This window comes from Ruegeria sp. N10, from assembly GCF_056531545.1.
Genome location: NZ_JBQFLY010000001.1, coordinates 562042 through 619331 on the forward strand (window position 1 = coordinate 562042; position 57290 = coordinate 619331).

A 57290-nucleotide genomic window follows, 5' to 3' on the forward strand; every position below is an offset into this window, starting at 1 on the left:
TTACGAACTGTTCTCCGACCCGGGGTCCTTCCTGACCTAGGTCCAGACCAGCGTCTGGCGCGGTTGTGGTTGTGTCTTGTGCATACGCTGCTCCGGACAGCAGAACGGCGGCGACCGTGTTGAACGAAAGGATTTTCTTGAACATGAATGCCTCGGGTTGATGATTGATCTTTTTGCTTCGTTTAACACTCTTCTGAACCAGTGTCAGGCACTAACAGAACAGCCTTTGCGAAGGTGAACGGATTCTTGCCTGAGGGCTGGAACCGCACCTTCAGAGATTAGAAAAAGGGAGCTGTTCGACCAGCTCCCTTCCCCATAAGTTTCTCCCCGTCGGACTGGCCGACTTATTTATGCGCAAACCCTACGTAAGGGGCGCACACGGGTCAACAGCTATCCTCAATTTTTAATCTATGCGCCAGAATAATAATCCAGTGGCCGAACCAAAAGGGCCGTGCCAGCAGGCACGGCCAGTCGACAGGGAGGAAGTCTGCCCCGCAATGCAAGGCAAATAGACTATCGCAGTCAAAGGTTAACTTTGTATGCTGGCGGCGGATCGGTGAACAATAAGGCAATGTTAATGGGCACGAATATCTTTTTGGGCGGTGGCGGTGAAAACTATGGCCAGCCGCAGGAACTGGCGTTGAAATATGCGAACCGCCATGGGTTGATTGCCGGGGCAACTGGTACCGGCAAGACTGTGACATTGCAGATTCTTGCAGAAGGGTTTTCTCAGGCGGGTGTCCCAGTTTTCCTCTCGGATGTGAAAGGGGACCTGTCTGGGCTGGCCCTTCCGGGCAGCGAGACGCACAAACTGCATCAGGCGTTCCAAGACCGGGCTGGTCGGATCGGGTTCGATGATTTTGCCTATTCTGCCTGCCCAGTGACATTCTGGGATCTGTTTGGCCAACAGGGCCATCCCGTGCGCACGACAGTGACGGAAATGGGCCCGCTGTTACTATCGCGGTTACTGGAGTTGAGTGAGGCGCAGGAAGGTATCCTGAATATCGCATTCCGCGTGGCCGACGAAGAAGGGATGCCGTTGCTGGACCTTAAGGACCTACAGGCGCTGCTGGTCTGGATCGGAGAGAATCGGGCGCAACTGTCATTGCGATACGGCAATGTATCTACATCCTCGATCGGTGCGATTCAGCGACGTCTGCTGGTCCTCGAGAATCAGGGCGGTACAAAGCTGTTTGGAGAACCGGCGCTGGATCTGGCCGATCTGATGCGAACAGACGAAAACGGGCAGGGGATGGTGAACATTCTGGCGTCAGACCAGCTGATGGCCGCCCCAAGACTTTATGCAACGTTTCTGTTGTGGCTGTTGAGTGAACTGTTCGAAGAGCTGCCAGAGGTTGGAGACCCCGAAAAACCAAAGCTGGTGTTCTTTTTTGATGAGGCCCATCTGCTGTTTGACGATGCGCCAAAGGTACTGGTGGACAAGGTCGAACAGGTCGCCCGCCTGATCCGTTCAAAGGGGGTGGGGGTATACTTCATTACTCAGAGTCCCGCCGATATCCCGGAAGATATTCTGGGTCAGCTGGGTAACCGTATTCAGCACGCATTAAGGGCATTCACGGCGCGGGACCGAAAGAACCTGAGGCTGGCCGCTGAAACCTATCGCGAGAATCCGACTTTTGACACGGAAACGGCAATTCGCGAAGTCGGCGTGGGGGAAGCCGTTACTTCCATGCTGCAAAAGAAAGGTGTTCCGGGCGTGGTCGAGCGCACGCTTATTCGCCCGCCGGGATCTCAGCTGGGGCCAATTTCAGATGCCGAACGCCGGGACATTCTAGCAGTTTCACCAATGGCGGGGAAATACGACAAGAACATAGATCGAAAATCTGCCTTCGAGATTCTTCAGGCGCGGGCCCAAGCTGCGGCCAATGCCGCAGAACTGGCCGAATCCGACGAAGTTTTTGAAGCGCAATCGCCGATCGAACGCGAATACTCTTCGGCCCGCAGATATTCGGGCAGCCGGGTTGACCGGTCCTCATCCCGGGTTGAGCGCAAGCAGGACACCTTTGCCACAGCGATGACCGAAGCGGTGATCAAAGAGCTTAAAGGCACTACCGGGCGCCGGATCGTGCGCGGTATCCTCGGCGGTTTGTTCCGCAACAGGTAAGAACGCAGCGCCCGTTGGGGGCGCTGTCGCGTTTACTTCAGTCGGCGTTGGCCTTCCTGACGGCAATAGGCGTCAGCCTCGGGGACAGACATCTTTGTGGCTGGGAAGTCGATTGCGCGGTCCCAGGTCACACGATCCTGACGATAGAGCTGGCAGGTCACAACACCTTTAGGAGTCTGTACCTTGACCGGCGTCGTCTCAAGATCTTCGGGGCTGGGAACGCATGCGGATACTACAACCGCAATAGCCGGAAACAGAATGAGTGATTTCAGACGTGGTGCTTTCATTTTCTACTCTTGTATACTCGTCTTGTTGATCGATTGAAACGGCATAGGCGAGGGTGAGTGCCAGCAACCTGCCGCAAATCAAAAACACTGTGGTGGGTCCGTTTATTCAGAAAAACCTTAAGAATCAAGAAACCGCGCCAGATTAGTGGCGGGGTTTTGTGTATTGGAACGTGGCGTCGGTCTATTTCTCGGGGATCAGACCCCTTGGGCTGAATCTGAGAACAATCAACAGGATCAGGCCCATCGTGAACAGACGCATATGTGCGGCACTATCAATAAGATGTGACTTCAGCGCGCTGCCATCCGGTAAGCCTGCGGTGATCACACTCATCAACCACAAGCCAATCGGCTCGACCTGAACCCACAAGAACCAAATCAGGAACGCACCCAGAACGGCTCCGAAGTTGTTGCCCGAACCGCCAACGATCACCATGACCCAAACCAGGAAGGTAAAGCGCAACGGATTGTAGGTGCCCGGTGTCAGCTGTCCGTCCAGGGTGGTCATCATCGCGCCAGCGACGCCGCAAATGGCCGACCCTAATACGAAAATCTGCAAGTGGCGACGGGTGACGTCCTTGCCCATTGCTTCGGCTGCAATTTCATTGTCGCGGATTGCGCGCATCATGCGGCCCCACGGGCTTTTCAGCGCCATCTGCGCCATCCACAGCAGCGCCAGAAGAACCAGCATGAACAGCAGCGAATACCCAAGTTTCACCGAAAGGGTGGATGCAGTGACCGGATCCAGCCCCAGCCATTCGGCGCGGGCAAGAAAAGCCGGATCTTGCTGCAAGTCAACTTCATACCCGACAACCGGCGAGGGGCGCGGGATGCCATAGACGTTCTTCACGCCGCGGGCCAGCCAGTCCTCGTTCTTCATGACGGCGATGATAATCTCGGCGATACCCAGCGTGGCAATCGCCAGATAATCTGACCGCAGCCCAAGCGCGGTTTTGCCAATCAGCCATGCCGCCCCGGCAGCCAGCAGACCTCCGGCAGGCCAGGCCAGCAGAACGGGCAGGTTCAGTCCACCGATGTTACCGGCAATCGCCGGGTCAATGGCTTCAACTGCGGCAACATTGGGGTCGAACACGGCCCGGTAGAGGAAAAAGCCGACGATAAGGACAGTGATTATTGTCAGCGTCTGCACCCGGCCTTTGGGCATTCTTGTTGCCACCAGTACGGCTGCAACAACAGTGGCAGCCCCCAGTAGCAAGGACAGAACGATACCATAACCGCCTGCGCCCCAGGCACCCGGGGTAGGCGCTGTTGATACTAGCACCACGGCCAGACCGCCCAGCGCGACGAAGCCCATGACCCCCACGTTAAACAGGCCCGCAAAGCCCCATTGCAGGTTCACACCGATCGCCATGATGGCCGAGATCAGCCCCATGTTCAGGATCAGAACGGCGGTGTTCCAGCTTTGCGTGAAACCGGTCAGCAGAATGAGGCAGCCAACAGCTATGAAAAGCAGAGTGTTTTTGACAGATTCGGTCATACTGCTTTTCCCTTGAACAGGCCCGTGGGCTTAAACAGAAGCACAATCAGCAGGATGACAAAGCTGACAGCGAATTTGTAATCGGTGGACAGGAGCTGAACCAATCCGGACGGCTCCAGGTTTTCGGGGGCCACATAGGTCAGTACTTTTTTCCAGGCATAGGTGATCGTCACTTCGGAAAACGCGATGATGAACCCGCCTGCAATTGCGCCCAGTGGGTTACCAAGGCCACCCACGATGGCCGAAGCGAATATCGGAAGCAGAAGCTGGAAGTAGACGAAGGGTTTAAAGCTTTTGTCCAGCCCATAAAGAACACCCGCTGTGGTCGCCAAGGCGGCTACGATGATCCAGGTGATCATCACAACACGTTCAGGGTTGATACCGGACAAAAGTGCCAGATCCTCGTTGTCGGAATAGGCGCGCATCGATTTTCCGGTTCGTGTTTTGTTGAGGAACCAGAACAACAAGGCCACGGCAATAACGGCCACTATCAGGGTGATCCCTTGCGAGGTCTTGATGGCCAGACCCTCCTGAAGGCCCGTGATGGACTTGAAGTCCCGCGCGGATATCAAGAATCTTGCACCGTCCGAGAACTTTTGATCATCCGGCCCGATGATAAAGCGCACCAGACCGTTCATGATGAACATTACACCCATTGAAACGATCACAAGGATAACCGGCTTGGCCTTTTGTTCGCGGTAAAAGCGGTAGACCAGTCTGTCTGTAACCAACACCAGCATGATGCAGCCAAGGATAGCAAAGGGCAGGGCGAGCAGGGCAGTTGGCAACGGCCCAAAGCTGACACCAGCGGCCTGTAAGCCCCAGGTGACAAGCACAGCGATCATCGCCCCAAAGGCCATGGTGTCACCATGGGCAAAGTTCGAAAACCGCAGGATGCCGTAGATCAGGGTCACGCCAAGCGCCCCCAATGCCAACTGACTGCCATAGGCAATCGCAGGCACGATGACAAAGTTGGCAAGCGCAACAAGCGCGTTGAGTAAGTCCATTATTTCTTCTCACTGTCCGGGTGCGACCTTATGGCATAACGGTCTGCGCGGGCACAATGTTTTGCACGCGGTTTATCGTCATATTTTCCTGCTGGTAGCGAAAATACCCTAGAAAAACTTTCAAGAAGGACGGACTTTCCACATCAAGCCCGGCTCAGTCACGCACCGGTCAATTCCGGTGCGTGGTCGAGATGGTCGGAAGGGGGCTCAGGCGTTTGTTTCAGTACAAGCGCCGCGATCAGTCCCCGCGTTGGGGCCTTTGACCGAAAGATCAAAGGTCATGTCGTCATAGTTCACGACAAAAGTCATGACCTCATCGCCCTGGATATAGACAAACGTTATGTTGCCAACGCCTTTGAAGACCATCGCGTCGCCAGAAACACTTGCGGTTTCGATGATGCCCTTGTCTCCTTCCGACGCCCGTTTGAGGCGCACTTCACTGCCGTCACGGTCTGAGACGCAGACAAAGTGGCGTTCTTCCGCAATTGCAGCGGTCGTGCACAAAGTGGCGACGGCCACCCATATCCATTTTTTCATTTTTGGGTCCTGAATAGAGTTTTTCATTCAGAAGGTTCGCTTGATTTCTCGGAATCAGATTTGTTTGTCCGGGAAACCGTTTCCTTCACAGCGCCGGGCGCTAAACGCACAATGTGACCGGATTGCAGCCGACGCGTGGAAATCTTGGGATGGCGGAATAATTTGAGCGTGGGCGAAACACATGCTCAGTCTTAGCCCGTTGGCTCAAAAAACAACGGGAAGAGTGAGGAAGCCCATTAATTGGGCACCTGACAAGCGCCACGATAAGAAGCCACAGACGGTATGCCGCTCGTAAGTTTCACGTGAACACTAATTCGTCCGTTATCTGACAACATGACGTTCCAGTTCTCAAATTCATCCAAAGGCGGTTGACCCTTCAGCAAAACCAAAACTACGTTCTGTTGGTTTTCCAGAGCAATCTTTGCGCCCGTTAAAACGAACTTTTCATGACCAGCAAACGCGAACATGCCATACGGTTTTTGATCGTTAGTATCTTCCGCCTTAAGAGGCTGAAATGCGAAGCTCAGGAGTCTTTGCAATACCCCTTGCGTTGTTTGCAGTCATTGAAATCATCGCCACCGCAATCAAGAGGTGGGTTGCAATCGTGTTTTGCGATACAGTGCATCTCGACACCGTTCGCCTTCAAACGCAGAATTTCTGCGAACCCGTTTCCGGGCACAAAAAAGAAGGTGGAAACCGCAAGGAATTTGGCAAGGTACTTCATTCTCACCCGCCCAAGAAACTCTTCCGCACTTCCGGATCAGCCAGCAATTCCTTACCTGTCCCGGTATAGGCATTTCGACCTTGAACCAGAACATATCCTTTGTCAGCGATTTCAAGTGCTTGGCGGGCGTTTTGTTCAACCATCAGGATCGGCAGGCCAGTGCGTGCGACCTCGATGATGCGGTCAAAAAGCTCATCCATAACGATGGGTGAGACACCTGCGGTGGGCTCGTCCAGCATCAGGACCTTGGGTTGCGTCATCAGCGCGCGACCCACGGCAACCTGCTGGCGCTGACCGCCAGAAAGCTCACCGGCGGGCTGGTTGCGTTTGTCGCGCAGGATCGGGAACAGGTCATAGACCTGCTCCATCGTGTCCGAGAAATCGTCGCGCCGAATGAAGGCACCCATTTCCAGATTTTCCTCGACAGTCATCGAGGTGAAAATGTTCGACGTCTGAGGAACAAAGCCCATACCGCGGATCACGCGGTCTTGTGGGGTGAGGCTGGTGATATCCTCGCCATCCAGACGCACTGAGCCGGCGCGCACATCCAGCATCCCAAACACGGCTTTCATCGCCGTTGACTTGCCCGCACCGTTGGGGCCGACGATAACGGCGATCTCACCCTTATCCACGGCAATGGTACAGTCGTGCAGGATATCCGGGCCTTTGCCATAGCCGCCAGTCATGGTGTCACCGATCAGAAACGGGCCGCCTTCAACGCGGTGTGTTGCACCGCTTTTACGACGGGCAGGCGTCATTGTACCGATACCTTGCGTGTTGGTAATTGATGCGTCCTTGTTGCCCTTGTCGTCCTGATAGGGGTTGTCGCTCATGCCAGCGGTCATGTCTGGGCCTCCAGCTTGTCTTTGTTTTTGAGGCCGGTGCCAAGATAGGCTTCGATAACGTGCTCGTTTGCCTTGATCTCATCCAGAGTGCCCTCGGCCAAAACCTTGCCTTCGGCCATGCAGATGACCGGGTCGCAGATCTTGCCGATGAAATCCATGTCGTGCTCGATAACGACGAACGTATAACCACGCTCTTTGTTCAGGCGCAAGATCGTATCAGCGATGGTCATCAGCAGGGTGCGGTTCACGCCAGCTCCGACCTCGTCCAGAAATACGATCTTGGCGTCCACCATCATGGTGCGTCCAAGTTCCAGAAGTTTCTTTTGACCGCCCGATACCTGACCGGCCTTGTGATCGGCCAGATGTTCGATGGTCAGGAATTCCAGCACCTCGTCTGCCTTGGCTTTCAGCGCGCGCTCTTCATCAGCGATGCGCTTGCGCCCGAACCAGGTATTCCACAGCGCCTCACCGGATTGCGCACCGGGCACCATCATCAGGTTTTCGCGGCAGGTCATCGACGAGAATTCATGCGCGATCTGGAACGTGCGCAGCAAACCCTTGTGAAACAGCTCATGCGGGGGCAGGCCGGTGATATCTTCACCATCCATGACCACCTTGCCGCTGGTCGGAGGCAGAACACCGGCGATCACGTTGAAAAGAGTGGTTTTTCCGGCCCCGTTGGGCCCGATCAGGCCGGTGATCGACCCTTTTTGGATTTCCAGCGACGCCCCATCCACCGCGTGAAATCCGCCGAAATGCTTATGCACGTCCTCGACGACGATCATGGTATCCCCTTGCCTTGTCCCCGTGAAACGAGGTGCAGCCTTTTGTCATTGAAACAGCCCGGACACAAGGCCCGGGCTGTCTGATTTTATGGCTTGATATGCGGGATCAACGGAAGTTGACGGTCTTGTTTTCGCCGTCGGTCACTTCGATCTCGCGGTACGATCCTGCGCTTTCGCCGGGGCCGATCAACTCGACACCGGACGCGCCGACATAATCGATGTCTTGACCGGCGGCCAGCAGTTCCAGACCTTTGGCCAGTTCACCCGGATAAATCTTTTCACCCGGTGCGTTGGCGACGTCCATTACTTTGCCCGCGTAATCTGCCGGGTTGGTCGAACCGGCGGCTTGCATGGCGAACATGAACAGCGCTGCCGCGTCATAAGATTCGGGCGAATAGGGCGACGAGCCGTCAAACCCGGCTGCTTCGGCCAGTGCAAAGTACTTTTCTGCACCTTCACCACCGGACCCGGCGATCTGACCGAACGAGCCGTTCAGGTCGGGGCCGACATTTGCGGGCAGCGAGTCACCGATCATGCCGCCGGGCAGACCAAAGGTGTCAAACGCACCGCTGTCCAGCGACGACTGGATGATGCCCAGACCACCCTGGTCCAGATAACCTGCGACAACCAGAATGTCGCCACCGGCCGAGGCCAGCGCGCCAACTTCAGCCGAATAGTCGGCCTTGCCGTCTTCGTGCGCCGTAACGATGGTCACTTCGCCGCCAACCGCTTCGAAGGACGTCTGGATCGCATCGGCCAGACCTTTGCCATAGTCGTTGTTGGTATAGGTCAGCGCGATCGAGTTGATGCCGCGATCCTTGAGGATATCAGCCATAACTTGACCTTCGCGCGCATCCGACGGCGCGGTGCGGAAGAACAGGCCATTGTCCTCCATGGTTGACAGGCCGGGCGAGGTCGCCGAAGGCGAGATCATGACCATGCCGTTAGGAATGGCAACGTTTTGCAGAATCGCGCCGGTTACACCCGAACAGTCGCCGCCGATGATGCCTGCAACGCCGTCAGCGATCATACGCTCGCCGTTCGAGGTGGACAGACCGTTGTCGATACAGCCGGTATCGGCACGTACACCAGCCACGCTGGCACCGTTCATGAACTTGCCGGATTCGTTGACTTCGGCGATTGCCAGCTCGGCACCCGATCCCATAGCGGGGGCCAGCGATTCAATCGGGCCGGTAAAGCCGATCAAAATCCCCAGTTTGACATCTTCGGCCATGGCTGCGCCGGCCAGCAATGTTGTTGCTGCAGTTGCAGTAAGCAGCTTTTTCATATGGTTACTCCCAGTTGTGAACGTATTCGTTCTGGCGACGACCCTAGGCAAGCTGTTCGGAAAAGAAAAGTCCTAACGCAAACGTGTTTTTTTCGTTTGAAATTCTATCTGTTTTGTTGGGACTCACCCCTGATTGTCACCGAAAGGGACCAGAATGCTCAGAACGGCGATGATTCTCTCTTTCTCACTGTGCGCCTTGAGTGCCGCGGCCCAGACGCTGTCGGTTTCAGCCGGGATGGTCCAACTGGAAGAAATGGTTGGCGGGTTGGAGACCCCATGGGCGGTTGGCATTTTACCCGATGAAAGCTTCCTCGTCACGGAACGGGATGGAAGGTTGCTGTATGTTCGAAATAGACAAGTGGAGGATGTTTCAGGCGTTCCAAAGGTCGCGACTTTGGGGCAAGGCGGATTGTTGGACGTCACGATCTCACGCGATTTCAATCAAAGTCGAGAGGTCTTACTGACTTTTGCAAAACCGCAAGGCGACGGTGCAGGAACTGCTGTTGCGGTTGCGCGTCTGTCCGAGACTGGCAAAAACCTTCAGAACCTTCGAGTAATTTTCGAGGCATCGCCAGGTGGTACAGGTGGTCGCCATTTTGGCAGCCGTGTGGTCGAAGCGCTGGACGGTACATTGTTCGTGACCTTGGGCGACCGGGGACAGGCGGAGAATGCACAGGATCGGTCCAATCCCATGGGCTCGGTCATTCGCATCAATCGCGATGGGACAGTTCCGGCGGATAACCCCTTTGTCGGGCAATCGAATATCGAACCCGAAATATGGTCTTACGGCCATCGAAATCCGCAGGGCGCGGATTTGGACGCGCTTGGCCGACTTTGGATCTCGGAACACGGGGCGCGGGGTGGCGATGAAATCAACCAACCCCGTGCAGGGCGGAATTATGGTTGGCCGGTTATTTCATATGGCACGCATTATTCGGGTGAAAAAATCGGCGACGGTACAGCTAAAGATGGGCTGGAACAGCCAGTTTACTACTGGGATCCTTCCATAGCGCCATCCGGTCTGCTGGTTTATTCCGGCAAGCTATGGCCGCAATGGAAGGGTGATATCTTCGTAGGGTCGTTGAAATTTGACTATATCGCACGGCTTCAGGGCGATCCAATGCGTGAGGCCGAACAGATCAGAAGCCCTGAAACCGAGCGCGTCCGCGATATCGTCGAAGCGCCAGACGGGTCGATCTGGTTTATCTCGGTTGGGCAGGGGGCCGTCTACAGAATGGCCCCGGCAAAGTGACCTTACACCGATAGCCGCCCGCTTTGCGCACCGCGCTCGCGATAGGGCGTGGTGTTGTAATGTGCGCGGTAGCATTTCGAGAAATGGCTGGGCGAGGCAAAGCCGCATGCCAGGGCTACGTTGATGACGCTCATATCCGTTTGCATCAGCAGGTTCCGCGCTTTGTGCAAGCGAAGTTCCATATAGTACCGCTTGGGCGAGCGGCTGAGATAGCGCCGGAACAGACGCTCAAGCTGGCGAGTCGACATACCGACTTCCTTGGCCAGAATCGAAGGAGAGATCGGCTCTTCGATGTTCTTTTCCATCATGAGAATGACCTGACTCAGCTTGGGGTGCCGGACCCCAATCCGCGTCGGTGTCGACAGACGTTGCGTATCCTGATCTGTCCGGATTGACGAATAAATCATCTGGTCCGCCACCGCATTTGCCAAGTCTTCGCCAAAATCGTCTGCAATCAACTTGAGCATCAGATCGATAGACGAGGTCCCCCCTGCCGTTGTCATACGACCGCCATCAATCTGAAAGACAGCTTTCGTCAACTCGACCTCATCGAATTCTTCGATGAAACTGTCTGAGTTTTCCCAATGTATCGTCGCCCGCTTGTTGTCCAGCAGACCGGCCTTGGCCAAGGTATAAGCAGCCGTGCACAGACCGCCGATGCGCAATCCGCGACGTGCCTCGCGTCGCAACCAGTTCAGAATGCGTTTGGTGGTGGCAGACTGTACGTCAACGCCTCCGCAAATCAGAACGACATCGTCGCGCTGCAACTCCTCAAGATCACGGTCCAGCTTGAATTCGGTCCCGGCCGAACATGAAATCGAGTTCCCGCCTTCACCGGAAAGTGTCCATGTATAAAGCTGTTTGTCCGCCATGCGATTTGCGATGCGCAGACTGTCGAGCGCTGACGCAAAAGACAGCAGCGAAAAATTGTCCAACAGGACAAAAACGAAATGGCGGGGCGTGGCCCCAGCATTTTCGATCGTGACTGCTTGGCGTTGCACTTGCATGACAAAATGTCCTTAATTCTGCGCAGGAAAACCTGGTATCCCGCAGCGTATTTGGCAGTCACCATGATCAAAGCTTGTTTGCGGCGTCAAGAGGCGCAAATGGGATATGGTCACTCTTCATTGCTTTTTGTATAGAGGCGACCTGAACACTTCAGCGGAGATCAAAGCTATGACCGAATGGCAAAAATCGAACTGGCGCAACAAGCCCCGGGTTCAGATGCCAGACTACACCGACGCGGCCGCATTGGCCAAGGTCGAGGCCCAGCTTTCGCAGTATCCCCCGCTAGTCTTTGCCGGTGAGGCGCGGCGCCTCAAGCAACATCTTGGTGCCGCCGGTCGCGGCGAGGCCTTCCTTCTGCAAGGCGGGGATTGCGCTGAAAGCTTTGAACAATTCAGCGCCGATGCGATCCGTGACACCTTCAAGGTGATGCTGCAAATGGCGATGGTTCTTACCTATGGTGCCAAGGTGCCGGTGGTTAAAGTCGGTCGTATGGCCGGCCAATTTGCAAAGCCACGCAGCGCCCCGACCGAGGTTGTGGATGGTGTCGAGCTACCCAGCTACCGCGGTGACATCATCAACGAACTGGCGTTCACGCCCGAAGCGCGGATTCCGAATCCCGAAAAGATGTTGCAGGCCTACACGCAGGCGGCGGCCACGTTGAACCTGCTGCGTGCCTTCTCAACTGGTGGCTTCGCCGACATGAGCCGCGTCCATTCGTGGACTCTGGGCTTTACCGACGAACAGGATGTTCAGAAGTACTCTGAGGTGGCAGATCGCATTCAGGACACCATCGACTTCATGGAAGCGGCCGGTATCACGGCAGACACGACACACGAATTCTCGACTGTTGAATTCTACACCAGTCACGAAGGTCTGTTGCTGGAGTACGAAGAGGCGCTGACCCGTCTGGATTCGACCTCGGGCAACTGGCTGGCCGGGTCTGGTCACATGATCTGGATCGGCGACCGTACGCGACAGCCTGATGGTGCACATGTCGAGTTCTGTCGTGGCGTTCTGAACCCGATTGGGTTGAAATGTGGTCCGACGACGACGGCAGAAGACCTCAAGGTTCTCATGTCGAAGCTGAACCCCGAAAATGAAGAGGGCCGCCTGACTCTGATCGCGCGCTTTGGCGCGGGCAAGGCGGGTGAACACCTTCCGCGTCTGGTCAAGGCCGTGAAGGAAGAAGGCGCCAAGGTCACTTGGGTCTGCGACCCGATGCACGGCAACACCATCAAATCGGCCACGGGCTACAAAACCCGTCCGTTCGATTCTGTCCTGCGTGAGGTACGCGATTTCTTTGGCGTGCATCAGTCTGAGGGCACGATCCCCGGCGGTGTCCATTTCGAGATGACCGGTCTCGACGTTACCGAATGCACCGGTGGTGTGCGGGCCGTGACCGAAGAGGATCTGTCGGATCGCTACCACACCGCCTGCGACCCGCGCCTGAACGCGTCTCAGTCGCTGGAACTGGCGTTCCTTGTGGCGGAAGAACTGACCAACCTGCGCCGCAACGGGTCAAAACGCGCCGCAAGTTAAGCGTTCGAAAAGAAAGAAAAACAGCGGGCCATCGGTCCGCTGTTTTTTGTTCCGGGTGTTCAGACTGGTTCAGTCATCGCGCGACACGACCAGACGAAGGTGTTTGGTCGCGCGTTTGAAATCCGTTTGGTCTTCGGCTAAACCGTCAACGGTTTTAGGCGCAGCAGGAACCGGTGCCTGAATTTCCGAAAACGATTTGATCCGCGTATCCGTAATCGAAAATCTGCGTGGGGTTTTACCAATCGCTCCATCCGCGACCATGACCCCCAGAACCCGGCTGACGTCGCCCAGATCACTTTTGAGCGGCAAAAGGATCATGCAGGCCTGCATCCGGGTACGCCCCAGTATCCCGCTCGAATCCAGACCCAGTTCGGCAACGGCGGGTGCTGCAAATACCTGCTCCAGAACGTCCTTAATCCTGGCGCGGTCATCAGGCTGAAAAAAGGCCGTCACAGGCATGCCACGAACCTCCATCCCCGCAAGCCCGTTCAGGTGACTTCCGGCAAGGCGAAACCGAGCCAGACCAGGGGCGATCCGTTCAAGAATGAAAGTATATTCGAGTATGTTTTCCAGCCCGCGCGGGTCAACCTGGGACCGCATCGGAACACCGTCACCTCTCAGCAATGCAGTCCAATACGCTTCGGCCTGGCGGATCGGCGTAAGGCTGCGCCCACTGTCAAAGCGATCCATTGCGACGATCTTTCCAAATTCTGACCCGGAACCAGTCCCGAAAAAGGTTTTCATTTTTTCACCCTTACGTCAATTGGCCGCCATTTTCATAAAATGCAACACAACCGGAGCATTTGTGGCCTGCAAGCCATTACCAGGGGTAGTTTGACTCGGGTTTATTCAATTTTGGAGCAATTCTTTAACGAATGGTTAACTTACCCCAAACAAATGCGGCCTCAGCCAACTCTTGCTCTGTACCGGTCAATCGCATTAGGTGCGGCAAACATCCAAAAGGGTGAGGCCACAGGAAAGGACAGTCATGATCAGATCCATGACCGGGTTTGCCTCGGGGAAGGGTGAATACGGACCGCATAGCTGGACGTGGGAGTTGCGCAGTGTCAACGGTAAAGGCCTTGATATGCGCCTGCGTGTCCCTGAATGGCTGACCGGGCTTGAGGTGGCCCTTCGGGCCACGCTGTCAAAATCCCTGAGCCGTGGGAATGTGACCCTTTCAATGCGTCTGAATCGTGAGGACTCTGCCTCGGAACTGGCATTGAACGAGGTCGCTATGGCCGCTGCTCTGAGTGCGTTGGAACAAACACACAAGATGGCAGCTGCGCGCGGCATCGCTCTGGAACCGGCGCGCGCCTCGGACCTTTTGGCACTGAAGCGCATGTTGGATGCAACCGCAGATGCGGATGATCCCGCTCCGCTGGTGGCGCGCCTGACCGAAGATTTCAACGACCTGTTGGCCGCTTTTGTCGATATGCGCCGGGCCGAAGGTGAGGCTTTGGCGGCCGTGCTGAACACTCAGCTGGATCAGGTTGCGGCGCTGACAGCGCAGGCAGCCGATCTGGCCGTGCAACGCAAGGACAAGATGGCCGCGGCACTTCGGGACAATCTGGCGGACGTACTGGACAATGCGCAGGGCGCGGACCCGGATCGCGTCGCGCAGGAACTGGCTTTGATCGCGGTCAAAGCCGACATTACCGAAGAGATCGACCGCCTGTCTGCACATGTGGCCGCAGCGCGAGAGTTGCTTGGGCAGGAAGGGGCTGTCGGACGCAAGCTTGATTTCCTGATGCAAGAGTTCAACCGCGAAACCAACACGCTGTGTTCCAAGGCTCAGAGTACGGATCTGACGGCTGTCGGGCTGGAATTGAAGGCGGTGATCGATCAGATGCGCGAACAAGTGCAAAACGTGGAATAATGATGGGAACGACTGATATGGCGGATCGCCGAGGCCTTTTAATCATCCTGTCTTCCCCGTCCGGGGCAGGCAAATCCACCCTGGCAAAGCGGCTGATGGATTGGGACAAGGACCTTGAGTTTTCGGTCTCGGCCACAACCCGTGCCCCGCGTCCGGGGGAAGAACATGGGCGGGATTACTATTTTCTTTCTGAAGACGAGTTTAAGCAGAAGGTCGCCGATGGCCAGATGTTGGAACATGCGCATGTCTTCGGTAATTTCTATGGCTCACCCGCTGATCCGGTGCGTAGTTCGATCCACGCGGGTAAGGACGTGCTGTTCGACGTGGACTGGCAAGGCGAGGTTCAGATCCGCAACTCGGATCTGGGTAAGCATGCGTTGTCGATCTTCATCTTGCCGCCATCGATCCCTGAACTGCGCCGCCGTCTGGAATCGCGTGGACAAGATAGCGATGAAGTTATCGCACGGCGGATGCTCAAAAGCTGGGACGAGATCAGCCACTGGGGCTATTACGATTATGTCCTGATCAATGACGATCTTGAGGCGACCGAAAAGAAGCTGAAGACCATCGTCAGCGCCGAACGGATGCGCCGTATTCAACAGCCAAATCTGCAACAGCACGTGCGCAAACTTCAAAACGAATTCGAGGGGCTGTCATGACGATCTACGCGTTAGGCGAGCACATGCCCGAAATTCACGAGGACACGTGGGTTGCGCCCGATGCCAACCTAATCGGCAAGGTCGTGCTGGAACAGGGCGCCTCGGTTTGGTTCGGCTGCACGATACGCGCAGATCACGAGGAAATCCGCGTTGGTGCAGGCAGCAACGTTCAGGAAAACTGCGTCATGCATATCGATGCCGGGTATCCTTTGTCGATCGGTTCGAATTGCACCATCGGACACAAAGTGATGCTGCACGGGTGTACGATCGGAGAAAATACTCTGATCGGAATGGGCGCGATTGTTCTGAATGGTGCCCGGATCGGCCGGAATTGCCTGATCGGGGCAGGGGCCCTGATCACGGAAGGCAAGGAGATTCCGGATAATTCCCTTGTGATGGGGGCTCCGGGCAAAGTGGTACGCCAGCTGGACGAGGTCGCAGCAAAACGGATTACCCTAAGCGCGCTGCACTATCAGGAAAACATGCGCAGGTTTCGTGACACCCTGAGAGCTGCTCAATAAGGCGCGTGGATTGATCGGGGTTTGAAGCATGTCAGATGACCTTCTTGATGGATTTGTCCAGGCCATCCCTATGCCCGCGCTGATGGTGGATCAGACCGAACGGATCGTTGCCGCCAATACGGATGCGAAAACCCTTTTGGGGCAGAATATCGTGGGGCGGCATTTTGCGACCATCCTGCGGCAGCCACAGGTTCTTGAAGCAATTGAACAAAGCCTTCAATCGAAGGGAACCAAGACGGCGCGTCATCTTTCCAATGATGGTGCACAGGACACAACATTTGATGTGCAATGCCGGTATTTGAACGGGGTCGGAGCCGTGTCGGGCGGGGCCGTTCTGACCACTTTTCAAGATGTCACGCATCTGGAACAGGCAAGTCAGATGCGCCGCGACTTTGTTGCCAATGTCAGTCACGAATTGCGGACGCCTTTGACGGCACTGATGGGCTTCATTGAAACCTTGCGTGGCCCTGCACGCAACGATCCGGCTGCGCGTGACCGGTTCCTGCAAATCATGGCTGATGAAGCCAACAGGATGAACCGGCTGGTCGGCGATCTTTTGTCCCTGAACCGCGTGGAAAGCGAAGAAAGAGTACGCCCAAATCAACAGCTGGAGCTGACAGGGCTGCTGCAATCCACGCTGAACTCGTTGCGCCCTCTGGCGGAAGAGGCGGGTGTGACGCTGACGCTTGACGCACAGGACGGCCCACTTTCCGTGACCGGAGACAGCGATCAGTTACGGCAGGTATTCACCAACCTGATCGAAAACGGAATCAAATACGGTGCCAGCGGTGGCAGCGTCACAGTCAGCGTTCTGTCATCAGAGCGTGACGCGGCGATGCGTGGACCTGGGGTGCGGGTGAAGGTCATCGACAAGGGGCCAGGAATTGATTCCGTGCATCTGCCACGTCTGACCGAGCGATTCTATCGCGCCGACAATCACAGATCCCGGCAGTTGGGTGGAACGGGGCTGGGGCTGGCCATCGTCAAGCACATCGTCAATCGCCACCGCGGACGGTTGCGCGTGGAAAGTGAGTTGGGAAAAGGGTCCGTCTTTACGGTCATCTTACCACGGTAGCCCTTCCCACATTACCGCCCTTCAAAACCTGTCTCGTTACGATTTTTTGACCCGAAATCTCCGGATAATCGAAGGTTGTCATAAAAGCGTTACACACTTGTCACAAAAGGCTTACGCATGGCCCCTAGGGGTGCACGCAGGATCATCATGGGGGTGATCAATCATACCTTTTCAAGGAGACTGAAATGTCCTTTGTAAAACTGTCGGCTTCTGCGCTGGCAATCGCCACCGTCTCGGCAACTACCGCTGCTGCCCGTGACAACGTTCAGGTTGCCGGTTCGTCGACCGTTCTTCCATATGCCTCGATCGTCGCGGAACTGTTTGGTGAGAACACCGACTTCCCGACCCCGGTTGTTGAATCCGGCGGTTCGTCAGCTGGTCTGAAGCGTTTCTGTGAGGGTGTTGGTGAAAACACCATCGACATTGCAAACGCATCACGCGCGATCCGTGAAAAAGAAATCAAAGCCTGCGCCGAAAACGGTGTGACTGACATCATGGAAGTCCGCATCGGTTATGATGGTATCGTTTTTGCAAGCCAGCAGACCGGTCCTGCCTTCACCGCTTTTGAACCTACCGACATCTTTAACGCTTTGGGCGCAAAAGTTTTGAAAGACGGCGAAGTGGTTGATAATCCTTACACCACTTGGGCCGAATTCAACTCTGAACTGCCTGATGTAGAAATCGCGGGCTTTATTCCGGGCACCAAACACGGCACCCGTGAAGTGTTCGAAGAAAAAGTTCTGTTGATCGGTTGTGAAGCGACCGGCGCGCTGGAAGCCATGATTGCTGGCGGTATGAGCGAAGACGACGCAGAAGATGCATGTCTGGCCGTTCGTACCGACGGGAAAGCGGTCGACATCGATGGTGACTACACCGAAACGCTGGCGCGTATCGACACCAACCCCAATGGCATCGGCATCTTCGGCCTGGCGTTCTACGAGAACAACACCGACAAGCTGAAAGTGGCCACCATGTCGGGTATCGCTCCTTCGACCGAAACCATCTCGACCGGTGAATATCCGGTTTCGCGCCCGCTGTTCTTCTACGTGAAGAAAGCCCATATCGGCGTGATTCCCGGCCTGAAAGAATACGCCCAGTTCTTTACCCACGACGAAATCGCAGGTGCTTCGGGTCCTCTAGCAAATTATGGTCTGGTTGCGGACCCTGAGCTGGCAAAGACTCAGGATGCAATCGCCAACGAAGTAACCATGGGTTCGGGCAGCTAATCCGGCCTTTGGTTCGAAATACCGGGGGCGGCATTCCTGTCGCCCCCACATCTTTCAGCTTTCCCGGCCAAGACCAAATGGGGGTTTCATGCCGATAGTATGGCTTGTTCTGATCGTGCTAGCGATTGCTTCAGTCGGTTACGTGTTGGGGCGCTCACGCGCCCTGCAAAGCTCCAAAGGAGATATCCGGGCTTTGCACTCGCTGCCGTCGTATTATGGCGCAAATGTCGCTCTCAAGACGATCGTTCCCGCATTTGGCCTTATGATCCTCTGGTTGCTGGTACAACCGCTTTACGTGAACTCTCAGGTTTCTGAAACGATCTCGGGTTCTGCCATCCAAGACGGCGCGTCCCTAAATCTGGTCATGGCCGAGGTCCGTCGCACCGCGTACGGTCTGGACAACGCGGTTGCCGCCGGGCAGATACCCGAGGAACTGGCGCGCAACGCGCGCGCGGATGTAATCGACATGACCCAGCGTCTGAAGGATGCCGGGCAGGTGGTGACGTCGGATATCACGCAACCTGTGCTGCGCGCGGCGCAAAGCTATCGGATCATGAATGCGACCGGCTATTCGATCATGACAGTCGCCGTCATACTGACGGCACTCGCCGGTGCTGCGGTCAGCTGGCTTCAAACCCACGCGGAATACCGCGCGCGCAATGTGGTCGAGCAGGGCGTGCGGACCCTGTTGCTGGCAGCCGCGTCCATCGCAATTCTGACTACTGTCGGGATCGTCCTGTCCCTGGTTTTCAACACTTGGGAATTCTTCAAACTCTACCCTGCTACCGATTTCTTTTTCGGCACGACTTGGGCCCCCAGTTTTTCGGGGCGCGGCGGGTCGTCTGAACTTGGCATTCTTCCCCTGCTGTGGGGGACATTCTATATCTCGCTCGTTGCCCTTCTGGTGGCTGTCCCGATCGGGCTGTTCGCCGCGATTTACCTCAGCGAATACGCGTCACCCCGCGTCCGCGCCGTAGCAAAACCGCTGCTCGAGATACTGGCAGGTATCCCGACCATCGTTTACGGCCTTTTTGCGCTGCTTACCGTTGGTCCGCTTTTGCTTGGACTGTTCGGGGATGACGGTCTTGGCTGGATGAAGGCTGGCACGGCAGTCATGACCGCTGGGTTGGTCATGGGCATAATGCTGATCCCGTTTGTGTCCTCGTTGTCGGATGACATCATCAACGCGGTACCGCAGGCTCTGCGCGACGGTTCTTACGGATTGGGTGCAACGCTGTCCGAAACCATCCGTCAGGTTGTTCTGCCAGCGGCGCTTCCGGGTATCGTGGGGGCGATCCTGCTGGCCGCATCGCGCGCCATAGGTGAGACAATGATCGTGGTCCTTGGGGCAGGGGCCGCAGCGCGGCTGAGCCTGAACCCGTTTGAAGCCATGACGACCGTCACCGCAAAAATCGTGAGCCAGCTGACCGGAGACGCGGATTTCGCATCGCCCGAAGCGCTTGTAGCCTTTGCACTGGGCATGACCCTTTTCACCCTCACGCTTGGGCTGAACATCTTTGCCCTCTACATCGTGCGCAAGTATCGGGAGCAATACGAATGACCGACGCCAGCATGCAAAGCCCTGAAACAGGTCATCGCTCAGTCTCGCTGACTGCAGGGGATGCACATACCAAAAAACGTGCAAATGCAGAGAAACGATTTCGGGCATACGGGATTGTCGCTATTGCAACGGGCCTGTTCTTCCTGATCGTTCTGTTCGCCTCGATCCTGTCGCAAGGTATTCCGGCCTTTCAGCGCACTGTTGTCAGCGTGGATTTCACCTTGTCCGCTGCGCAGCGAGACGAGGCGGAAAGTACGTTGTTCAAGACCAAGGCCTATTCCAACCTGTTCATCGCTCAGCTGAGCAAGGAACTGGAGGACCAAGGGATCAGCGTTGATTTCGACGAAGCGGCCATCGAACGTCTTCTTGGTAAAATCGGCGGTACAATCCGAACTTACTATGCCGACAACCCCGGCAAGCTGGGTGATCCGGTCAAGTTTGATCTGGCCGCCTCCAGCCGGGTCGACGGGTATTTCAAAGGCCGCGTGTCCCGTGACACCTTGCAGGACAGCCGGTTTCTACAGCTAAGCGATCTGGATCTGGTTGATGCGCTGGAACAGGCGGGCATCATCAAGCAGGCCTTCAACTGGCCGTTCATCACCGGCGCGGATTCAGGCGTTGACAACCCGGGCGGTGCGGGCATCGGGGCCTCGGTCATTGGGTCGTTTTTCATGATGCTGGTGGTTCTGGGCCTGTCTTTGCCCATTGGTGTGGCAGCGTCGATTTATCTTGAAGAGTTCGCCCCGCAGAACAGGTTCACCGACCTGATTGAAGTGAACATCTCGAACCTTGCCGCCGTTCCGTCGATTGTGTTCGGTATTCTGGGTCTGGCCGTGTTCATCCAGTTCATGCACCTGCCACAATCGGCACCGCTGGTTGGCGGTCTGGTTCTGACCCTCATGACACTTCCGACGATCATCATCTCGACTCGCGCCTCGCTAAAAGCGGTTCCGCCATCGATCCGCGACGCGGCGCTGGGGGTAGGGGCCTCGAAAATGCAGGCGGTGTTCCACCACGTGCTGCCCTTGGCCGCGCCCGGCATTCTGACCGGTACCATCATCGGTCTGGCACAAGCTTTGGGTGAAACCGCACCGTTGCTGCTGATCGGCATGGTAGGTTTTGTGGCGCGGGGATATCCCGACGGGTTCCTTGCCGGCTTTACCGAGCCGAACTCGGCAATGCCCGCCCAGATTTACACTTGGGCCGCACGCGCTGATGTCGGGTTTTACGAAAAGGCCTGGGGCGGCATCATCATCCTTTTGATGTTCCTGCTGACCATGAATATCATCGCTATCATCCTGCGCCGCCGCTTTGAACGCCGCTGGTAATTGGGGGCAATAATGAACGACATGACACGAGTGGAGAGAACCGTGGACTCCAAAGAAATCAAGATCAACGCGAAGAAGGTTCAGGTTTACTACGGTGATACCCACGCCATCAAGGACGTGAGTGTTGAGATCGAAGACAAGACCGTCACGGCCTTTATCGGCCCTTCGGGTTGTGGAAAATCGACCTTCCTGCGGTGTCTGAACCGGATGAACGACACCATCGATATCTGCCGAGTCGAAGGTGATATCCTGCTGGACGGTGAAGACATTTATGACAAGCGGGTCGACCCCGTTCAGTTGCGTGCCAAAGTGGGCATGGTGTTCCAAAAACCGAACCCGTTCCCCAAGTCGATCTACGACAACGTGGCCTACGGTCCGCGCATCCACGGCTTGGCGAAGAACAAGGCGGAACTGGATGAGATCGTTGAGAAATCCCTGCGTCGAGGCGCGATTTGGGATGAGGTCAAGGACCGTCTGGATGCGCCCGGCACGGGCCTTTCAGGGGGGCAGCAGCAGCGTCTGTGTATCGCGCGCGCCGTGGCAACCGAACCGGAAGTCCTGTTGATGGACGAGCCGTGCTCGGCGCTGGACCCGATTGCAACCGCACAGGTCGAAGAGTTGATCGACGAATTGCGTTCCCGATATTCGGTTGTGATCGTCACCCATTCGATGCAGCAGGCCGCGCGCGTCAGTCAGAAAACGGCCTTCTTCCACCTGGGTAATCTGGTGGAATTTGGTGAAACCGGTCAGATTTTTACCAACCCGGTCGATCCGCGCACGGAAAGCTACATTACAGGCCGTATCGGCTAAACACAGGTATCAAACAATGAGCGAACAACATATTGCATCTGCTTTTGACCGCGACCTCGAAACAATCCAGGCGCATATCATGAAGATGGGCGGTCTGGTTGAGGCCGCTATCATGAGCGCGGCGCGCTCTCTAGAAAGCCGTGACGTTGAGCTGGCCCAGGATGTGCGGCAAGGTGACAAGGCCATCGACGCCTTGGAAGATCTGATTGATGAGGAAACCGCGCGTCTGATTGCCTTGCGCGCGCCCACGGCCAGTGACCTGCGTTTGGTTCTTTCGGTCCTGAAGGTATCCGGCAACCTCGAGCGGATTGGTGATTATGCGAAGAACATCGCCAAGCGTACGACCGTTCTTGCCAATGCGGGCGAGATCAGCGGTAGCGCCGCTGCCTTGCGCCGCATGGCGCGCGAGGTCGAACGTATGCTGCGCGACGCGCTGGACGCATATATTCAGCGCGACGCGGAATTGGCCACCGACGTCATCAACCGCGATGAAGAGGTCGACCAGATGTATAACGGCCTGTTCCGCGAACTCCTGACCTTCATGGCCGAGGATCCGCGCAATATTTCCGCCTGTATGCACCTGCATTTCATCGCCAAGAACATCGAACGTATGGGCGACCATGTAACCTCGATTGCCGAGCAGGTGGTGTATCTGGTCACAGGCGATCGCCCGACCGAGGCTCGGCCCAAGGCCGACATAACGTCGCAAACAGCGTAGGAGACGCTTCAGATGTCCGCAGATCAACCGACAGTATTGGTGGTCGAGGATGAGTTGGCCCAACGCGAGGTGCTGGCCTACAACCTTGAAGCCGAGGGTTTTCGCGTCTCAAAAGCGGCCAACGGTGACGAAGCTATGTTGCTGGTCGACGAAGACTGCCCGGATATCATCGTTCTGGACTGGATGATGCCCAATCTCAGCGGGATTGAGGTTTGCCGCCGACTCAAAAGCCGTCCGGACACACGTTCTATCCCGATAATCATGCTGTCGGCCAGATCAGAAGAGGTAGACAAGGTTCGCGGGCTTGAAACCGGTGCCGACGATTACGTGGTCAAGCCATATTCGATCGTCGAACTGATGGCGCGTGTTCGAACACAACTGCGCCGCGTTCGACCGGCAACTGTTGGCTTGCGACTGCAATATGACGACATCATTCTGGATTCGGAAACCCACAAGGTCAGCCGCGACAGCAAGCCCTTGAAACTGGGCCCAACCGAGTTCCGGCTTCTCAGCACGTTCATGGAAAAGCCGGGCAGGGTCTGGAGCCGTGAACAATTGCTGGATCGGGTCTGGGGACGCGACATCTATGTCGATACGCGTACGGTTGATGTTCATATTGGACGCTTGCGCAAAGCCTTGACGCAACATGGCGGGGTTGATCCTGTTCGCACAGTCCGCGGTGCTGGTTACGCATTGGGATAACACGCATCAGACTTGTTTTGGTCGAATTTGTTTGATCACTGATTGCGGTTGTATCTGAGTAATTCTCCGCCGTGTCATTGTTGCAACCAAGTAGAAATGTCACTGGTTCTGCAAAGCAGAAGTGTCACCGGAGGGCGGGACGGGAGCAAGGCTTTGCAGCCCGGAGACCTCACATATCGCAGGGCTGAAAAGCCTTGCGGGGGTCAGGTCACAGACCGAGCTTTCGGCGTTCTTTCTTGCTGTAAAACGCTTTGATGCCTTCTTCGCGCACAAGCTCTTCGAAGGCGCGCCAGGCGAGGCCATCGCCAAAGAAGGGTGGGTTATCGGAAATCGTCAACGTGCCGAACTGGTTCTCCACGGACAGGATCCAGCCGGGATCGATGCTGGTCTTGTAGATCTCAACGTCGAAATGATGCCCGTCGATGACAACGGATTGCGTGTAATCGGAGAATATAATCTCTGGGTCGTCTTCGGCATCCATGACGCCAATCTTGGGGCTATTCCGCCGCCTGCACAATCGTCTTTTTGGCGTGTGATCCGGAGGGGCGGCCGGGCTTTCTGTCTCGCGGCCTATAGCCCATCTTCTCGGAGTTTGTCCTGACCGGATATTTGGGTGGCGCCTTGTCCTGGATGTCCTTGATATGCGCCAGCACCGCGCCGAGGCGTTTGTTCTCGGTGATCGCGGCATGGGTCACGCGCTGGTCCATGTCGAAGATGCTATAGGGTAGGGGCCGGCCTTTCCAGCGCACCTCGAACCGGCCATCCACATAAGCGTAGGTGTCCACATATTTGCCTACCAGCCCGCGCGTGATGTCATTCTCTTCCAGCATGATGCGCTTGCGATCATAGGAGAATGTCAGCTGCTTGCCGACATAGCGGTTCTCACGCCAGCACAGCACATCCGCAAGCCGATCCGGTTCGACATTGAGAGCGCGGTGCAGGTTGTCGGACTTGGCTGGGGTCCTTGCGAACTTGGCGTTATAACGTTCCTTGAACCCTTGCAGATAGTCGTTTCCGGCCGCCATGTCCGAGATACCGGCGAGCCTCAGCTCCTTCACCAAACGATCCTGCAACGTACGGTTCGCACGTTCAACACGCCCCTTGGCCTGCGAGGAATTGGCGCAGAGAATCTCGATGTTCAACTCGTTTAACGCCCGGCCGAACTGGGTCATGCGCGCGCCGCCCTTGGCATCTTCCTTGGCCACACGAAACACCGTGTGTTTGTCGCTGTAAAACGCCACCGGGCGACCATGCTGAACCAGGTAGCCCTTGAGCGCTTCGAAATAGCTGAACGTGCTCTCGGATTTGACGAACCGCAGTTCCATGAGCGTGCTAGTCGCATCGTCGATGAAGACGAGAAGGGTGCAGGGATCGCCCCGATCCTCAAACCAACGATGATCCGAACCGTCGATCTGGATGAGCTCGCCAAAACATTCCCGCCGCAGCCGCGGTTGATGAAACGTTCGACGCTGCTTGCGCGACAGCCAGAGGCCATCTTCCTGCATCCATTTGCGAACCGTCTCGCGTGAAACCCTGAACCCGTGATGCTCGGCCAGCATCTCGGCTGCCAAGGTCGGCCCGAAATCCGCATAGCTCTCCCGGATCAGGCTCAGAGCATAGTCGCGCTTAGCTTTGTGGATGCGGTTGTTCGGAGGTTTGCCGCGCGCCTTGTGCCGTATCGCTGACGCGCCGTCTCGACGATACCGCTTCAACAGCCGGAAAATCTGGCGCCGCGTCAGATCCAACAGATTCGCCGCGTTATCAACCGTCAGCCGACCATCATCGACTTGCGCCAACACTTCCACACGATTCAACTCGCGTTCGCTCATCATCACCCATCCCATGCCAGCTCGTCCTCTTCTTGTTTTGAGGGCAGAGTGACACTTCTGCTTTGCTTACGGGTGACATTTTAGCTTTGCGGCTACAAGAAGAAGCTTCATAACAGATGTTATGTTAAAAGGTCCGAGTTTTAGGCCCTTTTATTTTGGATTGGGATCAAATGGTTTTTCCGACAGCCTGACGCAGCATCCAGACCATGCGCACAAACCTGAGCCGGATCAGAGTTGCAATACCGCGCAGGGTTTCACCCGTCGAACTGAGTTTCCTGCTGGTCAGAATTTTGGGCGTATGCACCACGGCACTGGCGGGCATGGCTAATCCGCGGATTGCCCATCGCAGGCGCGCGGTGGGCCCCGTTCCGTTCAACTGATAGCCTTCCTGTGTCGTCCGTCGCCATTTTGCCTTGAGGGCGGGCCAGTCTTGGCGGGACGGATGGCTGACCCGGAACCCATCGTCGTAAATCAGGCTATAGCCTCGGGCGACCGCACGCATGGTCCATTCCCGATCTTCCGATACGCCGTTGATAAAGCCCCCAATTGTGTCGAAGACATCACGCCGGGTCAGCAGATTGCCGGCGCCGGAAAACCCCTGAACCTCAATATATCTGCGGAAATTAAAGGCAAAAACGGCCTCGAACGCCTCAGCCCCGCTGCGCGGCGGTGGGGTTTCATCAAAGACGTCGACCCGACCTCCGATCAAATCAGCCTGATCTGCAATCTGACGACCGACTGTCAGCCAATCCGGCGAGGGTACGCAATCCGCGTCAATAAAAAAGAGCCGAGAGGCCGTGGTTTCAGAAACGCCGCGATTGCGCGCGTGGGCTGCGCCTTTTTGGGTTTCCACTAAAAAGCGTACTTCGGGAAAGGCTTTCCGTATTTCCTGCAACGAAACCGGCGAGTTATTGTCGATTACGACGATTTCGGTCCTTGTCAGGTCATTCTCTTTGAGCGCCAGCAGGCATCGTTCCAACCGCGGCAAGTCGTTGTAATGAGGGATAATGACCGCATCCTTCGGCCTTGCGTCAGTAGGAGCCGTACTCATAGCCGAAAGTTCCGCTGATATAGCGACATTTGTTCAGGACAATCCCCATGACATTTGTAAGTTCCGCCAATTGGCGCTCTGCGATGTCGACATGGTCGATGCTGGTTTCTTCGGCAGCGGCCAGAAGCAAAGCGCAATCGACATTCCTGAGAAACCCGTGGCTGTCGTCGCTTGCCATCAGCGGCGGCGTATCAAAGAGGATAATATCGGGTTTGTATTCCGCCTCGAGCCGGTCCAGAAACTTGAGCGTCTGACGATTTTGCAGAACTTCTGCCGGGTTGCGCGTCGACGTGTAATTCAGCCCGAAAATCACATTGTCACCGTGCCGCAGAGCGTGTTCGTGAAATGGCACTTTGCCCTGAATGACATCGGCCATGCTATGATTGCCGGATTGTTTGAGTATTTCGGCCAGCCCTCTGCGTCGCATGTCGAAATCGATTACGATCGTACGCAGATCTTCCTGTCGTCCCAGGCTGAAGGCCAGATTGGCTGCGGTCGTACTTTTACCGCATCCGCTGTAAGGAGAGGTCAACGCCACCCGGCGCCAGCCGTTGGTGTGAGTTTGCTGCAGCATCTTGGTCCGCAACATGTCATAGGGCGTTGCGTCAGGGCCGCCACGATATGATACCAGACGCTTGTTGGATATGAGGTGCGGTTCGATGCTGATCTCAGGTACGGTCAACCAGATATCTTCATCAGGCGCACCGTCTTCCTGAACATGGCGCTGATCTTCGCGCGGCACCGCCGGTTCCGGTGGGCGGCTGTTGCGTTCCTCACGGGCTTTTTGAATCGCCTGTTGAAGACGGTCCATTATACCCTCCCTCCTTTATTCAGAGCGAAAACCATCAAAACACCCCCAGCTTGTCGACCACCTTTTCCGCGATCAGGTCCAGCGGCAGATAGTAGGTATGCACAGCCCACACGCCAGCGGGCACGCCGATCAGGATCCCCAGAATAACCGTCGCCCAGACCAGTCGCTGTGTCGTCACCTCACCCGGAGACCGTACATAAGGAATGGTCGCAATTGGCCAGACATCCAGCTTGTTGATCAGATCTTCGGGTCGGCGCGCGGACCGGTTCAGAAGTTCCAGCAGAACAACAAGTGCCAGACCCAGCGCTATGCCGGCGAATGTGCCACCGCCGGCGATCACCAGCCGGTCGGGTTTGGTTGGCGTGATCGGTTCCGTGGGATGTTCGATCACCGAAATCCGCTGCCCCTGCGACGTGACCTCGATCCGTTCTCCGGTTGAGGCCGAGGCCAGGCGTGCGACGGTCGTATTGTATTGCGCCTGGATATTATCATGATCACGCTGCAATTCGGCCAGTGTGATCGCATTGGCCGGGGTCTGATCAATCGTCAGGGTCACTTTTTTAAGATTTTTTTCCGTTACAACGCGTTGATCTTCGAGGGCGGCGATCTGTGAATCCAGTTGGGCCAACTGGAGATCAAGCGTCGAATTGCCCGTTTGAGCACTGGATGCAGCAGCATCAGAGGCCTGCTCGGCCGCGACAACGCCTTCCAAGCGCGCGATCCGGGCCCGTAAAATCCTGATCTGTGGGCTGCTTTCGGAATAAACGGCCAGTTGATTGTCAAGCTGGTTACGCAACTGATCCAGTTGCGCCTGCGACTGTGTTTGTGGCGTTCCGACATTGGTAACCTGACCGGTCGTATTAAAGATATCCACAAGCTTTTCACGCTGGTTGCGAAGTGCAAAAATCTGCTGGTCGGTCTGTTGTAGGCTCGTTTGCAATGCTCCCTGCTGGGCCATTCGGAATTGCAGACTGGTGGGCAGGGCGTCAGAATTTTCGTTTTGGAACTCAAGAATCCGCGCGCTGCGCTTATCGAGCTCCTTGCCAAGGCGGTCAACTTCCTGCTCGAAGAACTCTAGCGTGTCAGAGGCCCGCTCTTTGCGGTACGAAACATCAAGTTTTAGAATTTCCGTCAGATATTCATTCAATACGCCAGCTGCGATTTTGCCGCTCCGGTTTTCGTATGTGAAGGTCATCAGATTCGCCTGGCCGCGACCGGCCGAGATGAAGGTCCCGGTTTTTGCGCGCAATTCTTCGACCATCTGGTCTGGGGTGGCATCAGGCAACACTTCGAATTTATGTGCAATGTCAAGAAGAACCGGTCGTGTCAGCAGGCGTTGTTCAACAATCTGAAGTTGCTCGAACGGCGTGGTGATAACGGTACTGGCCGCCAGGCTTCCGGGTATCTGCGGCGATTCAACAATCAGCCGCATTTGTGAAACGTAAGTGGGAGGCAATGTCATCGCGACCGTAATCGAAACGGCTGACACAATCGTGGCTACGATGAGGAAGTATGGAAACCGCCGCAAGAAAATAGAGAAATAGTAACGAGCAGGACTCATCTCAGACCGTCACCTCCTTCTCAAGTGAATTGCCGCCAAAAAAAACACCATCATCGATCACCTGATTAACAATGTCTTCGTCCACCTTGTCCGTTTCATTTGTCCAGGCATAGAGCAGGGCAAAATCGCAAAACTGGTTCACTAGGCGTGGAACGCCACGGGTTTGAAGAAAGATCAGGTTGTAGGCCCCTTTCGTGAATTCTTCGCCCGAGCCTCCGGCAATTTTCATTCTGTGTTGAATATAGTGTTCGACCGATGATTCATCCATCCGTTCCAGATGAAAACTTGCGGCTACCCTCTGCGTCAGCTGGCGCATCTTGGGGTCCAAAACCATATCACGTAATTCGGGCTGCCCAACCAGAACAAGCTGGATCAACTCATCCGTGTTGGAGTTGATGTTGGTCAGCATGCGGATTTCTTCCAGGCCTTCGACTGTTAGATTCTGCGCCTCGTCAAAAATCAGAACCACGCGCCGCCCTGCGGCATATTCTGAGACAAGAAAATCCTGCAATGCCCGAAACAACTGCACATAGGTTGCATCTTTTTCGATCGATAGGCCCAAAGCATGTAACACCCACTGCAACAGCTCTCCCCGTCCTTCTTGAGCGTTCGAGATCAACCCTACTGTTATTGAATGTTCCAATTCGCTAAGCAGGTGTTGAACGAGCGTTGTCTTCCCTGCGCCAATCTCACCCGTCAGCACCGTAATCGGTGCGCCGCTCATGATGCCGAATTGCAGGACAGAATAGCCGCGCTTATGCAGCGGAGACCAATACATGAATCCAGGGTCTGGAAGCAGCGTGAATGGTCGCCGATCCAGCCCAAAGAAGTTTAGATAAAATCCGTCACTGGACGCCATCGCACCACGGTTACCTTCCGCTTTATCAAACCTCGTATTGGCTTCCCGGAGATTACCTAAACTCATACTCTGAACCACTAAAATTTCTCACCAACGAACACATTACATAAGTCGAAAATACTTGGATACTACTGTGCCATAAAATCAAGGTAGCAAGCAGTATTAAGCTTCACACGCGATGATTTGACTGTGCGATCCACTCGATCATGAGGGTTAAGGGTCACTATCTCAGCCAAACCCCTGAGAAAATGGCCTAGAAAAGTGGCAGGCAGGTCAAAGGTCGGCAACACAGAATAAATTTCTGCACTCCTTAATAACATTGTTTTGAGAACCAAAAGGCAAATATTTCCCACATTGTGTCAAATCGTGTGACGGAGATTCAAAAACTTACAACCAGATCATGCTCACCTCAGACGCAAGCAGCACCGGAATATACTCTCTTTTTCGTGTGTGGCGGGCAATCCTGTCAGGATTAATGTTTTGCAAGCAGCACCGGAATTTGTTAACAATTATTGCCAGTGTGGTCTGTCTACATGTGTGCAAAGACAGGGTCGTAAAAGACATAATAATATAAAAATATTTTGTTTAGTCTGAGGTTGAGCGTAGTCGGTTTTAGTTTGGTAGGTGGTTCTTGGGGTTTTGTGTGTGCTGGGGGTTTAAATAGTGACAAGTCATTCGAAAGACGTAGCCGACCCTGGCTACGCCAACATTTCTGCAGTGCCCACCTCGGGGAATTATCTAGGATTCTACAGAGGTTTAGGTAAGCGCGTCTTTGATATCACGTTTGTGCTGCTTGCAGCACCATTTGTTGTGCCACTGGTTTGTTTTCTGGCTGTATTTCTAGCCTTCCAGGGCGTGTCTCCGTTTTACTGGCAGGATCGGGTCGGCAAAAACGGCAAGATCTTCAAAATGCTCAAACTGCGCACCATGGTGCATGACGCCGAGACAGTTCTCAAAGAGCATCTGGCGGCCAACCCCGAGGCCCGCGAGGAATGGCACCGCAATCAGAAGCTCCGCGATGATCCGCGCATCATCAAATTCGGGTCGTTTCTGCGCAAAGCCTCCATGGATGAGCTGCCTCAATTCTGGAACGTTCTTCTGGGTGAGATGTCCATGATTGGGCCCCGCCCGATGATGGTGAACCAGCAGAAGCTGTATCCCGGTGAATTCTATAGTTACATGCGCCCGGGTATCTCGGGGCCGTGGCAGGTTTCCAAACGCAACCAGTCTACATTTGCCGAGCGCGCGTTTCACGATACCGAGTACTGGAAGAGCATGTCGTTCGGAACTGATCTTTCCATCCTGATCCGAACTATCTTTGTCGTTCTGCGCGGCACCGGTTGCTGAAGCGCACATGCCCATCGGTTCATGTTTTTCGCGGTTTTGCGGGAGCGCAGCTTTGAGTGTATCAAGATTCTTCATCAGCCAGCGACTGGCCATTGCCTTCTTTGCAGTGACCCTGTTACTCAGCGCATGCGACTCGGCCGAAGAGAGGGCAGAGGCGCATTTCCAAGCGGGAATGGCCCATCTGGACGCAGGCGATGTCGAGCGTGCCCTGGTCGAATTCAGGAATGTTTTCAAACTGAATGGCCAGCATAAAGAGGCCCGCCTGACCTTTGCCAGACTGGAACGCGAACGCGGCAATATTTCCCTCGCTTACAGCCAGTATCTGCGGCTGGTGGAGCAGTATCCGGACAATCTCGAAGGGCAGCGCAGCCTGGCCGAAATGGCCTTGGAGGTGGGTAATTGGGAAGACGTAAGGCGCCACGGTGCCGTTGCTGCTGCGCTGGCGCCGGATGATATCGGGATCAAGTCCGTTAATAACACACTGGCTTATGCCGACGCCGTCGGGGTTGGCGATGCGGCCAGGGTTGATTTCACTGTTCACGCTGCCCGCGAGATGATCAGGACACATCCCGATCTGATGACATCACGGCAGGTTGTCATCGATCATCTGGTCCGCGATCAGGACTGGGCTGGCGTTCTGGACGAAACAACCACGGCCCTGGCAATCGCTCCAAAACAGGAGAACCTCTATGGCATCCGGCTTCACGCCCTGCAGGAATTGGATCAACCGGATAAGATTGAAGAGATGCTCAACCAGATGGCGCAGGTTTTCCCGGATGATAAGGGCGTCGAACAGTTTCTGGTGCAGCATCATATCAACCAAGGCAATCTGGATGCCGCCGAACAGCTTCTGCGCACCGAGGTGGATCCACAGGCCGAGGATTTTCTACCAACCCAGAGGTTGGTCGCCTTTCTGAGCGAATATCGAAACACCACAGCGGCGATTGCCGAGTTGGACACAATCATCGCACAGAACGGCCCCAACAGCTCCAGACTCAAAACGGTAAGAGCCAAGCTGAAATTCGACGCGGGCGACGCGCAAACGGCAATCGCCGAGATGCAGGATCTGATTAACGATGCAGAAAGAACCATGCAGATCCGGGAAAGCGAGGTGGAATTCGCGCGCATGCTGTTTCGGATCGGCAGAACAGACGATGCAAAGACCCTGATCGATAATGTGTTGAGTGAGGATGCGACCCAGGTCGAGGCGCTCAAACTCAAGGCGTACTGGCTGATTGGCGAGGACAATACAGGCGATGCCATCGTGCAACTTCGCAAAGCGCTTGATCAAACACCCCGTGACCCGCAGCTGATGACCCTGATGGCGTACGCGCATGAGCAAAATGGCGACCGGACACTGACGGGCGAAATGCTTGCTCTGGCGACAGAAATGTCCCGAAGCGCACCGGAAGAGGCATTGCGCTATGCCCGGTTTCTGATTGCAGAGGGTGATTTGGAAATTGCCGAACACATTCTGACCTCCTCCCTTTACCAGAACCCGGAACAGTCGGAACTTCTTTTTCTATTGGGTGAGATCTACCTGAAAACGCAGGATTGGGATCGTGCACGGGCGGTACAGCGATCAATCGGCGAGCTGGACGCCCCCCAAGCGCGGCGACAGGCAAAAGAACTTAAGGCGCATATGCTGGCTGCTCAGGATCGGGCTGACGATCTGACAAAATTTCTGAACGAATTGGCTGACGATCCCGAATTCGGTTTGTCGGCGGATATCGCGCTGATCCGCTCGTTACTGACACGGGGGGAAAGTGCCGCCGCCTTCGCCCGACTTGATCAGATACTTGAAGAAGCCCCCGACTCTCTGCCGGTGCGCCTGGTCAAGGCGCATGCTCTGGCTGATGAGGGTAACAGTGGCGAAGCAGAACGGCTCTATCGGGCTATCCTCGCAGATTACCCGGGCACAACGCGGGCGTGGGTTGGGTTGTATGCGCTGTTGAAAGGGCAGAAAGCACCTGAAAAAGCCCAGCAAGTCTTGGTCGACGCGTTAGCCGTGCTGCCTGAAAGCCCGGATATTCTAATGCTGCAGGCCATGGATCACGAACGCGCCGGAGAACTGGATCAGGCGATTGCTGTCTATGAAAAGTTATATCCGCTCAGCAACCGATCTGTAATTGTGGCTAACAATCTGGCAAGCCTGCTGACAACGCATCGCAGCGATGACGAAAGCCTACAGCGCGCCGACGTTATAGCCCGGCGCCTGCGCGGTACCCGCGAACCAGTGTTTCAGGAAACGTATGGTTGGGTTGCCTACCGGCTCGGTAATTACGATGAGGCCGTGGCTTACCTTGAAGCTGCTGCGCGTACCTTCTCGGATCATCCCTTGGTTCTGTACCATCTGGGCAAAGCCTACGCCGCGGTCGACCGCCCCGAGGACGCCATGCGCGTGTATCGCGCGGCACAGGCTACCGGCGTTCCCCTAAGTGTTTCTCCAACGCTGGAAGATGAAATTGAGCAGTTGAACGCTGCAAATATCGCAGGGCAATAAGAAACCAACAAAGGCGCTGCATTTCTGCCGCATCTTGCCCCCTTCAAACATCCAGTAGATTGTTTCCCAAGTTGCAAAAGGGCATAAATGGAGGGAAAAGTGAGAGATTTGAATATGCGGAAAGTAATCGGATCATTTATAGGTATTGTAATTTACCTGACGGTCGCAACGGGCGCCTGGGCGCAGTCCTACCAGATTCAGCCGGGTGACGCACTTCAGGTCGAAGTTCTAGAAGACCCCACCCTCAACCGAACCATTCTGGTTCTGCCGGATGGCTCCATAAACTTCCCGTTGGCCGGCGCACTTCGAGCGGCGGGGCAATCCACCAACGCGCTTAGCTCATCTCTCTCGTCAGCACTGGCTTCAAACTTCAATGCGCCGCCAACCGTCTTTATCTCGGTTGCGTCGCTGGCACCTCCACCACTGCTTCAGAGTGGGCAGACGACCACGACCGGACCGACGATCGAGGTCTTTGTCATGGGTGAGGTCCTCGGACCCGGGAAACTTCTTGCGTCCGAAGGCACAACCATTCTTCAGGTTTTGGCTCAGGCCGGTGGCCTGACCAATTTCGCGGCCCGCAAGCGCATCGAATTGCGCCGGGCTGACACTAAGACAGGCGTGATGAACAAATTTAACTATAACTACAATGGCTCGGGCGGCGGCATCCAGGGTAACACTGTGCTTAAAGCTGGAGACGTTGTTGTCGTGCCAGCACGCCGCTTGTTCGAATAGGGGCTGATACAGGTGGGAAAATCGAAATTCAGGCTGTCCACCATGCTGGGGGGCGGAGCAGCCCTTATAATCTCACTGACGCCAGCGGTAGGGCAACAGGCCGCGACAACACAGACAACGACGCAGCAGACTCAGGCGGGTTCGACACAACAAACGACCGCTCAACAGACAACGGCTGTGCAGCAAACGCCCAGCCAGCAGCTGATTTCGCAACAAGCGCTGCGTAACCCGGCTCGGCAGGTTGGTCAGGCCGCAACGGGTCAGCAGACCGGCACCGGCACTGGCCTGAGTATTACGCTGGATTACCTGTCCTCGCTCAGATACGACGACAACCTCCGCCTGACCGATCCGTCGCTTGGGTCAACCACCTGGTGGGAAAATACACTGGCGTTGGCGGTGTTGAAGCAAACACCGGATTCCACTCTAACCTTCGATCTGTCGGGGCTGTTTCGGATTGCCGATGAACCGATCATCGGGACGGAATCCAGTTTCTCGGATCCCTTCACTCAACTGTCCTATCGGCGCGACCGGCCCAACAGCCGTTTGCGATTGCTTGCTTCATATCGAGAGAGGGATCTGGCCTTTAACCGGTCTCTGACCGACATCAATCTGGACGGGGTTATCGACTCCTCTGATGTCATCGGCACCATAGGCGATCAGACGGACACCCTCGGAAATCTGGACTGGCAGACCGGTCTCAACGATCCTTTAGGTTTTCAGTTCTCCTACAACTATAGCAAGCGCGGATACGAGAACACGATCGATCCGGCCCTGTTCGACAACAAGTATGACGACTACTCTGCCATCACGTTTCTGCGGATCTCTCCGGTTGTACAAGGAAACCTGACTGTCAGGTACAGGGATTTCGTGGCGGATGACACTGGGCAGACCGATCGCAACACGACAACCGTATCGACCGGAGCGACATATAACGTCTCTTCTGTTACGGATGTCAGCGCAAGCATCGGTTACAGTCGCGTCGACGACACACAACGCGCGACCGGCATAAATGATGTGACAGAAGATTTTGTGTGGAGTTTTGGCTGGAACAAAGCGCTGCCAGATGGAACCGCCGATATTTTTCTTGATCAGACATTTGGCGTGAATGGCGCCAGGACAAACGCCACCTTCGGTCGAAGGTACCAGCGGGCCAACGGATCGTTTGCTTTCAATGTCGGTTTCACCCGGGGTCCGTTTGATGAAGTAACGCCGATCGGTCAGCTTGACTATAGTTATCAACTGGCCAGTTCCCGGATTGGCGCGACAATCCAGCGCCGGGTCGGCACCAGCACACAAAGTGTGGAAACCCGCGAAACAACCGCTTTTCTGACCTATGATTATTTGATTAACTCGCTTTCGGCCCTGTCTTTCAGCCTCGATTACATCGATCAGGAAGACGAAGGGACCGGTGTGTCCAACCCGCGCCAGCGCAGCACGTTCAACGCCTCATATTCCCGTGCCATTACGCGGGACTGGGCCGTGAACCTGGGCTATCAATATGAGATGGATGAACAGAACGGCTTTACCGCTACATCGAGTTCGGTGTTTGTTACGCTTGGACGACGGTTCACACTCAAACCTTGACCCTTCGCCGAGCCGATTCCTGAGCGGCGACAAATACGGCAATTTAACGATAATTGTTTCTATTTTTGGTCAAATCACCGCGCCCCGGACGCGGCATAATTCAGCATCGGAATTTATTGTGCATGATGGACGGTGATGCATCATCTCGATTCGAATGACAGCTCCGGCAAAACGCTTGGGGCCGCCCGAGGGGTTCTGCCGGAAATCAATGCAACCGGGCTGTTCTGGTTTGCACTTTTGCTACTTGGATCCCTACCCATCTTCTGGATCGGGATCGTGTCGCTGGGGGCTGCCTGGAGCACGCCGGAATACAGCCACGGGCCGCTGATCCCCATCATCTCGCTGTATTTGTTCCTGCGTGAGCTGCGCAATATGCCTCCGCCCAATCCGGTCGTCCATGACCGCTGGCCAGGCGTGGCCGTGATTGTGGTTGCGCTAGTGATTGCCATTCTCGGCAACCTGGCCCGAATTCCGGATATCGTCACCTATGCGATGATCATCTGGACCGGTGGCGTCATGGTGACCGTCTTCGGCTGGCAACGCGGGAAATACCACCAATTGCCCGTAATCCATCTGGTCTTCATGCTGCCCCTGCCCCAGTTCGTCTACTGGAAGCTCACGATCTTCCTGCAATGGGTGTCGTCCGAGTTGGGCGTCTGGTTCGTGCAGCTCGCCGGAGTTTCGGTCTTTATCGAAGGCAATGTCATCGATCTGGGGGTCTACAAGCTGCAGGTGGCCGAGGCCTGTTCGGGCCTGCGTTATCTGTTCCCGATTCTCAGCTTTTCATACCTCTTTGCCCTGCTCTACCGCGGTCCGATCTGGCACAAGGTGGTTCTGCTGGTCTCGGCCGCGCCGCTGACTGTTCTGATGAATTCCATCCGCATCGGCGTGATCGGCATTCTGGTCAATCAGCATGGCATCGAACAGGCCGAAGGGTTCATGCATTTCTTCGAAGGCTGGATCATCTTCCTGCTCTGCGTCGCCATTCTGTTTCTCATGGCGCTCGGCTTGCAGCGTCTGGCCCCTGATCCGAAACCGTTCACCGAGGCAATCGATCTGGATACCGAAGGGCTGGGTACCGTCGCATTGCGTATCTTTGCCATCCGCGCTTCGGTCGCGCTGGCTCTCGCGGCGCTTTTGACGCTTGCGGTCTCGACCGCATGGGCACTGCGCCCCGCCTCCGAGGTGAAACTCGTCGAGCGGGACCCCTTTGTCCTCTATCCGCGCCAATTGGGCGACTGGTCGGGGTCGACCACCAGCCTTGATCCCAATGTTGAACGAACTCTGGGCGCCAGCGATTACCTCCATGCCACTTATATCGACAGCGGATCGGGCGATTTCGTGAACATGTTCGTGGCCTTCTACGACAAGCAAACTGATGGCGACGGCATCCATTCACCCGAGGTTTGCCTGCCCGTAGGTGGCTGGGAAATCTTCAGCCTTGAGCCATATGAGATCAATCCGGGCAACACCCCCTACGGCAGCTTTACCGTCAACCGCGCTGTCATCCAGAAAGAACTGTCAAAGCAGCTTGTTTACTACTGGTTCGAACAGCGCGGCAAACGCATGGTCAACGATTTCCGCGCCAAGATGAGCGTTATTCAGGACGGGTTCACCATGGGCCGGACCGACGGCGCATTGGTTCGATTTGTCACCCCCATCCTGCCCGGCGAAACCGAAGCGGATGCGGATGCGCGACTCCAGCGGTTCATGGAACCCAGCCTGAACCGCCTACCACGGTTTGTGCCGTTTTGATCTAAGGTAGAAGCCCGGCTTGGTTTCCCTCGATTACAATCGAAAAATACTCCGGTGTGTTCAAAGACAGACGAATAAAAGAGACACTGAGGCACTGCCCCAATCCTTCCACGACCGAATTACTTTGTAACACAACCACCTTATCCTATCACAATCACCAAGCTCGACTGGAAAGGCTCAATTGCCGAAGGCCTGAACTAGACAAATGCACATAAGCGAAAGAGCTGCCAACGAGCGAAGATAGGGCCCTACCCTTTCCAGATCCGCTGATACGCCGCGATCAGCGCAGGGACCTGATGGGGCCAGGCCATTTCCGCCTCGACCCGGGCGCGGCCATAGCGGCCCATGGCGGTGCGGCGGTCGTCATCGGCCAGCAATTCGGTGATCTTGTCGGCCATATCCACCGGATCGTTGGCCTTGGCGTAAAGCGAGGCCTCCTGCGCCGAGAACCGCCCTTCGGTCACGTCGAACTGAACGATGGGTTTCTCGAACGCCATGTATTCAAGGATCTTGTTCATGGTGGATTTGTCATTCATCTCGTTCACCCGGTCCGGGTTCACGCAGACATCGGCGGTCGACAGGATCTCGAACAGATCATGATCCGGCGCGCGGCCGGTGAAGGTGACATAATCCGACAGGCCCATTTCAGCAGATTGTTCGCGCAGCTTGTCCAGGCTGGGGCCCCCGCCCACAAGGCAGAACTGGATGTCGTCGCGCCCCTGAACCTGCACCAGATGCGCCACGGATTCCAGCAGCAGGTCGATCCCTTCCTGATCGCCCATGACGCCGACATAGCCCACCATGTATGTCCGCCCGTTGCGCCACGCGGGGTTTGGCGGCAGGTGCTGCAACCGGCTCAGATCGGGGCCCGAGCGAACCACAAAGACATCCTCGGGCGCCATGCCGCCGCGCTCGATGGCGATCTTGCGATAGCTTTCATTGGTGGCAATCGACACCCGTGCCGAGGCGAAGGTCAGCCGCTCGAACGTCTTCATCAGCTTCCAGAAGAAGCCGCGCTTGTCGAACTTGGCCTCGTAAAGTTCGGGGTTGATGTCGTGGTGATCGAACAGATAACGCACGCCAAACAGCTTGAAGGGCAGCGCCACCAGAAAAATCAGATCGGGCGGGTTGCAGCCATGGATGACGTGAAACCCACGGGTGAACTTGATCTTCAGTGACAGCCAGCTTTCCCAGAACAGCGCCGCGCCATATTCCAGCAGATACCCCAGCGCCCCACTGGCATCCAACGGCAGCGGGTGGCGGTAGACCTTGATGCCTTCATCTTCCCAGACACGTTCCTCATGGCCCTTGCCGGTGGGGCAGATAACCGAGACTAGCGCGCCTGCGGCAGCCAGCGTGCGCGCCTCCATCCAGACGCGGCGGTCGAAGGGCACGGGCAGGTTTTCCACCACGATCAGAACCTTCAGCCCTTTCAGCGGCTGGCTCTGGCGCAGCTCGTCGAACGAGATCGGCTGAACGGCGGACACAGGGCTAGTCATATTCATAGGTTCTTATCACCTCTGCATCGCCAAGGTTCAGCTCGTTCACGATCCGGTTCGATCCGACCACCAAATCCCATGGCCCGGCCTCGGCCGTGGCGCGATCAACCAGCAGGCGGCCCACATTGGGCAGGTGGGTAAAGGCATAACCCAAGTTCTGCCCCCGCAGATCGGCAGGCTTGATGGCCGGATCATAGACCGACAGCTGATACCCCGCCTGCAGCAGCCGCCGGGCAATATCGACATTGGGGCTTTCGCGCAGATCATCAGTTCCGGCCTTGAAGGCCAGTCCCGCCATCAGCACCCGGCCGCCTTCGGGCAGCCGCGCCATGATGTCCTGCGCCTGATAGGTCTTGTGCGCCTGATTGGTCTGCAACAGGCTGTCAATCAGATGGGTATGGGCCCCCACCTCGCCGGCGATATGCTGCAGCGCACGCACATCCTTGGGCAGGCACGAGCCCCCAAACGCACCGCCCGGGCGGGTGTAATAGGCCGAGATGTTCAGCTTGGTATCCGAGACAAAAATCTCGTGCATGGTTTTGGCGGACACGCCCATGCTGTGGCAGATACGGCCGATCTCATTGGCGAAGGCCACCTTGGTGGCATGCCAGGTGTTGTCGACGAATTTGGTGATCTCGGCCTCTTCAAAAGCGGTGTAGAACACCGGCGCGTCCAGACCCTCGTGCATTTCGTCCATCACCGCCGAGCGATTGCCATCGGCTGTACCAACAACGATCTTGGGCGGGTTGAAGAAATCATCCACCGCCGACGCCTCGCGCAGGAATTCGGGGTTATAGACGATCTCGACCGCCTGCGCCGTTCGCTCGCCCAGATAGCTTTGGAAGATCGGCTCGATCAGCTGCCGCACGGTGCCCGGTCGGAAGGTTGACCGATACGCCACCGTCAGAGGCCGCGCCCGATCCGGCGATACGGTTTCGGCGATCTGGCGCGTCACCTCGGCCACAAAGCTCATGTTATGCGAGCCGTCAGTGGAACTGGGCGTGCCCACACTGACAATGGCCAGATCCACATCCCCGAGATCCGGCATCTCGACCACGGCCCGGATCAGATTTTTCCCAAGCGCCTCGGTCAGCAACCCGGCCACCTTCGGCTCCTTGATCGGGGGCTGGCCTGCGTTGATTTCGGACACCTTGTCGGCATTCACATCAATGCCGATCACCTCGTGCCCTTCACGGGTCAGACAGCACGCTGCCGTGAACCCCACATACCCCAAACCAAAAATCGCAATCTTCATATCATTATACCGTCTTGAAAACTTAATACCCGCAGTCCAACCAAACCGCGTCGACACTTAGTCAGCAGACTTGCACGAACCGAAGCCAATCTGAGACACTGAAGCGGAAATTTACCTTGCTATGTGATGCCATTTGCTGACACGGAATGGAGATATTGGCCAAAACATCACGCAACCGTCTAACGCTGAATAATAAAAACATGCGATCTCGATATAAAGAAACCTTCTTTGATCTGATTATCAGCCAGCCGGTCAGCTTGCCAGAATTGAGATTCCACACTCCAAAGCGTCGCTTTGGAGATCACATTAAAAGAAACATTACCCCCAAAAGGCAATTATTGCCTCATATTCGGAAATATTGACCACGTGCAAAATACCCCAAACCACAATCCGGCCCCCAGCATGCTCACCCGCCGATCTGCCCTTGCGGTGGGCGCGGCAACGCTACTTGCTTCCGGAGTATTCCGGCAGGGGCTGGGTCTTCTGACGATTGCGATTACTGCGCGCCTTCTGACGCCCGAAGATTTTGGCATTATCGCATACTTTCTGATTGCAACCGGATTGCTGGAGATGTTTCAACGGCAGATCGGGATGGTTCTGATCCGGCTCGACAATGTGACGCCCGCGCATCTGGATACAGTTTTCTCCTTTCAGATCATCTTCGGGATCATGGCCGCTCTCTTGTTTTGGGCTGCACAACCTATTGTGGCGCTGTTGGAAATTCCTGCACTCACAGAGTTAATGCCCGTGCTTTCCGCGATGTCGCTGGTTGTGGCGATCAAAAGCCCGCGCTTTCTGCTGTTCGAACGCGGTCTGCGTTTTGGCTATGTGGCAGGAGAGGAAACCTTCAGCCGCGTCGTCTACGCAGTTCTTGCTATCTTCCTGTCCTGGTACTGGCGGGATTACTGGGCCATCGTCGTGGCCACTTTCGCCGGTCAGGCTATGCGCGGGATTTGGACATTTGCAATTGCGCCAATGCTGCCCAGGTTTTCCTTGTCCCAATGGCGCGACAGCCTGTCTTTCTCATCCTGGTCCATCGGAGCACAACTGGCCCACTTTCTGTCTGCAAGCGCCCCGCAGCTTATCATCGGCGCGACGCTGGGTCTGGCGGATGCAGGTCTGTTCCGGGTCGGAACGCGACTGGTCAATGTCGTCACCCACCAGCTGTTCACGCCAATCCTCCGGGTTGTGTATCCCGGGCTGGCTGACCTGTCCCGAAAAACCGACAAAGGCAAAGAGGGGTTCCGCAAAATCAATGCCGGGTTCCTGGCGATCATATTACCGTGCAGTGTAGGTTTCGCGCTTGTCTCAGTGGATGTGATCTGGATGTTCATGGGGTATACGTGGGTTGCCGCCGCGCCGGTTATCTGGGTGCTTGCCCCGCTTTATGCGCTGAGCTCGCTGCAGGCGAATGTTCGCTCGGCTGTTTACATTGAGGGTTCGACCTCTCTGCTTTTCTACAGAAACATAATTCTTCTGGTCATTGTCTGTGTTGTGATGTGGATCGGGGTTCAATATGGCTTCAACGGAGCCCTGATAGCGGCCGGTCTTGCCGAACTGGCGGCGCTGATCGTGACCTTGTTCATCGCCAAGCGCTTTGGAAACGGTGGGTTCTTCGAGCCCTTAACCGTCGGCTGGCGCAGCTTTGTGTCCTGTGCGGTGATGGCGGTGGCGGTTATCGCCACCAACTACCTGCTGAGAAATGTTATGCAGTTTTCATACACCCCGGGCATCGTACTGACAAAGACCGGCGTTGGAGTGATTACCTATACCTCGACTCATATCGCGCTATGGGCCGTGACCGGACGCCCGGACGGGTTCGAAACCATGGTGTTTTCCCTGCTGGGCAAGCTGCGCAACCATCTCCGCGACAGGAAAGCATAAGCGCTGTCACAACACCTGCCGCAATCGGGTGACGATATGCTCAAGATGCGCGGGGCCGAGGTACTGGTGCAAAGGCAGTGACAGCACGTTGTTCTTGAGGTCAATCGCCTCATCTTGGCCGGACCAGTCCAGATTGCGGTTGAAGCCAGCCCACCACGGCGTTGCACCGATGCCCAAAGCTTGCAAGGCGCGCGCCACCCGGTCGCGCTCGCTCACCAGAAGCGGCATGTTCAGCGAGCAGGTTGTGGGCTCTAGCTCAGACCTCAGCATCTCAACACCCCCTACCCCATCCAATAGCTCGCGGTAACGGTGCCAGTTGGCCCGTCGAGCGGACAACATATCCGCAACCGAAAAGGATCGGAGTGATCGGGATGCGAAAGCGCTGATCCGGCGGTCCTGCAGGGCCGGGTTGAAATAGTAGTGCTGCGGAATATCTTCTATCTCGTCGGGTGTCACATCAACCGGATCCGCCACGTCCGGTCCTTTGGTCAAGGCACGCTTTAGGCTTTGGGCTCGGGCAGATCCCAACACATTTACCAAAGCAGCCCGCGCCAGAATCCTCGCAATCATCTTTCCATGTGCCGGGCGCGAAAACGGCGAAGCTACGTTCAGATCAGGGGCGTTCACGACCAATGCCCCGCCTTCTGGCACTGGTACGAATTTGTGAAAGCAGAATACCGATATATCCCCGGTGTGTCCTTCCGCCGGCGTCTCTCCGCTCAGCAAGCTCAGCGCACAATCTTCGATCATCCGCAAGCCGTACCTGTCACAGAGCGCGCGCAGCGCGGCCAGTTCGGGCTGAAGGATCCCAAAATAATGCGTGACATAAAGTGCGCGCATTCGCTCCGTGATCAGCGGTTCGATCCGCGCCGGATCGGCGTGCAGGTCCTTACCGACCGGATACAGCCGCACGGTCAGCCCGGCATGTACAAGCGGGTCAAGTTCCGAGCCGCAGTTATAAGCTGGAGCCAGAACTTCGTCACCGGCCTGCAGTCCCAGCACATCACAGGCGGCGCGGATTGCGACACGTGTCTGAAACGCAAAATGCACCTGCCGGTCGGCGAATAATGCGGGAATACCCCCCTGTGCGTCTCGCACCCACAAACTGCCGGCCGTCATGGGCATGTTCGCAACAGCGTCGGTGACCCGTGTCTGCATCAGCGTGTCAGCGGCTGCCAGGTTTGGCGGGACGTAAAACGGGATTCATTGTGAAGACCGATAAGCCGGAACCCGAGTTTTTCGATATTTCGCCGCGACGTATAATTGTATTCGTGACAAGCGACGAAAAAACGCTTCGTGCCTGCCTGTAATCTTTCCATCATCATGATCCGATGCACCCTGACCTGCAGGCTGTTTCCCCGGAACTCGGGTAGAACAACCATCTGGAAAAGAACTTCGGCATCTGAAGGGACAGAACAGAAAAAGTGTTTGCCCACGTCAGAGCCCAACATCCAGGCCAAGCAGCAATCCTTTCCATTGAGGGTGGCCAGCCAAAGCCTGCGATCCTTGTTGAACCAGCTTTTGTCGCCCCATTCCAGATTCTCTTCCCCGGATTCCAACCGCTGACGCAGGCTGGCGGGTAGATCTTCCCAATCCGAAACCTTACGAACTTCCAAAGGCGGGTCAGCCGGAGGCGGATCTTTCAGAAAATCCTCTCCATCAAGCTGAAACACCAGGTTTCTTCGACGCAGACATACGTCCGCTACAGTTGCCCAAGCTTGCTGTAGAAACGGCACCGCACCGCGACGGGCGGCATTGCGCAGCAAGAGCAGCTTTTTCCTTTGTCCAAGTCCAAACACTCGTCAAACCTCCTGCAATGCCGTGACCTCTACCCCGTTTTGGTCAGGGCCTGCACCGCTCTGACACCACGCCGCGCCACTCGTTTCAACTGTGACGGAACCACATTCGCCTGGTGGAACAGACGGTTATTTACCAAAGTATGTTCTGCCACGCGCCTGACAGGGCGCGGCTTGAAATAGGTTTTGTATTCCAAAACACTGAAATCGGGATGGCTGCGGTCGATATCGGGCAGATATCCTTCGACATCCAAGTTTGTGCATCCCTGTTCCATCGCCCATTGCATCCCTCTGAGCCAAAGCAGCGGCGCAATGCGCAGATTTCCAATAAGGCCAGCCGCTGCGGGGTCAGCCACGAAACGCCGGGCAAAAGCTGTAATTCGGCTGCGGTATAACAGAAAACCGCCTAAGAAAGTGTCCTTGTGGTACGCCGTGAACAGAACCCCGGCCTCAGGATCATTGTAAACATTGCGAAATCCGGCTTCGTATTCAGGGCGCGTGACCGGAGTAAGGTTATTGGGATTGATCACAAGCGCGTTCAGGCAATCAAAAAAAACACTGATCTCATCAGGGGATGTTATGTGTCGGATTTCGACATCCGTCGCCTCGATATTTCGCAAATTGCGGCGCGCGCTTCTTGAAAACGAGCTTCGCACCTCTTCCAAAGTGCGGTTGAGGTCGATCAATCCGGTGTCGCGATGCGGTCCTGGGTCCGTAATGGCCATCCCGGCTTGATTAAATTTCTGATGCAAACGATCAGCGTCATCATCCAGCCAGTATGGGGTCACCTTAATGGCATCAACCTTTGCAAAGCGCGGGTGGTCTGACACAGCGACTACAAATTCGGCCAGCGTCTCGGCATCGTCGCAAATCGGGCCACTCAACGCCAATGCCTCAGAATATCTGCCCACCATAATCCGACTGCGTTGGAGTGAAAAAAGACCCACAGCGCAAATTGCTTCCTGACGGCGCGCGATTACAAAAACAACGACCCCTCCAATTGCACGCTCTACATCGGCAAACCGAGGGTCCTGTCTGGGGTGTTGATGCTGACAACCCGTCACAAATTCACGCCATTCATGTATTTGCTCACCGGTCAGGTCATCGTAACATTCAATATCCATTAACCACTCACTTTCCTGGCGTGACTACGGAAGCGTCAGCCAAAAATACCAAACCTATTAAATTCGTCATCCTGTTCAAAAATATAGAAGGTATATGCCACGAAATGTAAAAAATAATTCATCGTCTCAGTGGCTTCGCGCGTCGGAGTGCGGATCAATGGCGCATGCACCGGTGAATTAAGCGCCTGTTGCGATGTATGTTTCTCGTGGGTTGAGAGTGTCATGAACGTTTCATCTGAATCAGCGGGCACGGAATGCGCCGTGTCGATTGTTATCGTAAACTGGAACACGTGCGATATTTTGCGCGATTGTCTCGAATCCATAGGCAATCAGACACAACTGCCCCATGAGGTCATTGTGGTAGATAACGCCTCGAGCGATGGCTCGGCCGCAATGGTCAGAAAAAATTTCCCCGATGTGAAACTGATCGCCAACACCAGCAATCACGGATTTGCTGCAGCCAATAATCAGGGGCTTGAGATTGCCAAAGGCGACAAGCTCTTGCTGCTCAACCCCGATACGATCATCCTGGATCACGCAATCGACGTCATGAGCGGCTGGCTCGACGCGCATCCGGATGTCGGATGCGTCGGATGTCAGGTGTTCGAGGACCCCGAAACCATCCAGCTGACCTGTTTTGCCAACCCGGGACCGCTGAGCCTAGCGGTGATCGAATTTGGGCTGAAACGGCTGTTCTCCTGGCCCGAATACGGTGGTTGGGACCGGACGACACAGCGCGACGTGGACGTAGTCTCGGGCATGTTCATGATGGTGCCGCGCCCGGTTTTCGAAAAGGTCGGCTTGCTGGACGATGCATTTTTCATCTACTCGGAAGAGGCTGACTGGTGCCGGCGCATCCGCAATGCTGGCTGGCGCTGTGTCTTCGCGCCCGAAGCCCGGATTCTGCATCTTGAGGGCGGCTCAAAAAGCACAGCCCAGATCAAGTCGCGCATGTATGTGCAAAAGCAGAAAAGCAAGACGATCTACGCCCGCAAACATTATGGCCGGGGTGGAGAGCTGCTGACCCGCGCCATCTTTGTCACCAGCGCGCTGCTGCGCGGGGCCGCCTTTGGCCTGTTGGGCCTGCTGCGCGCCACGCCGGACCGTTCCGCCCGTCTGCGGCTGTCGGGAGCGGCGATCCGGTACCACCTGTTCGGACAGGAACCAGCCACGTGATGGATGCGATCTCGACCAGTTCCGGGCCTACGCTCGACTGTCTGGAAACCCCGGCTCAGGCCCTTGCGACAGGAGCCGAATGGGATGATCTGGTCGCGGCATCCGGCGCCGATATTTATTTTCTGACCGATTGGCAGGCGGCCTGGTGGGATCACTACGGCAAAAGTTTTGCCGCCAGCCGCCACCCGGTCTGCTTCCTACTGCGGGACGGGACCGAGTTGATCGGCGCCCTGCCCTTTTGCATAGAAACAATCTGGGCTGGGCCGGTTCCCGTGCGCGTTGCACGGCTGGCCGGGGTTGATCCCAATTTCGCGGTCATGGGGTTGCCCATCGCTGCCGGTCACGAAACGACCGTTCTGCGGGCCGTTTTCAATCACCTGACACAACAGATGAACTGCGCCGCTGTCAGCCTGTCGCCGATGTCCGAACGGGCGGCACAGCTGCAACATCTCCGCACCGCTGAGGGGCTGTCGATCCTGCGCGACGACAGCCCGCGCGGGCATACTCTGATGGACCTGCCCGACAGCTTTGACGGGTTCATGAAGGCGCTGTCAAAAAGTCGGCGGCGCGAGGTGCGGCGGGATATCAAGCGCCTGACTGAGGTCGCGCCGCTTAACAACACCAGCTCAACCCCTGAGACGGTCGATCCGATGATGGACCGGTTCATCGCGCTGCACACAACGCAATGGCAGGCGGCTGGGAAGGGCGGGCATTTCTCTGACTGGTCCGTGGCCGCCGCGTTCTACCGGGACCTGCTGCATAGGCTGGGCCCCAAGGGGCAGGCCATGATTGATGAGCAATGGCAAGGCGACCGGCTGTTGTCGAGCCAGCTGCGCTATACGCTGAGCGAAAAGGCTTATTGGTGGTTGAATGCCCGCGAAACAGACCCTGAATTTGCCAAGATCGGACTGGGGCGCGTCGGGCTGGTCGAGCGGGTGGAGGGGTTGATTGAAGATGGCATCAAACTGGTCGAGGTCGGTGCTGGGGAATATGAATACAAGCTGAGTTACGGTGGCGAACTGGTGCCGATCCATACCATCGTGCTGGCCCCCGATCGGCCCGGGGCGCGACTGCGGGCGCGGGTTCTGCTGTGGTGGGCGGATGCGCTGCATCTGTTTTACTACCGCGCCTGGTTCCTGAAATTCCGGCCTCGGCTGGGGCTGAGACCCGGCAGGCTGTGGACCAGTTGGATACGGACGCGGTTATGACGAAACCCCTGACAGTGCAGAGTGTTGCAGCCGAAGACTGGCCCCGGATCAGCGCTGGTTTTCGTGAGCGGACCTATGAGCAGACCCTGACTTACGCGCAGGCGGCGGCGCAGCGGATCGGGGCCAAAGCGCAATTCATCACCCTGTCGGATCAGACGGGCCAACCCGTCGCAGCGGCCTGCCTGCGTGTCAAACCGGTGCCGGGTCTGGGGCGCGGTATCGCCTGGATCGCGGCCGGGCCGATGGTGCAGCCTGAGGCCACGTCAGAGGGGTTAGAGGCTGTTTTTGCCGCCCTTCACACCCATGCTGAGCAGAGCGGGCATATCCTGCGGCTGCGACTGCCCGCCTCAACGCTACGCGACGTCCCATCTGTGGACCGGCTGGCGGCCCAGACTGGCTTCGCGCCAACAGATCGCTCCTCTCCATACCGAACGGTAATCATCGATTGCGATCAGGATGAGGATACTCTGATGCGCGCCCTACACGGCAAATGGCGCAACCCCCTACGCAACGCTCTGAAATCAGGAATGGAGCTTGAAGTCCGGCCGATTACAGACTGCGCGGACCGGTTTCACAGCCTCTATCAAAAGGTGCAGGCTGCGAAAGGTTTCAGCCCGGACATCCCGCCCGAGTTTTACTATCACCTCAAGGGCACGGATTTCAGTCATGACGTCTTGTTTTCCCGGCACGGCAGCATGGATATAGGTGCCATGACAATCGGGCGCACGGGCACCAATGGCGTTTATCTGTTTGGTGCCACGTCAGAGGCCGGACGGCGGCTCAATGCCGGACACTACCTGATGTGGCAGGCCATCCTGCATTGCAAAGCCCATGGCCTGCGCTGGTTCGACCTGGGTGGCATCGACGCAGACAGCAACCCCAGCGTGACGCGGTTCAAGCTGCGGACAGGCGGCGCCGAGGTTATCGCCGCAGGGCCTTATGAATTCCGGCCCGCTGGCCTGACCACCGCCCTGATCCGCACTGCTGAAACGGTCCACACACACCTGAAGGCCCGCCGATGATTGGTCTGAATTTCCACGGCATCGGTAAACCCCGGCGCAGTCTGGAAACCGGCGAGGCCCCCTATTGGGTCTCGACCCAGCAATTCGAACAGGTTCTGGCTCAGGTGGCCAAAGCGCCTGCGGGTTTCCGGATCACATTCGACGATGGCAACCTGTCAGACCATGACAGCGCTCTGCCCGCCTTGGTGGAGCACGGGCTGCACGCGCGGTTTTTCGTGCTGACTGGGCGGATCGGAGAACCCGGATCGCTGGACAAGGCGCATATCCGGGCGCTGTCCGAGGCGGGCATGACGATCGGCAGTCATGGTATCGATCACACCGCCTGGCCCACGCTGGGCGATGAGGACCTGAAACAGGAACTGCAAACCTCCCGCGCCCGACTCGAAGATATCTGCGGACATGCGATCACCGAAGCGGGCATTCCCTTTGGTCGCTATGACGCGCGGGTGCTGCGGGCGTTGCGGGCAGCAGGCTACACCACCGCATGGTCCAGCGACGGCGGCAGTTTCCGGCGGGACACCTTCCTTCGGCCCCGAACATCCCTGCGCGGCGATATGAATGACGCCGACATGCAGGCCATCCTGTCAAACCGGATGCCTCCCCTGCGCCGCCTGCGCCGCGCGGTCCGGATGGTTCAGAAGCGCTGGACGGTCACGGGGTGACGCGTTTGCCTATGATACCGCGTCCGCAGAAGGCTTGGGAAACCTCGTATACCTGATCTCTCGTTTTGCTGATTTGGGTTCGGCGGTGTCAGGCCCGCTTTCCTGCGTACAGTCAGGGTCGGAAAACCACACCCCAGCCCCCAACAGGAACATGAACACGCAATATGCCGCGTCCCAGATGTGAACTGTAAACGCCGAGACAATCATGCTGATGAATGCGATCAGATATCCCCGCCGGACCCGCGCATGCTCCCCGGACAGCGGCGCGACAATGGCTTTCCAGCAAACCAGAACGGTAGAGAGTGTCAGCAGGAACCAGGCCAGGATTCCATAGCGCATCGCCATAAGCAGCCAGAAATTGTCGACACTCGATTTCATCCAGTGTGGGCGGGTCCAGTCCCTCTGCCCGAGGCCGAAAATCGGGTTGCTGTAAACGTCGTCAATTGCATTGTTGAAAATATGAATCCTGTTCCATGCGGACGCTTTTGAAAACGTCAACTCGGTTGCGATGATCTGGAACGCATTCCGGTTCGAAGACAGCTCAAGCGCGATGTAAAGAATGCCGAATAGAACGGCAAAAATCTTCCATCGGTTCTTGATCTTTTTCAGCACCTCGTCCCAGCCAATCAGAAGCGCCTGTAACAGCACCCCCATGAAGGCGCCGGAAGACAGCGAACCGAAAACTGCGACCCCCACGACGAACGGTCGGCGTATCTGCTTGAACAAAGCCCCGTCGGGGCTGAGGGTGTACCACGACAGGGCAAAGGCCGGTGCGCAGAACACTCCGAACAGGATCGGATGAGGCATCGTTGCCTGAGCGCGTTCCAGCCCCATCCTGGGCTCCATATTGACGTTGTGATAGACTGAAAGAATGCTGCGGAAGAGATCCAGCAGGATCGGTTTTCCGGTCATGTTCTCAAAGAGCACAAACGGCAACAACATCGCCACGATCAGAAAGTACCACCGCACAAAGGTCTTGAATGAGGCAAGGTTCCGGATCAGGACGCGGGCCGCGAGGTAGGGGCCTATTGTCTCAATCACCAAAATGCCCGCAAATTCCCATTGCTGAATAATCCCGTGATTGACGAAAAGCGCCGTCATCATCCAGAAGCTTGTGAAAATCACCAGAATGTCCGGGGCACGGACCCGCCCCGCCGATCCATTCAGCCACCGGGTCACAAAGGTGACCAGGAAAACAAGCAGGTAAACACGATACATGCTCAGTCGGAGGCCGCCCAAAAACACGAAAAAGGGCATAACAAGCGATACGATAAAAAGCGCGATCATAAGCCGGTTGGGCGAATCCTCTATTACGGCTCTTGTCGTCCGAGCCCCGGATTGTGCGGCAAGCGTCATTGCGTCAGGCTGTCCTCTTTCTCACCGGTATTGTCATGCGGCCAAGTGTTCTCTGCTGCTTTGATATCATATCCATCTCCGGGCAGAACGTAATCTGCCGAAAGGAAAGCTTCTCGGCGCGCGCGAACTGTCATGATACCCACCTTAAGGCGCGAAAATCCAATGACGCTGAATCATACGATCCTGACCATTGTTTACAATAAATCCGCGGATGTGACGGTATCCCGAAGCTTTTCGTGCAACAATGTCGTATTTTATTCCTGATTGTTGCCACCATCCAGCCATGAGTTGAAGCCAACATCGGAAATCGAATGACATGCCGAGCATAGCTGGCGCAAAGTTCAGGTGGTGATTAGAAGTTTATTTAAAGTGTATTGGAGTATGTATGCGCGCTGGCAAGCCTTGGACATGGTTGTTCGTCCTGATTGTGGCGGCCCGATTGCTGCCGACATATGGGGGACGTGCCTACCAGAAGCTGAAGGGGAAACCCAATTACTTTGCGCGATCCGCGCCACGCCTTATTCCCAAAACAATCTGGGTTTACTGGGATCAGGGTGAAGAGAACGCCCCGGAACTGGTGAAGGACTGCATCGCCTCGTGGCGCATTCATAACCCCGGCTGGGACATTCAGGTGCTGGATGCCAAAAGCGCAGCACAGATCACCGATCTGCCCCATGATCCATCGAAACTGCCGGTTCAGTCTTATGCTGATCTGCTGCGGTTGAGGCTTCTCAGAAAGAAAGGGGGTGTCTGGGCAGATGCAACGACATACTGCCTGGCACCCCTTGATAATTGGTTGCCCATGGCGGCACAGCGCGGTTTTTTCGCCTTTACATGGACAAAATACGATACCTGGTTCACCTGGCCGGGTATGCGCCGGTCGATGACGAACTGGTTTCTTGCCTCTGAGCCCGAAGGCGAATTCATCTCGCTTTGGGAAGAAGCCTGCTTTGGCTATTGGGAAAGCCGATCAAAACCACATATTTATTATTGGCCGCATATCATGATCGACTATCTGTATCTGACAAGCCGCAGGTTCCGGCGCATCTATGACGAAATTCCGAAAATCAGCTGCTATGGCCCGCATCTTGTGCATGACGCGGTCACACACAAGATTAACTTTGAAGAAACCGCCGCGCTGCTGAAAGCCGGCGCTGTGCCAGTGCAGAAACTGCGCTGGAACTGGAGCGAGGAACGTATCGCTGCGGCCCAAAAGCTTTTGCAAGCTGGTAACGACAGCCTCTAGGATCAGCTGCCAGCCATCGTGCAAAAGAGATTCATATGGCTGTCCATATCCAACTTTCTGATGCCTTCTTCGGGTAAATCAAGCCATTCGTTCGAATAGACACGAGTGGAATTGTACTGGTCCAGAATTTCCTTCTCTATCCAGAGAACCTCGTTTTCCGAATATCGCGCGGGGGTAAACTCGAAATAAAGCGGCGGGGTGGTTGATAAAATCTTCTGCATTCCCGCCAGCGCCTTGGGTTCGTGGCCTTCTACATCCATCCAGATCAAAGCAATATCTTCGGGAGAGATGCCCAGTTCCGCCAATATGTCATCCGCCTTCCTGACGGGAATCTCTTCGGACGACCCGGTCGCGTCCGCATGAAAAACGCCCTCTACCGACTCTATGCTGGACATGCCTGAATGCAGGGTATTTCTCTGCAGCATCATGGACCCGGATTTATCGGACGCGCCGCAGCAAATCGGTATCACCATATCCGTCAGACCATTCACCCGAATGTTTGCGACCAGAAGATCAAAGTTATTCGGATCCGCCTCGATGGCGATTATTTTGTCAAACAGGCCGGTTTTGGCGGCATAAACAGTCGTTGTCCCTATATTGGCCCCAATTTCCAGCATGACGCCCCTGCCCGAGCCTTCATTCGACGCAATCTTCGCAACATTTTCTATCTCGGACCTTTGGAAAGCGCCGGTTTCATAGATTTGCCGCCCGATGAACTCGGACGGATCATATATGAATGACGTATCACCGGTGTTCGAATGAAACCTTATTCCTTTGGCGGCAAAATGCCTGAAGATAATATTGAGCCCACGTCTGGATGTTACGATCTGTTCAAGGCTGTTTCGAACAATAGATTTCACCTTCTTCATCAGAACATTTGCCCTTCTCTTCAATGCGCCGGAAAGCGGAACAGGTCAGCCTTCAGTTTTCAAGTGTGTTGCAGTGCAACCTGCATTCATTTCCTAACCAGCGCCTGCCTGCCGCTCAGGTGCTGCCCCTGCTGGTTTTGAAATTCAGCGGCCATACGCGCCTGAACCTCTTTGTACAGGGCAACATCAGCGCTGTAGTAACTGGAGATGAACTCCCGCATCTCTGCGTCATCAAAAATTGACCGTTTTGTCCTGGCAACCGGCTTCATAAGCACCCGCCGTGCCGACCGGCGCAGTATCTCATGCACAGGCCCGGGAAGCATCCGCCGGGCAAGCAGGCCGCCGGTGCGCGCCATATGTTTCAGTTGCGGGTAACGAAACACTTCGGTTTTGTTCACATGCCCCATCGGCAACGTTTCAGCCCCGATATGCCGGGCAAGTGCACGGGTGAACAAGTCAAGCCGTTCAAGCGGGAAAAGGTTGGAGACCAGACGTTCATCGCCGATCTGAACGAAATCCGCCTGCCGGGCGAAATGAATGAATTCCGGCGCGATGACACGGGGTTCTGACAACAGGTAATCCTGCACCCGGCGCAACTCGGCGCGCAACTCGCCGTCTCCAAGTTGCGCGAATTCCTTGCCAAGGTACATTTTAGCCCGTTGCGATATTGCAGATCTGAATCTTTGAAACGGATCCCGCAATAGCGCGTAGCTGTCATAGATCTTCAGCTTTTCAAAAGCCTCTGGGTCGAGATCGCGCAACAACCGCAGCGGAAGATGCCGGAAATCGATCGCACCTAGATCCGGGTGCCGTTCAACAGCTTTCAGAAAGCGTTCATCCGCATCATGGTAGGGCTGAACCGCGTGCCTGACAGAAGTACCCGCGCATTTCGGCACATGTATGAATACAAATCTGTGGCGGTCGGACAAAATCATGACAGGAAACTCTCAACCCAATATGCACCATATGCCGGAGCCGTGACAGGTTTGGCAATCCGTCCGGTGAAAAAGGAAAGGGCAGATCAAAACTCCGATCTGCCCTTTCAGTATTTTGGTTACGGTCAAAGATTCTAGCCGTTAGCCCCAGAGGTCGTCAAAGAACCCGCCGAAGGTATCGACAAATTGAACATCGCCATCGTTCGCATTGTCTCTGAGACCACTATCGGCACGGTCACCGCCATTGGAGCCAAAGCCCAAATGCCACCCTCGGCCACCGCCGAAATCCAACTCCGTGTCTATACCACCAAAAGAGATCGCAGGACCGAAAGTACTCGGTGTCGCATTTCCATTGCCCCAGAACGGCAGCTGCGGGGTACGAACAGTGTCATTTCCGGAAAAAACAAAGTCGAAAGACGACGGTTCAGAGAACCCGGCCTGCGACAGCCAGTCAAAATTCAACGGATTATTTTGCCCCCCGCCGCCACCTGTGTTCACCCCGCCGATGATTCCCCCAAAGAAGCCGTCAAAACCCCCCGGGAATCGCGGTCCATCTGAATCCGGCGCGGTTGGGGTCGATGCACCGCTGTCAGGCGCGGTTGGGGTCGATGCACCGCTGTCGGGCGCGGTTGGGGTCGATGCACCGCTGTCAGGCGCGGTTGGGGTCGATGCACCGCTGTCGGGCGCGGTTGGGGCCGATGCATCGCTGTCGGGCCCGGTTGGAGACGATGCATCGCTGTCGGGCGCGGTTGGGGCCGATGCATCGCTGTCGGGCCCGGTTGGGGCCGATGCATCGCTGTCGGGCGCGGTTGGGGCCGATGCATCGCTGTCGGGCCCGGTTGGAGACGATGCATCGCTGTCGGGCGCGGTTGGGGCCGATGCACCGCTGTCGGGCGCGGTTGGGGCCGATGCACCGCTGTCGGGCGCGGTTGGGGCCGATGCACCGCTGCCAGGTGCAGTCGTACCCGGATTCACCGAGGTACTGGAGCTGCCAACCCAGTTATAGTAGCTGAACGGATAGCCATCGACCAAGCTTGATCCGGCATTCTGCAGATCAACCGCACTGCCAGGAATAACACCGTATTGGTTGTATCCATCGGCAGCGGACGTGGCATGATAAACGAACTGGGTATCATAATACCCTGGTGCCGACGGATCCGTGTTCTGAGTGATAACGTTGTTTTGGACGTTAAAGTGGGGCTGACCTATATACCCCACAATCGCCGGTGCGACGTTATCTGTAATCGTGATATTCTGCGATCCGACTGCCAAAATAATTTTGGGGATGGTCACACCGCCGGTCTGCTGCGTTGGTACAGCGATCACTGTGTTGTTTGAGATCGTCGCCCCATCCGTCATATGCAAGGCAATACCGTTTGAATGCGCGTTGTAGAGAACGTTGTTTTCAATAACGATATTATAATTCCAGTGTGTCGGATCCGAGATGTTGCCCTTGTCCGCACCTGCCCAGATGCCTTGCGCATAATCTCCAGCGCCGATGTCGAGAACATTGTTGCGAATGTAGATGTCACTGCTACCTGTTCCGCTGGCGCGCTGGATCTGGATCATGTCGCGGTGATCCCCGGATCCTGCCAGGCCACCAAAATCATGGATGTAGTTATTCTCGATCAGAACGTTCTGGACTTCACCCAGCGAAATACCATCGGACCGGATCGTGTGGATGTTGTTGCCGATGAAGTTGAGGTTTGTCGACTGGACCGCCGACAGCGCCTTCCACCACGAGTGGAACTCGGTGTTGACGACATCTACATCAGTCGAACCTCGTATCACGAGTCCTCTGCCAATGCCTGTACCGCTGGCAAGATCGCCGTCAAAGACCGAATTGTCGATGGTAATATTGCTGCTGTAGTTGATTTGGAACGGGCTGTGGTGATCCCTGTCCCCCGAAGCGTACGTGTAGTCGAACTTGATCTCTTCGAACGTGACGTTCGATGAGTTGCTCACATAGGTTTCGGAAAAACTGGCCATCGCGTTCGGATCGGCGGATTTGATCGTCACGTTCGAGGCAAATTGAGAATTGTTGATGACAAGCTTCCCATAATTGCCTGGCGCAAGCAGTATCGTTTCCCCACCTGATGCCTGTGACAGGGCCTGGTTCAGCTCTGCCGCAGAGGTTACCGTGATTGTCGTCGACATGTTTCACCTTCTGTTTCATAGGCGCTGTGAGTGGCAGCGCACGAGATCCCGCACACCCAGGACGAATGGAACAGCCACCCGAAGGCGGCAGAGTGGCCGAAATGTGGCTATGTTTGGAAACTGTTGCCTGAATTGGGACAATATTGCCCCATTGCCTTCATTCCCGGCTGAACTCGATACTCAATACCAGGAATTGTTCCCCATCCCTTGGCGGTAATTCTGTACTTGCACAATTGATTCCTGCCTCGCAACAATGGACACAAAAACGCCATTATTCAGGCGAGCGCCCGCGTATTGTGGAAAATCATAAGCGACGATTTGCTGAGTGCCCTTCCGTCAACCTATCCAGCCACCCGATTGCCCCGAAGGTTCGCGCAGCACACTGTGCTGGACACGGCTCGCCCTTGCTCGTAGCCTTTCCACATGGTGAAAAGTAAAAAGTGAGACGCTTATGCGGTACAAGAACTTTTCTTTCGGGTTAATGGCTTACGCCTGCACTTTGCTTCTAGCCCTGCCAACGCCATCTTCCGCCGCTGAAGCCTGCGAAGATACGCAGATTACAACGAGGGTATCCGACACAGAAGGTGGGCAGACAATCCGCACTCCCTCAGAGTTTTCAACAGGGATCAAACATGCGCAGGGTGGAGAAACTTTCAACCTTGAGGGCGGAAACTACGGAAATCTGTTAATCAGAACAGCGTTCCAGAAACCGGTCATAATCCGCTCGGCCAATCCTGAGGATCCGGCTTGTTTTACCGCTTTGCGCCTGAGTCAGGCCGGAAATGTCATTTTTGACGGCTTGGTTTTTGACTACGAGTACACGTCTGGCGACAGGGACCACCACAATAATTTCAGCATTATGGACAGCCGTGGCATCACCATCACGAATTCCGTGTTCGATGGTGGTTACAGATCAAAAGCGGGCCATGGTCGCGGGCTGATGGTCCGAAACAGTGCGAAGATTGATATCAATAGTTCAGTTTTCAGGAAATGGTGGAAAGCCCTGAGCGCAGACAGGGTCACCGACTTTACAATACGCGGCAATGATTTTTCCGATATCCGTTCAGACGGCATGGCGCTTGGCGTGATTGACGGCCTATTGATCGAAGCTAACCACATGCACAATTTTCGTGGCGTGGAAGGTAATTCGGATCACCGCGACATGATCCAGATTCTGCGCAGCTCAAATCAGCGCAGCACCGACATGGTCATCCGGGACAACATATTCGACATGGGCGCTGGGGACTATGCCCAGACAATCTGGATGGGCGGCGACGGTAAAGACACGAGCAATCCGATGCTGCGTCATCAGAATGTGCTGATCGAAAACAACGTCATCTACAATGCGCATGTTCATGGCATATCAGTACATCACATCGATAATATTTCGATCCGCAAAAATTCGATTATCCGGGTGCACCGAGAAGAGAAGGGGAATGTCACAATCCCACACATCAATGTCTCGGACGCAACCTATGTGGTCATCGAACAAAACGCCGTTGGAGGTATCATCGGGTACAATAATCAAAAAGACTGGGTGGTGCTCAACAATGCCATCATTCAGGATCAGTCCTCCTCGGCACCCGGTTTTTATGACGATGAATTCATTTATTATGCGACCGGCCCGGCCAACGGTTATCATGAATACGGCGTGCGCCCCGGCGGTGAAATCGAGCGTCTCAAAGCCGGTTCCACACT

The 57290-nt window shown here is 55.8% G+C and carries 52 protein-coding genes (2 of these 52 only partly in view); 25 read left to right on the forward strand and 27 right to left on the reverse strand.

The features are described 5' to 3' along the window. On the reverse strand, positions 1–145 hold the 5' end (the start) of the coding sequence (locus ACR0JI_RS02795) for an invasion associated locus B family protein (protein WP_480472803.1). Its footprint begins 434 nt before the window's first position; 145 of the gene's 579 nt are visible here — the first part of the coding sequence; the start codon lies at positions 143–145; its stop codon lies beyond the left edge, outside the window. Between the two features lie 432 nt (positions 146–577). On the opposite strand from ACR0JI_RS02795, the gene ACR0JI_RS02800 reads away from it, so the two are divergent. Continuing rightward, a complete protein-coding gene (locus ACR0JI_RS02800; protein WP_480472801.1) occupies positions 578–2125 on the forward strand; it encodes a helicase HerA-like domain-containing protein in 1548 nt (515 codons plus the stop codon). 32 nt (positions 2126–2157) lie between these two features. On the opposite strand, the gene ACR0JI_RS02805 is transcribed toward ACR0JI_RS02800, so the two are convergent. The 7 genes from ACR0JI_RS02805 to ACR0JI_RS02835 all read right to left on the reverse strand — a co-directional run bounded on the left by ACR0JI_RS02805 (position 2158) and on the right by ACR0JI_RS02835 (position 9093). Then, positions 2158–2412, reverse strand: coding sequence for a hypothetical protein (locus ACR0JI_RS02805; RefSeq protein WP_480493141.1), 255 nt, complete (start codon positions 2410–2412; stop codon positions 2158–2160). Between the two features lie 181 nt (positions 2413–2593). After that, a complete protein-coding gene (locus tag ACR0JI_RS02810; RefSeq protein ID WP_480493142.1) occupies positions 2594–3907 on the reverse strand; it encodes a branched-chain amino acid ABC transporter permease in 1314 nt (437 codons plus the stop codon). Then, positions 3904–4914: a branched-chain amino acid ABC transporter permease gene (locus tag ACR0JI_RS02815; RefSeq protein ID WP_480472795.1), complete on the reverse strand. Its 1011-nt coding sequence runs from the start codon at positions 4912–4914 to the stop codon at positions 3904–3906. The genes ACR0JI_RS02810 and ACR0JI_RS02815 overlap by 4 nt, the downstream gene beginning before the upstream one ends. A gap of 207 nt (positions 4915–5121) precedes the next feature. After that, positions 5122–5451 (reverse strand): hypothetical protein, encoded by a 330-nt coding sequence (locus ACR0JI_RS02820; protein WP_480472794.1) that lies wholly within the window; start codon positions 5449–5451, stop codon positions 5122–5124. Positions 5452–6177: 726 nt separating this feature from the next. Further along, complete coding sequence (locus ACR0JI_RS02825) at positions 6178–7008, reverse strand: ABC transporter ATP-binding protein (protein ID WP_480476739.1); 831 nt, start codon at positions 7006–7008, stop codon at positions 6178–6180. 8 nt (positions 7009–7016) lie between these two features. After that, positions 7017–7805 carry an ABC transporter ATP-binding protein gene (locus tag ACR0JI_RS02830; protein WP_209596275.1) on the reverse strand — a complete coding sequence of 263 codons (789 nt, stop codon included), beginning with the start codon at positions 7803–7805 and terminating at the stop codon, positions 7017–7019. A 106-nt stretch (positions 7806–7911) separates the two neighbouring features. Beyond that, entirely contained in the window at positions 7912–9093 is a 1182-nt protein-coding gene (locus tag ACR0JI_RS02835; RefSeq protein WP_480472790.1) for an ABC transporter substrate-binding protein, read from the reverse strand. Positions 9094–9247: 154 nt separating this feature from the next. Between ACR0JI_RS02835 and ACR0JI_RS02840 the strand changes: the two genes are divergently transcribed. Continuing rightward, on the forward strand, positions 9248–10345 hold the full coding sequence (locus tag ACR0JI_RS02840; protein ID WP_480493143.1) for a PQQ-dependent sugar dehydrogenase: 1098 nt from the start codon (positions 9248–9250) through the stop codon (positions 10343–10345). Between the two features lie 2 nt (positions 10346–10347). Here the strand turns inward: ACR0JI_RS02840 and ACR0JI_RS02845 are convergent, their stop codons facing one another. Beyond that, positions 10348–11352, reverse strand: a complete 1005-nt coding sequence (locus ACR0JI_RS02845; RefSeq protein ID WP_480493144.1) for a GlxA family transcriptional regulator — start codon at positions 11350–11352, stop codon at positions 10348–10350. Positions 11353–11521: 169 nt separating this feature from the next. Between ACR0JI_RS02845 and ACR0JI_RS02850 the strand changes: the two genes are divergently transcribed. Continuing rightward, positions 11522–12892, forward strand: coding sequence for a class II 3-deoxy-7-phosphoheptulonate synthase (locus ACR0JI_RS02850; RefSeq protein ID WP_480493145.1), 1371 nt, complete (start codon positions 11522–11524; stop codon positions 12890–12892). 69 nt (positions 12893–12961) lie between these two features. Here ACR0JI_RS02850 and ACR0JI_RS02855 read toward each other — a convergent pair whose 3' ends face one another. Beyond that, positions 12962–13636: a PAS domain-containing protein gene (locus tag ACR0JI_RS02855; protein WP_480493146.1), complete on the reverse strand. Its 675-nt coding sequence runs from the start codon at positions 13634–13636 to the stop codon at positions 12962–12964. Between the two features lie 244 nt (positions 13637–13880). Between ACR0JI_RS02855 and ACR0JI_RS02860 the strand changes: the two genes are divergently transcribed. The 10 genes from ACR0JI_RS02860 (at position 13881) to phoB (ending at position 23371) form a co-directional block, all read left to right on the forward strand. After that, on the forward strand, positions 13881–14771 hold the full coding sequence (locus ACR0JI_RS02860; RefSeq protein WP_480493147.1) for a YicC/YloC family endoribonuclease: 891 nt from the start codon (positions 13881–13883) through the stop codon (positions 14769–14771). 17 nt (positions 14772–14788) lie between these two features. Continuing rightward, positions 14789–15430 carry a guanylate kinase gene (gene gmk / locus ACR0JI_RS02865; protein ID WP_480493148.1) on the forward strand — a complete coding sequence of 214 codons (642 nt, stop codon included), beginning with the start codon at positions 14789–14791 and terminating at the stop codon, positions 15428–15430. Continuing rightward, positions 15427–15951, forward strand: coding sequence for a gamma carbonic anhydrase family protein (locus ACR0JI_RS02870; RefSeq protein ID WP_267365705.1), 525 nt, complete (start codon positions 15427–15429; stop codon positions 15949–15951). The genes gmk and ACR0JI_RS02870 overlap by 4 nt, the downstream gene beginning before the upstream one ends. A gap of 28 nt (positions 15952–15979) precedes the next feature. Beyond that, positions 15980–17026, forward strand: a complete 1047-nt coding sequence (locus ACR0JI_RS02875) for an ATP-binding protein (protein ID WP_480493149.1) — start codon at positions 15980–15982, stop codon at positions 17024–17026. Positions 17027–17211: 185 nt separating this feature from the next. Beyond that, positions 17212–18252 carry a substrate-binding domain-containing protein gene (locus ACR0JI_RS02880; RefSeq protein WP_480493150.1) on the forward strand — a complete coding sequence of 347 codons (1041 nt, stop codon included), beginning with the start codon at positions 17212–17214 and terminating at the stop codon, positions 18250–18252. 88 nt (positions 18253–18340) lie between these two features. Continuing rightward, the gene (pstC, locus tag ACR0JI_RS02885; protein ID WP_480493151.1) at positions 18341–19813 is read left to right on the forward strand and encodes a phosphate ABC transporter permease subunit PstC; all 1473 of its coding nucleotides are present in this window, start codon (positions 18341–18343) and stop codon (positions 19811–19813) included. After that, positions 19810–21141, forward strand: a complete 1332-nt coding sequence (pstA, locus tag ACR0JI_RS02890) for a phosphate ABC transporter permease PstA (RefSeq protein ID WP_480493152.1) — start codon at positions 19810–19812, stop codon at positions 21139–21141. The genes pstC and pstA overlap by 4 nt, the downstream gene beginning before the upstream one ends. Before the next feature lie 12 nt (positions 21142–21153). Then, complete coding sequence (pstB, locus tag ACR0JI_RS02895; RefSeq protein ID WP_480472768.1) at positions 21154–21951, forward strand: phosphate ABC transporter ATP-binding protein PstB; 798 nt, start codon at positions 21154–21156, stop codon at positions 21949–21951. 16 nt (positions 21952–21967) lie between these two features. Next, positions 21968–22669 (forward strand): phosphate signaling complex protein PhoU, encoded by a 702-nt coding sequence (gene phoU, locus ACR0JI_RS02900; RefSeq protein WP_480472766.1) that lies wholly within the window; start codon positions 21968–21970, stop codon positions 22667–22669. A gap of 12 nt (positions 22670–22681) precedes the next feature. Continuing rightward, on the forward strand, positions 22682–23371 hold the full coding sequence (gene phoB, locus ACR0JI_RS02905; RefSeq protein WP_480472764.1) for a phosphate regulon transcriptional regulator PhoB: 690 nt from the start codon (positions 22682–22684) through the stop codon (positions 23369–23371). Between the two features lie 208 nt (positions 23372–23579). On the opposite strand, the gene ACR0JI_RS02910 is transcribed toward phoB, so the two are convergent. From ACR0JI_RS02910 to ACR0JI_RS02935, 6 genes are all read right to left on the reverse strand, one after another. Continuing rightward, on the reverse strand, positions 23580–23852 hold the full coding sequence (locus tag ACR0JI_RS02910; protein ID WP_480496676.1) for a hypothetical protein: 273 nt from the start codon (positions 23850–23852) through the stop codon (positions 23580–23582). A gap of 16 nt (positions 23853–23868) precedes the next feature. Then, the gene (locus ACR0JI_RS02915) at positions 23869–25215 is read right to left on the reverse strand and encodes an ISNCY family transposase (protein WP_480496678.1); all 1347 of its coding nucleotides are present in this window, start codon (positions 25213–25215) and stop codon (positions 23869–23871) included. A 151-nt stretch (positions 25216–25366) separates the two neighbouring features. After that, a complete protein-coding gene (locus ACR0JI_RS02920; protein ID WP_480495585.1) occupies positions 25367–26251 on the reverse strand; it encodes a glycosyltransferase family 2 protein in 885 nt (294 codons plus the stop codon). Continuing rightward, positions 26232–27062, reverse strand: coding sequence for a CpsD/CapB family tyrosine-protein kinase (locus tag ACR0JI_RS02925; RefSeq protein WP_480495587.1), 831 nt, complete (start codon positions 27060–27062; stop codon positions 26232–26234). Before ACR0JI_RS02925 ends, ACR0JI_RS02920 begins: the two co-directional genes overlap by 20 nt. A 34-nt stretch (positions 27063–27096) precedes the next feature. Then, positions 27097–28623 carry a GumC family protein gene (locus tag ACR0JI_RS02930; protein ID WP_480495589.1) on the reverse strand — a complete coding sequence of 509 codons (1527 nt, stop codon included), beginning with the start codon at positions 28621–28623 and terminating at the stop codon, positions 27097–27099. 1 nt (position 28624) lies between these two features. Further along, on the reverse strand, positions 28625–29548 hold the full coding sequence (locus ACR0JI_RS02935; RefSeq protein WP_480495591.1) for an ExeA family protein: 924 nt from the start codon (positions 29546–29548) through the stop codon (positions 28625–28627). A 651-nt stretch (positions 29549–30199) separates the two neighbouring features. Here ACR0JI_RS02935 and ACR0JI_RS02940 point away from each other — a divergent pair. The 5 genes from ACR0JI_RS02940 (at position 30200) to xrtD (ending at position 37403) form a co-directional block, all read left to right on the forward strand. Continuing rightward, entirely contained in the window at positions 30200–30829 is a 630-nt protein-coding gene (locus ACR0JI_RS02940; RefSeq protein WP_480495721.1) for a sugar transferase, read from the forward strand. Positions 30830–30881: 52 nt separating this feature from the next. Beyond that, positions 30882–33332 (forward strand): tetratricopeptide repeat protein, encoded by a 2451-nt coding sequence (locus ACR0JI_RS02945; protein WP_480495593.1) that lies wholly within the window; start codon positions 30882–30884, stop codon positions 33330–33332. A gap of 114 nt (positions 33333–33446) precedes the next feature. After that, positions 33447–34064: a polysaccharide biosynthesis/export family protein gene (locus tag ACR0JI_RS02950; protein WP_480495595.1), complete on the forward strand. Its 618-nt coding sequence runs from the start codon at positions 33447–33449 to the stop codon at positions 34062–34064. 12 nt (positions 34065–34076) lie between these two features. Beyond that, positions 34077–35648: a TonB-dependent receptor gene (locus ACR0JI_RS02955; protein WP_480495597.1), complete on the forward strand. Its 1572-nt coding sequence runs from the start codon at positions 34077–34079 to the stop codon at positions 35646–35648. A gap of 135 nt (positions 35649–35783) precedes the next feature. Then, positions 35784–37403, forward strand: a complete 1620-nt coding sequence (gene xrtD / locus ACR0JI_RS02960; RefSeq protein ID WP_480495599.1) for a VPLPA-CTERM-specific exosortase XrtD — start codon at positions 35784–35786, stop codon at positions 37401–37403. Positions 37404–37651: 248 nt separating this feature from the next. On the opposite strand, the gene ACR0JI_RS02965 is transcribed toward xrtD, so the two are convergent. After that, positions 37652–38902 (reverse strand): glycosyltransferase family 4 protein, encoded by a 1251-nt coding sequence (locus ACR0JI_RS02965; RefSeq protein WP_480879221.1) that lies wholly within the window; start codon positions 38900–38902, stop codon positions 37652–37654. Further along, a complete protein-coding gene (locus ACR0JI_RS02970) occupies positions 38895–40157 on the reverse strand; it encodes a nucleotide sugar dehydrogenase (protein ID WP_480495603.1) in 1263 nt (420 codons plus the stop codon). The genes ACR0JI_RS02965 and ACR0JI_RS02970 overlap by 8 nt, the downstream gene beginning before the upstream one ends. A 402-nt stretch (positions 40158–40559) precedes the next feature. Between ACR0JI_RS02970 and ACR0JI_RS02975 the strand changes: the two genes are divergently transcribed. Beyond that, entirely contained in the window at positions 40560–42041 is a 1482-nt protein-coding gene (locus ACR0JI_RS02975) for an oligosaccharide flippase family protein (protein ID WP_480495605.1), read from the forward strand. Positions 42042–42047: 6 nt separating this feature from the next. Here ACR0JI_RS02975 and ACR0JI_RS02980 read toward each other — a convergent pair whose 3' ends face one another. From ACR0JI_RS02980 to ACR0JI_RS02995, 4 genes are read right to left on the reverse strand one after another with little or no spacing between them, the layout of a single operon-like run. Further along, entirely contained in the window at positions 42048–43199 is a 1152-nt protein-coding gene (locus tag ACR0JI_RS02980) for a DegT/DnrJ/EryC1/StrS family aminotransferase (RefSeq protein ID WP_480495607.1), read from the reverse strand. Beyond that, positions 43199–43840: a GNAT family N-acetyltransferase gene (locus tag ACR0JI_RS02985; RefSeq protein WP_480495609.1), complete on the reverse strand. Its 642-nt coding sequence runs from the start codon at positions 43838–43840 to the stop codon at positions 43199–43201. The genes ACR0JI_RS02980 and ACR0JI_RS02985 overlap by 1 nt, the downstream gene beginning before the upstream one ends. A 29-nt stretch (positions 43841–43869) precedes the next feature. Then, entirely contained in the window at positions 43870–44961 is a 1092-nt protein-coding gene (locus ACR0JI_RS02990) for a GNAT family N-acetyltransferase (RefSeq protein WP_480495611.1), read from the reverse strand. A gap of 35 nt (positions 44962–44996) precedes the next feature. Continuing rightward, positions 44997–45185 carry a hypothetical protein gene (locus ACR0JI_RS02995; protein WP_480495613.1) on the reverse strand — a complete coding sequence of 63 codons (189 nt, stop codon included), beginning with the start codon at positions 45183–45185 and terminating at the stop codon, positions 44997–44999. Here ACR0JI_RS02995 and ACR0JI_RS03000 point away from each other — a divergent pair. Genes ACR0JI_RS03000 through ACR0JI_RS03015 form a run of 4 tightly spaced genes read left to right on the forward strand, consistent with a single transcriptional unit; the run spans position 45184 to position 49029 of the window. Further along, the gene (locus tag ACR0JI_RS03000; protein WP_480495615.1) at positions 45184–46137 is read left to right on the forward strand and encodes a glycosyltransferase family 2 protein; all 954 of its coding nucleotides are present in this window, start codon (positions 45184–45186) and stop codon (positions 46135–46137) included. The genes ACR0JI_RS02995 and ACR0JI_RS03000 overlap by 2 nt on opposite strands. Beyond that, complete coding sequence (locus ACR0JI_RS03005) at positions 46137–47345, forward strand: GNAT family N-acetyltransferase (RefSeq protein ID WP_480495723.1); 1209 nt, start codon at positions 46137–46139, stop codon at positions 47343–47345. Before ACR0JI_RS03000 ends, ACR0JI_RS03005 begins: the two co-directional genes overlap by 1 nt. After that, positions 47342–48367, forward strand: a complete 1026-nt coding sequence (locus ACR0JI_RS03010; RefSeq protein ID WP_480495617.1) for a lipid II:glycine glycyltransferase FemX — start codon at positions 47342–47344, stop codon at positions 48365–48367. The genes ACR0JI_RS03005 and ACR0JI_RS03010 overlap by 4 nt, the downstream gene beginning before the upstream one ends. After that, complete coding sequence (locus ACR0JI_RS03015; RefSeq protein ID WP_480495619.1) at positions 48364–49029, forward strand: polysaccharide deacetylase family protein; 666 nt, start codon at positions 48364–48366, stop codon at positions 49027–49029. Before ACR0JI_RS03010 ends, ACR0JI_RS03015 begins: the two co-directional genes overlap by 4 nt. 9 nt (positions 49030–49038) lie before the next feature. Here ACR0JI_RS03015 and ACR0JI_RS03020 read toward each other — a convergent pair whose 3' ends face one another. Continuing rightward, the gene (locus ACR0JI_RS03020) at positions 49039–50385 is read right to left on the reverse strand and encodes a hypothetical protein (protein WP_480495621.1); all 1347 of its coding nucleotides are present in this window, start codon (positions 50383–50385) and stop codon (positions 49039–49041) included. After that, the gene (locus ACR0JI_RS03025) at positions 50382–50519 is read right to left on the reverse strand and encodes a hypothetical protein (protein ID WP_480495623.1); all 138 of its coding nucleotides are present in this window, start codon (positions 50517–50519) and stop codon (positions 50382–50384) included. Before ACR0JI_RS03025 ends, ACR0JI_RS03020 begins: the two co-directional genes overlap by 4 nt. A 251-nt stretch (positions 50520–50770) precedes the next feature. Between ACR0JI_RS03025 and ACR0JI_RS03030 the strand changes: the two genes are divergently transcribed. Further along, the gene (locus ACR0JI_RS03030; RefSeq protein ID WP_480495625.1) at positions 50771–51631 is read left to right on the forward strand and encodes a capsular polysaccharide synthesis protein; all 861 of its coding nucleotides are present in this window, start codon (positions 50771–50773) and stop codon (positions 51629–51631) included. Between the two features lie 2 nt (positions 51632–51633). Here ACR0JI_RS03030 and ACR0JI_RS03035 read toward each other — a convergent pair whose 3' ends face one another. The 3 genes from ACR0JI_RS03035 to ACR0JI_RS03045 all read right to left on the reverse strand — a co-directional run bounded on the left by ACR0JI_RS03035 (position 51634) and on the right by ACR0JI_RS03045 (position 55592). Continuing rightward, positions 51634–52500, reverse strand: coding sequence for an FkbM family methyltransferase (locus tag ACR0JI_RS03035; protein ID WP_480495627.1), 867 nt, complete (start codon positions 52498–52500; stop codon positions 51634–51636). An 86-nt stretch (positions 52501–52586) separates the two neighbouring features. After that, complete coding sequence (locus ACR0JI_RS03040) at positions 52587–53435, reverse strand: sulfotransferase family 2 domain-containing protein (protein ID WP_480495629.1); 849 nt, start codon at positions 53433–53435, stop codon at positions 52587–52589. A gap of 141 nt (positions 53436–53576) precedes the next feature. Then, positions 53577–55592, reverse strand: a complete 2016-nt coding sequence (locus tag ACR0JI_RS03045; RefSeq protein WP_480495631.1) for a right-handed parallel beta-helix repeat-containing protein — start codon at positions 55590–55592, stop codon at positions 53577–53579. Positions 55593–56043: 451 nt separating this feature from the next. Here ACR0JI_RS03045 and ACR0JI_RS03050 point away from each other — a divergent pair, with 451 nt between their 5' ends. Continuing rightward, positions 56044–57290 carry the 5' portion of a right-handed parallel beta-helix repeat-containing protein gene (locus ACR0JI_RS03050; protein ID WP_480495633.1) on the forward strand. Its footprint extends 25 nt past the window's final position, so only the first 1247 of its 1272 coding nucleotides appear in the window; its start codon is at positions 56044–56046; the stop codon falls past the right edge of the window.

What these genes read in the sequence shown, in the direction of transcription:
- ACR0JI_RS02935 (WP_480495591.1), bottom strand. Translation starts at nt 29,548, where the DNA reads ATGAGTTTAGGTAATCTCCGGGAAGCCAATACGAGGTTTGATAAAGCG.
- ACR0JI_RS02980 (WP_480495607.1), bottom strand. Translation starts at nt 43,199, where the DNA reads ATGCAGACACGGGTCACCGACGCTGTTGCGAACATGCCCATGACGGCC.
- xrtD (WP_480495599.1), top strand. Translation starts at nt 35,784, where the DNA reads ATGCATCATCTCGATTCGAATGACAGCTCCGGCAAAACGCTTGGGGCC.
- ACR0JI_RS03000 (WP_480495615.1), top strand. Translation starts at nt 45,184, where the DNA reads ATGAACGTTTCATCTGAATCAGCGGGCACGGAATGCGCCGTGTCGATT.
- ACR0JI_RS02925 (WP_480495587.1), bottom strand. Translation starts at nt 27,062, where the DNA reads ATGGACCGTCTTCAACAGGCGATTCAAAAAGCCCGTGAGGAACGCAAC.
- ACR0JI_RS02840 (WP_480493143.1), top strand. Translation starts at nt 9,248, where the DNA reads ATGCTCAGAACGGCGATGATTCTCTCTTTCTCACTGTGCGCCTTGAGT.
- ACR0JI_RS02830 (WP_209596275.1), bottom strand. Translation starts at nt 7,805, where the DNA reads ATGATCGTCGTCGAGGACGTGCATAAGCATTTCGGCGGATTTCACGCG.
- ACR0JI_RS03040 (WP_480495629.1), bottom strand. Translation starts at nt 53,435, where the DNA reads ATGATTTTGTCCGACCGCCACAGATTTGTATTCATACATGTGCCGAAA.
- ACR0JI_RS02930 (WP_480495589.1), bottom strand. Translation starts at nt 28,623, where the DNA reads ATGAGTCCTGCTCGTTACTATTTCTCTATTTTCTTGCGGCGGTTTCCA.
- ACR0JI_RS02880 (WP_480493150.1), top strand. Translation starts at nt 17,212, where the DNA reads ATGTCCTTTGTAAAACTGTCGGCTTCTGCGCTGGCAATCGCCACCGTC.
- ACR0JI_RS02990 (WP_480495611.1), bottom strand. Translation starts at nt 44,961, where the DNA reads ATGGATATTGAATGTTACGATGACCTGACCGGTGAGCAAATACATGAA.
- pstA (WP_480493152.1), top strand. Translation starts at nt 19,810, where the DNA reads ATGACCGACGCCAGCATGCAAAGCCCTGAAACAGGTCATCGCTCAGTC.
- ACR0JI_RS02920 (WP_480495585.1), bottom strand. Translation starts at nt 26,251, where the DNA reads ATGAGTACGGCTCCTACTGACGCAAGGCCGAAGGATGCGGTCATTATC.
- ACR0JI_RS02835 (WP_480472790.1), bottom strand. Translation starts at nt 9,093, where the DNA reads ATGAAAAAGCTGCTTACTGCAACTGCAGCAACAACATTGCTGGCCGGC.
- ACR0JI_RS03030 (WP_480495625.1), top strand. Translation starts at nt 50,771, where the DNA reads ATGCGCGCTGGCAAGCCTTGGACATGGTTGTTCGTCCTGATTGTGGCG.
- ACR0JI_RS03015 (WP_480495619.1), top strand. Translation starts at nt 48,364, where the DNA reads ATGATTGGTCTGAATTTCCACGGCATCGGTAAACCCCGGCGCAGTCTG.
- ACR0JI_RS02850 (WP_480493145.1), top strand. Translation starts at nt 11,522, where the DNA reads ATGACCGAATGGCAAAAATCGAACTGGCGCAACAAGCCCCGGGTTCAG.
- ACR0JI_RS02970 (WP_480495603.1), bottom strand. Translation starts at nt 40,157, where the DNA reads ATGAAGATTGCGATTTTTGGTTTGGGGTATGTGGGGTTCACGGCAGCG.
- ACR0JI_RS03045 (WP_480495631.1), bottom strand. Translation starts at nt 55,592, where the DNA reads ATGTCGACGACAATCACGGTAACCTCTGCGGCAGAGCTGAACCAGGCC.
- ACR0JI_RS03020 (WP_480495621.1), bottom strand. Translation starts at nt 50,385, where the DNA reads ATGACGCTTGCCGCACAATCCGGGGCTCGGACGACAAGAGCCGTAATA.
- ACR0JI_RS02875 (WP_480493149.1), top strand. Translation starts at nt 15,980, where the DNA reads ATGTCAGATGACCTTCTTGATGGATTTGTCCAGGCCATCCCTATGCCC.
- ACR0JI_RS02825 (WP_480476739.1), bottom strand. Translation starts at nt 7,008, where the DNA reads ATGAGCGACAACCCCTATCAGGACGACAAGGGCAACAAGGACGCATCA.
- ACR0JI_RS02805 (WP_480493141.1), bottom strand. Translation starts at nt 2,412, where the DNA reads ATGAAAGCACCACGTCTGAAATCACTCATTCTGTTTCCGGCTATTGCG.
- ACR0JI_RS03025 (WP_480495623.1), bottom strand. Translation starts at nt 50,519, where the DNA reads ATGACAGTTCGCGCGCGCCGAGAAGCTTTCCTTTCGGCAGATTACGTT.
- ACR0JI_RS02950 (WP_480495595.1), top strand. Translation starts at nt 33,447, where the DNA reads ATGCGGAAAGTAATCGGATCATTTATAGGTATTGTAATTTACCTGACG.
- phoB (WP_480472764.1), top strand. Translation starts at nt 22,682, where the DNA reads ATGTCCGCAGATCAACCGACAGTATTGGTGGTCGAGGATGAGTTGGCC.
- ACR0JI_RS02965 (WP_480879221.1), bottom strand. Translation starts at nt 38,902, where the DNA reads ATGACTAGCCCTGTGTCCGCCGTTCAGCCGATCTCGTTCGACGAGCTG.
- ACR0JI_RS03005 (WP_480495723.1), top strand. Translation starts at nt 46,137, where the DNA reads ATGGATGCGATCTCGACCAGTTCCGGGCCTACGCTCGACTGTCTGGAA.
- ACR0JI_RS02800 (WP_480472801.1), top strand. Translation starts at nt 578, where the DNA reads ATGGGCACGAATATCTTTTTGGGCGGTGGCGGTGAAAACTATGGCCAG.
- pstC (WP_480493151.1), top strand. Translation starts at nt 18,341, where the DNA reads ATGCCGATAGTATGGCTTGTTCTGATCGTGCTAGCGATTGCTTCAGTC.
- ACR0JI_RS02810 (WP_480493142.1), bottom strand. Translation starts at nt 3,907, where the DNA reads ATGACCGAATCTGTCAAAAACACTCTGCTTTTCATAGCTGTTGGCTGC.
- ACR0JI_RS03010 (WP_480495617.1), top strand. Translation starts at nt 47,342, where the DNA reads ATGACGAAACCCCTGACAGTGCAGAGTGTTGCAGCCGAAGACTGGCCC.
- ACR0JI_RS03035 (WP_480495627.1), bottom strand. Translation starts at nt 52,500, where the DNA reads ATGAAGAAGGTGAAATCTATTGTTCGAAACAGCCTTGAACAGATCGTA.
- ACR0JI_RS02910 (WP_480496676.1), bottom strand. Translation starts at nt 23,852, where the DNA reads ATGGATGCCGAAGACGACCCAGAGATTATATTCTCCGATTACACGCAA.
- ACR0JI_RS02975 (WP_480495605.1), top strand. Translation starts at nt 40,560, where the DNA reads ATGCTCACCCGCCGATCTGCCCTTGCGGTGGGCGCGGCAACGCTACTT.
- gmk (WP_480493148.1), top strand. Translation starts at nt 14,789, where the DNA reads ATGGCGGATCGCCGAGGCCTTTTAATCATCCTGTCTTCCCCGTCCGGG.
- ACR0JI_RS02915 (WP_480496678.1), bottom strand. Translation starts at nt 25,215, where the DNA reads ATGGGATGGGTGATGATGAGCGAACGCGAGTTGAATCGTGTGGAAGTG.
- ACR0JI_RS02855 (WP_480493146.1), bottom strand. Translation starts at nt 13,636, where the DNA reads ATGAAAACCTTTTTCGGGACTGGTTCCGGGTCAGAATTTGGAAAGATC.
- ACR0JI_RS02815 (WP_480472795.1), bottom strand. Translation starts at nt 4,914, where the DNA reads ATGGACTTACTCAACGCGCTTGTTGCGCTTGCCAACTTTGTCATCGTG.
- ACR0JI_RS02860 (WP_480493147.1), top strand. Translation starts at nt 13,881, where the DNA reads ATGATCAGATCCATGACCGGGTTTGCCTCGGGGAAGGGTGAATACGGA.
- phoU (WP_480472766.1), top strand. Translation starts at nt 21,968, where the DNA reads ATGAGCGAACAACATATTGCATCTGCTTTTGACCGCGACCTCGAAACA.
- ACR0JI_RS02870 (WP_267365705.1), top strand. Translation starts at nt 15,427, where the DNA reads ATGACGATCTACGCGTTAGGCGAGCACATGCCCGAAATTCACGAGGAC.
- ACR0JI_RS02845 (WP_480493144.1), bottom strand. Translation starts at nt 11,352, where the DNA reads ATGCAAGTGCAACGCCAAGCAGTCACGATCGAAAATGCTGGGGCCACG.
- ACR0JI_RS02995 (WP_480495613.1), bottom strand. Translation starts at nt 45,185, where the DNA reads ATGACACTCTCAACCCACGAGAAACATACATCGCAACAGGCGCTTAAT.
- pstB (WP_480472768.1), top strand. Translation starts at nt 21,154, where the DNA reads ATGAACGACATGACACGAGTGGAGAGAACCGTGGACTCCAAAGAAATC.
- ACR0JI_RS02820 (WP_480472794.1), bottom strand. Translation starts at nt 5,451, where the DNA reads ATGAAAAAATGGATATGGGTGGCCGTCGCCACTTTGTGCACGACCGCT.